Annotated in this window: 60 protein-coding genes, 2 pseudogenes and 1 riboswitch; of the genes and pseudogenes, 23 read left to right on the top strand and 39 right to left on the bottom strand. The window is 46.2% G+C overall.

The features are described 5' to 3' along the window. Positions 1-569 precede the first annotated feature (569 nt). Positions 570-1,211 carry a DNA-binding protein gene (locus BN1044_RS06260; RefSeq protein ID WP_072307986.1) on the top strand — a complete coding sequence of 214 codons (642 nt, stop codon included), beginning with the start codon at positions 570-572 and terminating at the stop codon, positions 1,209-1,211. Positions 1,212-1,329: 118 nt separating this feature from the next. After that, a complete protein-coding gene (locus BN1044_RS23320) occupies positions 1,330-1,494 on the top strand; it encodes a DUF4756 family protein (protein ID WP_438830562.1) in 165 nt (54 codons plus the stop codon). Between the two features lie 47 nt (positions 1,495-1,541). Here BN1044_RS23320 and BN1044_RS06265 read toward each other — a convergent pair whose 3' ends face one another. From BN1044_RS06265 to BN1044_RS06280, 4 genes are all read right to left on the bottom strand, one after another. After that, complete coding sequence (locus BN1044_RS06265) at positions 1,542-1,835, bottom strand: hypothetical protein (RefSeq protein ID WP_072307987.1); 294 nt, start codon at positions 1,833-1,835, stop codon at positions 1,542-1,544. 140 nt (positions 1,836-1,975) lie between these two features. Further along, positions 1,976-2,281 (bottom strand): hypothetical protein, encoded by a 306-nt coding sequence (locus BN1044_RS06270; RefSeq protein ID WP_072307988.1) that lies wholly within the window; start codon positions 2,279-2,281, stop codon positions 1,976-1,978. Positions 2,282-2,292: 11 nt separating this feature from the next. Beyond that, on the bottom strand, positions 2,293-2,526 hold the full coding sequence (locus BN1044_RS06275) for a helix-turn-helix transcriptional regulator (protein ID WP_072307989.1): 234 nt from the start codon (positions 2,524-2,526) through the stop codon (positions 2,293-2,295). Between the two features lie 151 nt (positions 2,527-2,677). Next, positions 2,678-3,505 (bottom strand): DUF6387 family protein, encoded by an 828-nt coding sequence (locus tag BN1044_RS06280; RefSeq protein WP_081329547.1) that lies wholly within the window; start codon positions 3,503-3,505, stop codon positions 2,678-2,680. A 494-nt stretch (positions 3,506-3,999) separates the two neighbouring features. Between BN1044_RS06280 and BN1044_RS06285 the strand changes: the two are divergent. The 3 genes and pseudogenes from BN1044_RS06285 to BN1044_RS06295 all read left to right on the top strand — a co-directional run bounded on the left by BN1044_RS06285 (position 4,000) and on the right by BN1044_RS06295 (position 7,184). Continuing rightward, positions 4,000-5,217 (top strand): annotated as a pseudogene (locus BN1044_RS06285) (integrase domain-containing protein). Positions 5,218-5,618: 401 nt separating this feature from the next. After that, complete coding sequence (locus tag BN1044_RS06290; protein WP_072307990.1) at positions 5,619-5,873, top strand: hypothetical protein; 255 nt, start codon at positions 5,619-5,621, stop codon at positions 5,871-5,873. Between the two features lie 18 nt (positions 5,874-5,891). Further along, positions 5,892-7,184: a helix-turn-helix domain-containing protein gene (locus BN1044_RS06295; protein ID WP_139130902.1), complete on the top strand. Its 1,293-nt coding sequence runs from the start codon at positions 5,892-5,894 to the stop codon at positions 7,182-7,184. Between the two features lie 217 nt (positions 7,185-7,401). Here the strand turns inward: BN1044_RS06295 and BN1044_RS06300 are convergent. From BN1044_RS06300 to BN1044_RS06305, 3 genes and pseudogenes are all read right to left on the bottom strand, one after another. Beyond that, positions 7,402-7,896, bottom strand: a pseudogene (locus BN1044_RS06300) (phage polarity suppression protein); the annotation flags it as partial. A gap of 366 nt (positions 7,897-8,262) precedes the next feature. After that, positions 8,263-8,565 (bottom strand): diguanylate cyclase, encoded by a 303-nt coding sequence (locus BN1044_RS23855; RefSeq protein ID WP_081329548.1) that lies wholly within the window; start codon positions 8,563-8,565, stop codon positions 8,263-8,265. A gap of 176 nt (positions 8,566-8,741) precedes the next feature. After that, complete coding sequence (locus BN1044_RS06305; RefSeq protein ID WP_081329549.1) at positions 8,742-9,722, bottom strand: GAPES1 domain-containing protein; 981 nt, start codon at positions 9,720-9,722, stop codon at positions 8,742-8,744. A 454-nt stretch (positions 9,723-10,176) separates the two neighbouring features. Between BN1044_RS06305 and BN1044_RS06310 the strand changes: the two genes are divergently transcribed. Continuing rightward, positions 10,177-11,367 carry an MFS transporter gene (locus BN1044_RS06310; RefSeq protein WP_072307992.1) on the top strand — a complete coding sequence of 397 codons (1,191 nt, stop codon included), beginning with the start codon at positions 10,177-10,179 and terminating at the stop codon, positions 11,365-11,367. Positions 11,368-11,606: 239 nt separating this feature from the next. Next, positions 11,607-11,957 carry a hypothetical protein gene (locus BN1044_RS06315; RefSeq protein WP_072307993.1) on the top strand — a complete coding sequence of 117 codons (351 nt, stop codon included), beginning with the start codon at positions 11,607-11,609 and terminating at the stop codon, positions 11,955-11,957. Between the two features lie 177 nt (positions 11,958-12,134). Here the strand turns inward: BN1044_RS06315 and BN1044_RS06320 are convergent, their stop codons facing one another. Beyond that, the gene (locus BN1044_RS06320) at positions 12,135-13,112 is read right to left on the bottom strand and encodes a TDT family transporter (RefSeq protein WP_043491393.1); all 978 of its coding nucleotides are present in this window, start codon (positions 13,110-13,112) and stop codon (positions 12,135-12,137) included. 106 nt (positions 13,113-13,218) lie between these two features. Between BN1044_RS06320 and BN1044_RS06325 the strand changes: the two genes are divergently transcribed. From BN1044_RS06325 to BN1044_RS06335, 3 genes are all read left to right on the top strand, one after another. Beyond that, positions 13,219-14,100 carry a LysR substrate-binding domain-containing protein gene (locus tag BN1044_RS06325; protein ID WP_025800506.1) on the top strand — a complete coding sequence of 294 codons (882 nt, stop codon included), beginning with the start codon at positions 13,219-13,221 and terminating at the stop codon, positions 14,098-14,100. Positions 14,101-14,444: 344 nt separating this feature from the next. Next, positions 14,445-14,981, top strand: coding sequence for a fimbrial protein (locus BN1044_RS06330; protein WP_025800505.1), 537 nt, complete (start codon positions 14,445-14,447; stop codon positions 14,979-14,981). A 10-nt stretch (positions 14,982-14,991) separates the two neighbouring features. Then, positions 14,992-15,993 (top strand): fimbrial protein, encoded by a 1,002-nt coding sequence (locus tag BN1044_RS06335; RefSeq protein WP_043491389.1) that lies wholly within the window; start codon positions 14,992-14,994, stop codon positions 15,991-15,993. A gap of 264 nt (positions 15,994-16,257) precedes the next feature. Here the strand turns inward: BN1044_RS06335 and BN1044_RS06340 are convergent, their stop codons facing one another. The 29 genes from BN1044_RS06340 to BN1044_RS06480 all read right to left on the bottom strand — a co-directional run bounded on the left by BN1044_RS06340 (position 16,258) and on the right by BN1044_RS06480 (position 42,662). Next, positions 16,258-16,521: a FaeA/PapI family transcriptional regulator gene (locus tag BN1044_RS06340; RefSeq protein WP_071889956.1), complete on the bottom strand. Its 264-nt coding sequence runs from the start codon at positions 16,519-16,521 to the stop codon at positions 16,258-16,260. Between the two features lie 128 nt (positions 16,522-16,649). Next, entirely contained in the window at positions 16,650-17,351 is a 702-nt protein-coding gene (locus BN1044_RS06345; RefSeq protein WP_025800503.1) for a LuxR C-terminal-related transcriptional regulator, read from the bottom strand. 19 nt (positions 17,352-17,370) lie between these two features. Continuing rightward, on the bottom strand, positions 17,371-18,033 hold the full coding sequence (locus tag BN1044_RS06350; RefSeq protein ID WP_247650261.1) for an EAL domain-containing protein: 663 nt from the start codon (positions 18,031-18,033) through the stop codon (positions 17,371-17,373). Continuing rightward, entirely contained in the window at positions 18,030-19,757 is a 1,728-nt protein-coding gene (locus BN1044_RS06355; protein ID WP_072307995.1) for a PglL family O-oligosaccharyltransferase, read from the bottom strand. Before BN1044_RS06355 ends, BN1044_RS06350 begins: the two co-directional genes overlap by 4 nt. A 63-nt stretch (positions 19,758-19,820) precedes the next feature. Next, positions 19,821-20,351 (bottom strand): fimbrial protein, encoded by a 531-nt coding sequence (locus BN1044_RS06360; RefSeq protein ID WP_025800500.1) that lies wholly within the window; start codon positions 20,349-20,351, stop codon positions 19,821-19,823. 50 nt (positions 20,352-20,401) lie between these two features. Beyond that, entirely contained in the window at positions 20,402-21,025 is a 624-nt protein-coding gene (locus BN1044_RS06365) for a fimbrial protein (RefSeq protein ID WP_025800499.1), read from the bottom strand. 11 nt (positions 21,026-21,036) lie between these two features. Beyond that, positions 21,037-21,759 carry a fimbria/pilus periplasmic chaperone gene (locus BN1044_RS06370; RefSeq protein ID WP_025800498.1) on the bottom strand — a complete coding sequence of 241 codons (723 nt, stop codon included), beginning with the start codon at positions 21,757-21,759 and terminating at the stop codon, positions 21,037-21,039. A gap of 4 nt (positions 21,760-21,763) precedes the next feature. Next, a complete protein-coding gene (locus BN1044_RS06375) occupies positions 21,764-24,319 on the bottom strand; it encodes a fimbria/pilus outer membrane usher protein (RefSeq protein WP_043491386.1) in 2,556 nt (851 codons plus the stop codon). Between the two features lie 187 nt (positions 24,320-24,506). Next, positions 24,507-25,034, bottom strand: a complete 528-nt coding sequence (locus BN1044_RS06380) for a fimbrial protein (RefSeq protein ID WP_025800497.1) — start codon at positions 25,032-25,034, stop codon at positions 24,507-24,509. Between the two features lie 151 nt (positions 25,035-25,185). Next, positions 25,186-25,731 carry a fimbrial protein gene (locus tag BN1044_RS06385; RefSeq protein WP_025800496.1) on the bottom strand — a complete coding sequence of 182 codons (546 nt, stop codon included), beginning with the start codon at positions 25,729-25,731 and terminating at the stop codon, positions 25,186-25,188. 788 nt (positions 25,732-26,519) lie between these two features. Next, the gene (gene cobT, locus BN1044_RS06390; RefSeq protein WP_072307996.1) at positions 26,520-27,569 is read right to left on the bottom strand and encodes a nicotinate-nucleotide--dimethylbenzimidazole phosphoribosyltransferase; all 1,050 of its coding nucleotides are present in this window, start codon (positions 27,567-27,569) and stop codon (positions 26,520-26,522) included. 35 nt (positions 27,570-27,604) lie between these two features. Next, positions 27,605-28,153 (bottom strand): bifunctional adenosylcobinamide kinase/adenosylcobinamide-phosphate guanylyltransferase, encoded by a 549-nt coding sequence (gene cobU / locus BN1044_RS06395; RefSeq protein WP_072308030.1) that lies wholly within the window; start codon positions 28,151-28,153, stop codon positions 27,605-27,607. Continuing rightward, positions 28,153-29,697 (bottom strand): cobyric acid synthase, encoded by a 1,545-nt coding sequence (locus BN1044_RS06400; RefSeq protein ID WP_072307997.1) that lies wholly within the window; start codon positions 29,695-29,697, stop codon positions 28,153-28,155. Before BN1044_RS06400 ends, cobU begins: the two co-directional genes overlap by 1 nt. Before the next feature lie 9 nt (positions 29,698-29,706). Beyond that, entirely contained in the window at positions 29,707-30,537 is an 831-nt protein-coding gene (locus tag BN1044_RS06405) for an ATP-binding cassette domain-containing protein (RefSeq protein ID WP_072307998.1), read from the bottom strand. Next, complete coding sequence (locus tag BN1044_RS06410) at positions 30,534-31,211, bottom strand: energy-coupling factor ABC transporter transmembrane protein (protein WP_072307999.1); 678 nt, start codon at positions 31,209-31,211, stop codon at positions 30,534-30,536. The genes BN1044_RS06405 and BN1044_RS06410 overlap by 4 nt, the downstream gene beginning before the upstream one ends. Then, on the bottom strand, positions 31,198-31,479 hold the full coding sequence (locus tag BN1044_RS06415) for an energy-coupling factor ABC transporter substrate-binding protein (protein WP_072308000.1): 282 nt from the start codon (positions 31,477-31,479) through the stop codon (positions 31,198-31,200). Before BN1044_RS06415 ends, BN1044_RS06410 begins: the two co-directional genes overlap by 14 nt. 1 nt (position 31,480) lies before the next feature. Then, positions 31,481-32,209 (bottom strand): energy-coupling factor ABC transporter permease, encoded by a 729-nt coding sequence (locus tag BN1044_RS06420; RefSeq protein ID WP_072308001.1) that lies wholly within the window; start codon positions 32,207-32,209, stop codon positions 31,481-31,483. A gap of 121 nt (positions 32,210-32,330) precedes the next feature. Next, complete coding sequence (locus BN1044_RS06425; protein WP_072308002.1) at positions 32,331-33,044, bottom strand: cobalt-factor II C(20)-methyltransferase; 714 nt, start codon at positions 33,042-33,044, stop codon at positions 32,331-32,333. Then, complete coding sequence (gene cbiK, locus BN1044_RS06430) at positions 33,044-33,835, bottom strand: sirohydrochlorin cobaltochelatase (protein WP_072308003.1); 792 nt, start codon at positions 33,833-33,835, stop codon at positions 33,044-33,046. Before cbiK ends, BN1044_RS06425 begins: the two co-directional genes overlap by 1 nt. Further along, entirely contained in the window at positions 33,832-34,623 is a 792-nt protein-coding gene (locus BN1044_RS06435; RefSeq protein ID WP_139130906.1) for a cobalt-precorrin-6A reductase, read from the bottom strand. The genes cbiK and BN1044_RS06435 overlap by 4 nt, the downstream gene beginning before the upstream one ends. A gap of 58 nt (positions 34,624-34,681) precedes the next feature. Beyond that, the gene (locus BN1044_RS06440) at positions 34,682-35,407 is read right to left on the bottom strand and encodes a precorrin-3B C(17)-methyltransferase (RefSeq protein ID WP_072308005.1); all 726 of its coding nucleotides are present in this window, start codon (positions 35,405-35,407) and stop codon (positions 34,682-34,684) included. Further along, positions 35,407-36,516, bottom strand: coding sequence for a cobalt-precorrin 5A hydrolase (locus tag BN1044_RS06445; protein WP_072308006.1), 1,110 nt, complete (start codon positions 36,514-36,516; stop codon positions 35,407-35,409). The genes BN1044_RS06440 and BN1044_RS06445 overlap by 1 nt, the downstream gene beginning before the upstream one ends. Next, a complete protein-coding gene (locus BN1044_RS06450; protein WP_072308007.1) occupies positions 36,497-37,270 on the bottom strand; it encodes a cobalt-precorrin-4 methyltransferase in 774 nt (257 codons plus the stop codon). The genes BN1044_RS06445 and BN1044_RS06450 overlap by 20 nt, the downstream gene beginning before the upstream one ends. Next, the gene (locus BN1044_RS06455) at positions 37,263-37,832 is read right to left on the bottom strand and encodes a decarboxylating cobalt-precorrin-6B (C(15))-methyltransferase (protein ID WP_072308008.1); all 570 of its coding nucleotides are present in this window, start codon (positions 37,830-37,832) and stop codon (positions 37,263-37,265) included. The genes BN1044_RS06450 and BN1044_RS06455 overlap by 8 nt, the downstream gene beginning before the upstream one ends. After that, positions 37,822-38,424, bottom strand: coding sequence for a cobalt-precorrin-7 (C(5))-methyltransferase (locus BN1044_RS06460; RefSeq protein WP_072308009.1), 603 nt, complete (start codon positions 38,422-38,424; stop codon positions 37,822-37,824). Before BN1044_RS06460 ends, BN1044_RS06455 begins: the two co-directional genes overlap by 11 nt. Continuing rightward, a complete protein-coding gene (cbiD, locus tag BN1044_RS06465) occupies positions 38,421-39,596 on the bottom strand; it encodes a cobalt-precorrin-5B (C(1))-methyltransferase CbiD (protein WP_072308010.1) in 1,176 nt (391 codons plus the stop codon). The genes BN1044_RS06460 and cbiD overlap by 4 nt, the downstream gene beginning before the upstream one ends. Next, positions 39,593-40,237 carry a cobalt-precorrin-8 methylmutase gene (locus BN1044_RS06470; RefSeq protein WP_072308011.1) on the bottom strand — a complete coding sequence of 215 codons (645 nt, stop codon included), beginning with the start codon at positions 40,235-40,237 and terminating at the stop codon, positions 39,593-39,595. The genes cbiD and BN1044_RS06470 overlap by 4 nt, the downstream gene beginning before the upstream one ends. 107 nt (positions 40,238-40,344) lie before the next feature. Continuing rightward, positions 40,345-41,298 (bottom strand): adenosylcobinamide-phosphate synthase CbiB, encoded by a 954-nt coding sequence (gene cbiB / locus BN1044_RS06475; RefSeq protein ID WP_072308031.1) that lies wholly within the window; start codon positions 41,296-41,298, stop codon positions 40,345-40,347. Then, a complete protein-coding gene (locus tag BN1044_RS06480) occupies positions 41,298-42,662 on the bottom strand; it encodes a cobyrinic acid a,c-diamide synthase CobB (protein ID WP_072308012.1) in 1,365 nt (454 codons plus the stop codon). The genes cbiB and BN1044_RS06480 overlap by 1 nt, the downstream gene beginning before the upstream one ends. Before the next feature lie 150 nt (positions 42,663-42,812). Continuing rightward, positions 42,813-43,008: riboswitch (cobalamin riboswitch) on the bottom strand. 128 nt (positions 43,009-43,136) lie between these two features. Between BN1044_RS06480 and cobD the strand changes: the two genes are divergently transcribed. The 13 genes from cobD (at position 43,137) to BN1044_RS06545 (ending at position 55,338) form a co-directional block, all read left to right on the top strand. Beyond that, the gene (gene cobD, locus BN1044_RS06485) at positions 43,137-44,216 is read left to right on the top strand and encodes a threonine-phosphate decarboxylase CobD (RefSeq protein WP_072308013.1); all 1,080 of its coding nucleotides are present in this window, start codon (positions 43,137-43,139) and stop codon (positions 44,214-44,216) included. After that, positions 44,209-45,072: a GHMP family kinase ATP-binding protein gene (locus BN1044_RS06490; RefSeq protein ID WP_072308014.1), complete on the top strand. Its 864-nt coding sequence runs from the start codon at positions 44,209-44,211 to the stop codon at positions 45,070-45,072. Before cobD ends, BN1044_RS06490 begins: the two co-directional genes overlap by 8 nt. Before the next feature lie 163 nt (positions 45,073-45,235). Beyond that, on the top strand, positions 45,236-45,790 hold the full coding sequence (locus BN1044_RS06495) for a Dps family protein (RefSeq protein WP_072308015.1): 555 nt from the start codon (positions 45,236-45,238) through the stop codon (positions 45,788-45,790). Positions 45,791-45,917: 127 nt separating this feature from the next. Then, positions 45,918-46,739 carry an AraC family transcriptional regulator gene (locus BN1044_RS06500; protein WP_072308016.1) on the top strand — a complete coding sequence of 274 codons (822 nt, stop codon included), beginning with the start codon at positions 45,918-45,920 and terminating at the stop codon, positions 46,737-46,739. Between the two features lie 98 nt (positions 46,740-46,837). After that, on the top strand, positions 46,838-47,815 hold the full coding sequence (locus BN1044_RS06505) for a DMT family transporter (RefSeq protein ID WP_072308017.1): 978 nt from the start codon (positions 46,838-46,840) through the stop codon (positions 47,813-47,815). 302 nt (positions 47,816-48,117) lie between these two features. Further along, positions 48,118-48,642 (top strand): PTS sugar transporter subunit IIA, encoded by a 525-nt coding sequence (locus BN1044_RS06510; RefSeq protein ID WP_072308018.1) that lies wholly within the window; start codon positions 48,118-48,120, stop codon positions 48,640-48,642. After that, entirely contained in the window at positions 48,639-48,917 is a 279-nt protein-coding gene (locus BN1044_RS06515; protein ID WP_072308019.1) for a PTS sugar transporter subunit IIB, read from the top strand. The genes BN1044_RS06510 and BN1044_RS06515 overlap by 4 nt, the downstream gene beginning before the upstream one ends. A 92-nt stretch (positions 48,918-49,009) precedes the next feature. After that, positions 49,010-50,410 (top strand): PTS galactitol transporter subunit IIC, encoded by a 1,401-nt coding sequence (locus tag BN1044_RS06520; RefSeq protein ID WP_072308020.1) that lies wholly within the window; start codon positions 49,010-49,012, stop codon positions 50,408-50,410. A gap of 54 nt (positions 50,411-50,464) precedes the next feature. Next, a complete protein-coding gene (locus tag BN1044_RS06525) occupies positions 50,465-52,528 on the top strand; it encodes a BglG family transcription antiterminator (RefSeq protein ID WP_072308021.1) in 2,064 nt (687 codons plus the stop codon). Positions 52,529-52,596: 68 nt separating this feature from the next. After that, positions 52,597-53,253, top strand: a complete 657-nt coding sequence (locus BN1044_RS06530) for a class II aldolase/adducin family protein (protein ID WP_072308022.1) — start codon at positions 52,597-52,599, stop codon at positions 53,251-53,253. Positions 53,254-53,382: 129 nt separating this feature from the next. Next, positions 53,383-54,399 (top strand): dihydroxyacetone kinase subunit DhaK, encoded by a 1,017-nt coding sequence (locus tag BN1044_RS06535; RefSeq protein WP_072308023.1) that lies wholly within the window; start codon positions 53,383-53,385, stop codon positions 54,397-54,399. A 5-nt stretch (positions 54,400-54,404) separates the two neighbouring features. Further along, a complete protein-coding gene (locus BN1044_RS06540; RefSeq protein ID WP_072308024.1) occupies positions 54,405-55,052 on the top strand; it encodes a dihydroxyacetone kinase subunit L in 648 nt (215 codons plus the stop codon). A 19-nt stretch (positions 55,053-55,071) separates the two neighbouring features. Further along, positions 55,072-55,338: an HPr family phosphocarrier protein gene (locus tag BN1044_RS06545; RefSeq protein WP_072308025.1), complete on the top strand. Its 267-nt coding sequence runs from the start codon at positions 55,072-55,074 to the stop codon at positions 55,336-55,338. 52 nt (positions 55,339-55,390) lie between these two features. Here BN1044_RS06545 and dhaL read toward each other — a convergent pair whose 3' ends face one another. Then, a complete protein-coding gene (dhaL, locus tag BN1044_RS06550; protein ID WP_072308026.1) occupies positions 55,391-56,023 on the bottom strand; it encodes a dihydroxyacetone kinase subunit DhaL in 633 nt (210 codons plus the stop codon). A gap of 1 nt (position 56,024) precedes the next feature. Further along, positions 56,025-57,029, bottom strand: coding sequence for a dihydroxyacetone kinase subunit DhaK (locus BN1044_RS06555; RefSeq protein ID WP_072308027.1), 1,005 nt, complete (start codon positions 57,027-57,029; stop codon positions 56,025-56,027). Between the last annotated feature and the right edge of the window lie 420 nt (positions 57,030-57,449).

A 57,449-nucleotide genomic window follows, 5' to 3' on the forward strand; every position in this document is an offset into this window, starting at 1 on the left:
TAAGACACATACAGAAAAATGATTTAGATAACGTAGGTAGGTGCCATTTTGATCAGGCACTAATAAAATATTAAGAAAACCTCTTTTCACCAGAAAAATTAAAATTGATCATCCATATTAAATTATCGCTCGAATCCAAGACCAGAAAGCTCAATCCATAATCATAAAAACAGGTGCCATTCAATCGGCACGCATTCCCTTTTACTATATTATACTTATTACTATATTACGGCAGTAATTTACCATATAAAACAATGCATTACAGAAAAAAGGTTATAGTTTCCTATAACTATGGTTATCGATATCTATAACTCGGGTTATCGAAAACTATAACTAGAGTTAGCAAAAACTATAACCTTAGTTTCACACTGAAACCATCATTTAAAAGTGGCGGGCATTCCAGTCTGATTAAACTTATTCCAGCATTATAACATTCATCTACATTCATTTACTCTGCTCTATGGACAGCGCTCCATTATATTAAAACTTTTTCCATTTATTTTTGACTTTATTATTGACGATAGTGTTTAATCTGTTATGTATAAACAACAATAATAAAAGGAAATACAATGACAACAATAGATTTTACAGCCATTAATGACTTATCCCCTTTCGAGTTAAAGTTATTTATCGATGACCACGATTTTAACAATGAGCAAAAGGTGCAGGTTTTTGAGTATTATTACAGCACACATAAGGACACAACGAATATCTATACTCGAAAGGAAAATATTAAGTCTATAAAGAAGGATATCGATTACGTTCATATGTTTACCAGAAACTTTCAACAACTCGCTGACTTAGATATTTCAAAGAATGAGCTGAAGGTTATTGCTCGCATCCTGAACATCATGGAGTTCGGAAACTGTTTTCATATCTCTCAGGCAAAACTCTGTCGTGAGTTAGATATCAAAAAATCCAATATGTCTCTTGTTTTTAAAAAGCTCAAAGCTAAAGGGATTATTATTGACAGAGACGGCGACCTTTTTATGAACTCAAACATATTCCTGAAGGGACAAGCGCATTCTATCAACGCAAAACAACGACCTAATGTCAGGAAAGCACAGGAGTTTAATGTGAACGAAAATGTGGTATTTGAAAATGTCTATACTTTCCACACTGAAACCGGCATCAATGATGGTAAGAATAACGATCCCTCTGTTTTGACACCTCCTGAAATATTATTTTTCGAAGAGAATGAAACAGAATAAACGTGGATCGCAAATCAATATATCGCTTCCTTCGTTTGACACATTCCGTATAACTCTTAATATATAAATACCCACTATTAATTAACGAGGTATTTATGAAGCACTGGCCCGAACGCTTATCCGTGAGAAAAGTGATAATGAGATTGTCTCACTGGTGATTAAGCTACGTACAGAGGCTGCGCTGGAGCTTCAATGTGCTGTTGAACTCAGTCTTGAACAACTGTCAGAGTTTGCTTCTACTTGTGAGCGTCAACAAGCGCCACGCCGTAAAATATCATCTTAAGATAATGCTTATCAGCCCCGAATCAGGGGCTAATACTGTTGACACCATTATAACGACTCAGCTAAAACTTCATAATGTGTTTTGAACAGTGCTTGTTTGACTTCTCTGAAATCTACTTCAGCCAGCTTTTCTTCTGCATTTTTTTTCCAGACGGAATCCCGAAAACATTTTTCGGCCATGATGATTGCCAGCCCAATAAAACTGTTGATAAATTCCGGGTCCATTACCTTGGTATATATCACACGTTGCGTCTCTTCATCTGCCAAGTTAAACATATCTGAATAGATTTGCAATGACATACCAAAGAACATACCCGTTGTTTCATTTCTAAAACTGAACATATTATTACCTCTCTTTCATTAAGGGTTATTGTTAACATCTACTTTTTTATGACGCCAGCAATATCAGGTATAAGCAATCCTCATCGTTAAATGATGACAGGAACTTACCGTGATTATTTAAGCCGTCAGTATTTACCTGTTTACAGCGTGAAGATATTTTTATACATATATCGATGAGTGAATGCCAGTGAGCGCAAAAATGCTCTTGCTTTTATCTGATTTACATTTCTGAACAGACAACATCCACTTTGTTCATCATGTCCTTCATAAAAATGCTCCTTCGTGAGATCGATAACAATCTCAATAAATCTGTCCATTTCCTTCTTGTTTTCCATCAGCGACTTATAAAACCCCGACATTTCCTTTCTTATTCTATGAATATTCTCATTGAATAACCTCTCTGCGACTTCATTAAACTGTGCTGTCGTTTTTATTTTTAATATCATAAATCACCTCATTATCGGGAAAAGTTATTTTCTGTATAACCATTGCGTGTATTCTGGATTATATTTTCAATCCATACGTCGATTTCACTTTCAATAAACGCCACAGATCTTGCACCTGTTTTTACCTGAGAAGGGAAGTTTCCTTCTTTGATAAGATGATAGATCCAAGCCTTACAGAAGCCCGTCCGGGTTAACACTTCAGGCAATCGAATAAGCCTTGTCTTTACTGAGTTTTGTTTTTTCATCGTTATCTCCGTTGTTGTTTCGATAGAGACAATTATCGCGATATTACCTGTGACGTTCGAGGGATGTTCAGAACATTGATCTTTGCAGGAAACTGGGAGGTATTGAGTTCAGATGACGTTCACCCAGAGTGAACATCACCTGTTTTGAGAATCAGTCTTCAAATACGAGGTGATCTCTTATCTTTGCATCCTTCAGGTAGTCATTTTTAATGATGTAATCCTGAAAAGACTTAATGTAGGTAGGGGTTGTCAGGAAGTCTAAAGCTAGCGGATAGTCAGTTGCTTTAATCAGATCCGCTGTGCGGTAATCATCGCTTTCGCCGTAAAGCAATTCTTCGAGTTTTGAAAACGGGATTTTCGTGTCTTTGAGTTCTTCCCAGAAAATGAGATCCATCAGGGGGATCAATCTATAATTGAGAACCTTTTTAAGGGTGCTGATACCAAAGCGATAATCCCTGACTTCCGGTTCTGGCGCTTTAAGTTGCTTCTTCCATTTGGGGATAAGCACTTTCAGGTGTTCAATGAGTTCATCACTCGATGCTTCCATAAGGTTCATCGTGACAACAATACTGCCTTTTCTGTTTACGCCCATTTCGCTGAAGTATTGAGAAACATACTCAGAACCTTCACCATGTCCCTTGGTTTCACTGGCCATCTCCGCCAACTTCAGGGAAGCCACACAGTATGGGATTTCCCTGCGCAGAAGAGGGACAATTGCATAGCTGGATGCCAGTATGTGTTCTGGTGTATTTGTCTCACCACCAAACAGAACATCGCCACAAATGATTTTATCGCAATGGATTAATAATTGAGTTTTGCCAACGTCATCCAGTTCCGTGCATCGTTTCAACATGTTATAGCCAATAATACGGCGGTCAATCTCCACCCAGAACTCCTCCAGAGTGAGATCCCAGATGACATCATAGTTATCATATTTGAACCACGATAACGCATTCTTGAGTTCGCTTCTTTTCATCATCCAAATCCCCTTTTTATGTAAAAAGACATGCAAAAACGCTAACACCACTGATCACAGCAAGAAAATTTTTACTACTTTCTAATTTTTCTCGCTTTGTTTTGGGTCATCGTTCACTGATAGAGTTCAGTTATGGCAGGGAGTTGAACTGGGGATTATGCTTTCGTAGCGACCTTGTTATTATAGAAAAAACCAATCTGTTATTTTGTAGATTAATTTGAAGGTCCCATAATTGCACCCTAAGAAAAAATGAAAAGAACAATAGTATTTTAAACCATATTGTTATTACACGGATTACAGAGACCCCAGCCCATCGGTGATTACCAGAGTCATCCGATGAAGTCCTAGAAGCCCGCATGGCGCAAGCCCTGCGGGCTTTTTTGTGCCTGTAATCGTCCGATACGATCCGCCTGAATCCAGTAAAAATTGGTACACGTTTAGGTACACGCTATACTGTGGTCCAATAAGCGTGTACCAATCATGGAAGGGATCCAGACATGGCGCGCATCACACGCCCTCTAACAAATAACGAAATCCTTAAAGCTAAACCCCGCGAAAAAGACTTTACCCTCCACGATGGGGATGGTCTGTTCTTACTCGTCAAAACCTCTGGTAAAAAACTTTGGCGTTTTCGCTATCAGTGACCAAACAGTACCAGCCGTACAAATCTGAGCCTTGGCGCATATCCTGCCCTGACACTCGCAGCCGCACGTCAAATACGCGATCAACATTTATCCCTATTGGCACAAGGGATAGATCCTCAGCAGCAACAAGAAATGGTTTCAGAGCAGGGCCAAATAGAGCTGGACAGCATTTTCTCTACTGTTGCTGCCAATTGGTTCCAGCTAAAGAGCAAAAGCGTCACACCGGATTATGCAAAAGACATTTGGCGCTCTTTAGATAAAGACGTGTTTCCTTCTATTGGCAAGATACCGGTTCAGGAGATTAAAGCCAGAACTATCATTGAAGCACTTGAGCCAATCAAAGCACGCGGAGCACTGGAGACAGTTCGCCGTTTGGTACAGCGTATTAATGAGATTATGATTTACGCGGTAAATATCGGCTTACTTGATGCCAATCCAACGTCAGGTGTGGGGATGGCTTTTGAGAGACCGAAGAAGCAAAACATGCCCACACTGCGACCAGAAGAATTGCCGAAACTGATGCGCACATTGATTATGTCAAATCTGTCTGTTCCTACTCGCTGTCTAATTGAGTTGCAGCTCCTTACCCTTGTGCGCCCTTCTGAAGCTGCCGGTGCTCGGTGGGCAGAGATCGATCTCGATGCAAAACTTTGGACGATTCCAGCCGAACGGATGAAAGCAAAGCGGGAACACATTGTCCCTCTATCCCCTCTTGCGTTAAATATTCTTGAAGTGATGAAGCCGATAAGTGCACATAGAACATATATTTTCCCAAGCAGAAATGAGCCTAAACACCCGATGAATAGCCAAACTGCGAACGCCGCCTTAAAACGAATAGGCTATGGTGGTAAATTATTTGCACATGGTTTACGCTCAATCGCAAGTACTGCAATGAATGAAGCGTTGTTTAATGCTGATGTAATCGAGGCTGCATTAGCACATTCAGACAGAAATGAGATAAGACGTGCATACAATCGTTCGAACTATCTCAATCTCCGCAAGGATCTGATGAACTGGTGGGGACAATATATTTATAATATGAAAACAGTTAATGAAGGATCGTTAATATGAATGCTTTAGACACAGATAATATTAGCACAGCATTTAACTCGATACTGCGAGCGGATTATATATCGCTTGACAATATTAAATAGCTTTCGCTTCTTGAGGATTATTTCATTGATTATTTCGGAATATTAAATGGATTACTTCAAAAGCAAGATAACTTTATATCAGGTCGACGTGGCACAGGGAAAACAACAAATTTACTTCGTGGATATTATGAATGTTTAAAATCAATATCCCCTGAACTTAAAGGTACTGAAACCTTACTTGGCACAAAAAAAGTCCTACCAATATTTATAGATTTAAGTACATGCATAGATATTTTTGACTCAACGAGTGATCTTGAGTTAATTGAAATTCACTTCATTAGACAAATTATAGACTCATTAAAAAAACAGTTAGCGCTGATGTTCAGTGAAAAACATCTCGTAATTTTTAAAAAAGAAAACCCCGCATTAGACGACCTTGATTATATTGAGAAAATTCTTGTCGAAGGAATAACGATTAGCACCAGTCGTAAGATTGAAGAAAGCAGACAAAATAAACACAAGGCTGATATAAATCTTGCAGCAAAGGCGGAGATTACAAAGGCAGAGATAAGTGCTGGCATCAGTGATTCAGTGGAGAAAACGGTAAATAGCACTCAAACCAAAATAAAATGACTTAATGTTCAAGATTTTTTGAATAAGATTAGTCAAATCAAAAACAAAGCAAAGCTCGATGCTATATATATTTTCCTAGATGAATATTCGGATCTCAATTCTGAATCACAAGCTAAATTCAGTTCTTTACTAAAATCATTTTTAGGCTCAAGAATAGGAATGTTTTTCAAGGTTGGAGTCATAACCGATAGATATGACTTTGGCGAGAAAATAATTATTGGAAGAGACATTTTTGCAATTCCTTTAGATTTCAACGAATATGTAGAAAGATTTGATGGTGCTATAGCTGGCATTAACAAAATGCAGGTTTTCGTTGAACAACTGATAAACAAACGGATTGAAAAGTTCTGCCCCAATTTAAAATTCAACGATATATTCAAGGCTAATAAAGAAGATATCTTCTACCGAATCACGAGAGAAACCATTGGTGTATCAAGAACTATTGGCATAATACTCCAAAACGCATTTATTCAGGCGAGAGCCAACTCACAAGATCCTAAAATTGGTTTGGCAGAAATAAATTACGGTATTACTTGCGCTAGAAAAACCTATCAGAAACAATTTACCGGAAGCTCTAAAAAAGGCCTGATTCCACCATTTAACATGGATATATGGAATTCAATAATTGAAAAAGCCCTACAAGAGAAAAACAAATTCCCTGATAGAGCTGCAAGCCATATGATGATAGACCCTTCCAGAAGGGATTATCTTAATGTTTTGTGTGAAAACTTCATGCTACATTTCATATCAGAGAATGTAGTTTCTAAGCATGGTGGAAGTTATAATCTTTATGCTATCGATTATGATGTTTGCTTAGAAAACAATATTAAATATGCAAATAAAAAGGATGATTACACTCCAATACGTTTTATTTATGATGAAGTGCTATCCAAGTATGATCCATACTTTGTTAAAACAAAGAGGAAAAGTTACAAGTGTCCAACCTGTAACAAAATTTATGATGAAGCCGAACTTGTTAAAGTAAAAATAAAAAGATGCTTTGAGGACGATGAAAAACTAACAGAAATTATTCATCAAGATGCTCCGGTTACTCATGGAAACTTCGCTGAAGTTGAAATAAAAATACTGGGGTTAATTAGTCAATTAGCATTTAGTGAAGCCATGACAGCACGAGAGATAGCTGATGCAGTCGGCTGCACAAGACAAAAAATCTCGGCATGGGGAGGCCGGGTATTAGAAAGGGATGGTCATATCCGCGTGGATAAGAAAAGAAAACCGCACCGATACTATGCGAGTGACCCTGATGACTCTCCCTCATCGCCAGAGGTTACAATTGCTGCTGATAATTAATATCCTTCATTAAATTTAGCGCGCAATGCTCTCCCCGCCACGCCTGCCCGCTTAAGGGGGCGCTTTCAATGCAGGTGCAAGAGCAGCCTCAGACCGCGCCAGAGCTGGCGCTGACGAGGGCGGCGGGGATGTGAAAATGCATGCAAAACCATGCACCTTACGCATGCATGGCTTAATTAGGGGAAATTAGCGGGATTTACGGGGATTTTCTGACGGGCTACTGCGCGGCCAGTTCTGCACGTTTATTCACGTAATTCTGGTTTTGTGCGGGTGTGTATTTTTCACGATTATCATCCCGCGAAGCCGCGTCAGGTCTGAACCCGATGGCCGTTAAAATGTCATTATCCTATACGGAATAATTAATTTTTTCACCGGCAGCCAGTCACACCGACAGCGTTTCACGCAGGTAATCGACGGAGTGCTGCATCGCGCAGTGTCTGACGGCGGGATTCAGGCTGTTATAGCCCATTAATTCAGGCGCAAGCGCGGCGGCCAGCTCTGCGCCATGCGCCTGCATAAAATCATTCAGCCGGTTGCTGATGCTGATGCGCTGCACGATCTCATGTGCGCGAATATAGCGACCAGCAGCCTGATTAATTTCCCACTTTTTCACGTCGATAATATCGCGCAGGGTTTGCAGACTCCGGCCTCGGCTTTCATCACCGGTAGCGATGAGTTCGCGGTATTCCTGTTCCGTGTCGGCCAGCTCCACCAAATTCTCCATCGGTGATTACCAGAGTCATCCGATGAAGTCCTAGAAGCCCGCACGGCGCAAGCCCTGCGGGCTTTTTTGTGCCTTCAATTTGTACGATGCTGTTTGTGCGCTACAGCCCACACTTTTACTCAAATCAATAATCTTACATAATCAATGGAAGAAAGTGACTCTCTTAGTTCGATTGCTCCTGCAATACCTCGATAGCTAATGTATTACCTGCATAATCTGGCTCTATGCAATCCAACTCAAAAGTGGCAGCTTTACAACTAAAGATAAGGTGTTGAAGCCATACATTAGCATCAACACCGCAAATACCTAGCCCTTCGTTTTCTTATGCTTATATAGCAATTCATCAGCTTTAATTTACGCATCGCTCAATGTATCACCGGATTTCATCTGGTAGCAGCCATATGAAAAATTAACAATAGCATCTGTATCAATCACTTTTAATTTCTGTTTAATTAAGTCAATAGTAATAAAAGCACGCTCTACATCGCAATCGATAAGAATAATACAGAACTCATCACCGCCGAGCCTAATACCATAATCACTCTTTCTTATAGAGGTTTGTATCGCGTCTCCTAATAAAGTGATTGCCTTATCCCCCATGTGATGACCTAAAGTATCATTGATGGTTTTTAATTTATCGCAATCAAGAGCAATAATAGTGACTGGAGTATTTTTTCAGTCAACGACTTTAAACGAGCATCCAGAGTCTGTGTCAGTATCTTTCTATTATATAATCCCGTCATAGAATCAGTTATGTTTTCCAAAGACAAAACTTCATTTTTTGATATCTGGTATTTTAAATACTTACAGATGGAATACGTTATAAGCACATATTAAATAAAAAGAAATAAGTTGTTTAAAATAAAATATTGAACATCTAATTTAAGATGGACAGTATAATATCGAGTAATATCCTTGTCGTAGTTCAAAATACTAAATAACTGCTTACCTGGTTGATTGAAATTAATTTCTTCGGCTGAATTTCTATCTATAACTGAAAGCCTGAGGTATTTCCATAGGAAAGGACGATCAAATGTATAAAATGCCTTTGCTAGCTCATTGATACTCACATCAGTCAAAATTATACCTTTAAGATTCCCACCAAAAAACAACGGCGTGATCATGCTAATTATTTTTTCACCGGTATAACCGTCATCATATATATGTGAAGTAACACTTTGCCCATCATGCAAACTCCTCAATGCTTCATCATCAATTTTAATGCTTCTGGCATTGCTATCTACATCAATAAACTTTCCATTATATCGCAACCAATTATTGAATGCGTATCGAGAGCTATCGACTAACTTATTAATGTATATATATTGGTTTTCAAAATCAATATAGTATCTAATGCTATCTTGCACTTTCCAATGGTAATTAGAAAAACTGTACTCTTGAGAGATGGCTTCTTCTTGACTATTAAACTTCGCAAGATATTTTATATCTCTAGCCCAATCTTCGCAGGATGAATTTTTAGTTTGTAGTGTTCCAGCTAGTTTAGGATATTTATTCCCAGTCAAATTCAAGCCATAAATATCATTTGCGTTCTCCATACGGTTACAGATATTCAGCACACTTGAATCTGATTTTTTATTTTTATATTCAGAAATTGAAAATGATTTTATTAAATTAAGTGCTATTCTTTGATTTATATATTCTTCAGCAAAGATAGCAGAACGGCCTTTATCTACCGTGTAACCTAGATAATTTCTTAAGCCTTGGTAGTCATTCCACAAAAAGAATGCCAGAACCATCGTTGTTAATGACATAGTAATAAAAACTCCCTTTTTATAACTTTTTGTCAGCAACATATTAAAACCCCTTAAGATTATTCTACAAACAATGCAATTTTGCACAGACTAATAGTCATGTACAATATATTAGCAATGATAAGAAATTTAATCTCTCTAATAGTGAAATTGTTATATTAGCATAGCGTTTTCTTTTGTCTGTGATGGCTAAATAATCACAATCGTAACGAGACTATACTTATAGCATGCAAATTATTATTCTTTTTTCATTGGGGTTTATTGCCCTGATTATTTTCAAACCCTTTAAATATAATTAAATATGCTGGGGTTAACGCTCACATTTTGAATAAAGAACACAACTAAAATTAGGTTCACCATTTATCTTCACGATGCTATTCATTGTAATTCTTACTATTTCCTCTTGAAAAACGAATGAAAAAGGTTAGTGTAGCTATGTTAACTTACGCTTCGAACGATAGATATTTTCTGTCTTTGCACTTCTAGGAAGGTTCCTTTGCCCAGCCCCACGTTAAAACAGCGCAGCCTCGCCCTCTTTGTTTTCTTTTTCTTACCTGGCGTATCAATGGCGTCATGGGTGACCCGAACTCCCGCAATACGCGACAAACTTGGCGCATCGACCGCAGAGATGGGGCTTGTTCTTTTTGGTCTGTCGATTGGGTCAATGGCTGGAATTCTCTGTTCTGGTTATTTAGTGCAGCGCTTTAGCACTAAACCCGTTATTGCTGCAGGCACGGGTTTAGTGATCGCCGGTATTTTACTGGTTGCCCTCGGGGCATTTTTCTCATCTGCGATCACCGTTTCATCTGGGTTATGTTTATTTGGAGCAGGTATGGGCTCTGCTGAAATAGCCATTAACGTTGAGGGCGCCGATGTAGAACGCATATCACATCGCCCCCTCCTTCCTATGCTGCATGGCTGTTTTAGCTTAGGGACACTGGTTGGCGCAGGGGTTGGTAATGGGCTTACCTCGGTAAATTTCCCCATACAGTGGCATCTTTTATTAATTGGTGTTATTTGCGTTCCGGCAACATTGTGGGCACTAAAATCCGTACCTAAGGGGAATGGCCTACGTCCAGTAGAACATGCGCAGAATGGCAACCAGCCTACACAGGCTAAAACAAATGTTTGGCGAGATAAGCGTCTGTTGCTTATTGGCTTAATTGTCCTTGCAATGGCCCTTGCCGAAGGCTCAGCCAACGACTGGTTGCCGTTATTAATGGTAGACGGTCATGGATTCAGCCCTACATCCGGCTCGTTAATCTATACAGGCTTTGCCTTAGGAATGACCATTGGGCGCTTCTGCGGGGGATATTTCCTGCGTCGATTTGGCCGCGTTAATGTCGTTCGGGGCAGCGCCATCTTCGGCGTTATCGGCTTAGGGTTAATTATTTTTGCTGAAAATACATTTCTAGTCAGCGCTTCAGTTTTATTTTGGGGCGTAGGAGCTTCACTCGGCTTCCCTCTTACGTTGTCGGCCGCCAGTGACACTGGGCCAAATCCAGCTGCTCGCGTTAGTACCGTGGCAACCACCGGTTATATTGCATTTTTGGTTGGGCCTCCAATGCTAGGTTTTTTAGGTGAGCATTGGGGATTGCGCTCCGCCATGATCGTGGTGTTGGCGTTAGTCGCTTTTGCAATTTGGTTAGCACCTGCCGTTGGCGAACCGCCAAAATCTGACGCCTAATATACCGACATCTCACCCATCAATTTCTGGCGGGTGAGAACTTAATTCCATTATATTTATTACATTACACGTCAGATCCAATCTGTTTGGAACCACCTTCTCATTTCTCATTTTCTTCGTTTGTTGTGTTTATTTAACGTTATATGCTCAACATCAAGCCTATATCTCGCGTTGGCAACTCGATTCTACTCAGACTCAAATAACGAAACTAAGCCCTCTGGCATACTCAGGAGTGAGTCATGAAAGACTCGACCATACAGATCCTACAAAACAACATGTCATGCCTGCATCAGGTAATTAGTACTAATACCCAAAACGGGCTCCACGGTAATTTACTCGATGTACTGGCACTAAGTTTTAATCTGTTAAATATGAGCAACAATGAATTAATCCAGCTAAAACAGCAACAAGATGCGCTTTCATGCCATTCAGTGGGTTTAGTGATTCAGCAGTGTAGTGCCCTATTGTGGATGGTGCTCGAATATGCCAGCGCTCAGATGGAACAATCTAGCGTGGATAAATTAGCCGATATATATCTACATACGCATTATCTTGCGCGGTCAATATCCGGCACTCCGTGCCCATCATAAGCAAGGCTCCAGTCACTCAGTGGCTGGAGCCTTTTTGTGAATCTGCCTCTATATTTTTATTCGTGGGATTTATAAAAACAGCGCCCAAATAAAACAAACAATAAAGAGCACTAAAGCAGCAGCAGGAACCCAAAAAGCCTGATCGTAAGTTTTCATTACGTTTTTCCTTAAACTCATTTATTTCACCATGCCTTGATGAACATTCAATCTCTGCGGTAGCAGATAGTTATGAATAAACCTTACAGAGACATAGCCAATAACTAATGTCGCAATCACTGCTTCTACCGTCGCCATCATATGCAGTTGTCGCGCATACTCCACCGCTTGCGGGTAGCTGCCCACGAGGTTTGCCATTTTATAAAGTGCGGTAGCGCCAATCGCCATAGGGAACGTAAAAGCGGCGTAGCCTGGGCTAAACGGCAAGCGCATTAGGCGAAAGAAAGCACAATAAATAACCATGGTCATCAACAGTGCGATACCAAGCAACACCGCACAAATCAGCATTGAAGGCTCTTTGACAACGCTCAGATAGCCCGCTAATGACAAACTGGCCGGTGCCGCCATAATGGCAATCGTTGGTTTTGCTGCATCAGGCACTTCATCGCGAAACATGAAGCGGTAGATCATCATTGGCAGCATCAGCACATAACTCACCATCCCAATTGCCAATAAAATCAGTGCAAACTCAGTGTAGGCCTCACTTGGGCAAGTCACATCTGCCACAATAATGCCCACTGGCGGCACAAACCAGCTAGGAACTAGATGATGCAGCTTAGGTTCTTTCGCACGGTGATAAATAAAAAGCGACAGCGAGACCAGATGAACAATAACAGCCCCCAGCCAAAGCATCTGGCCCGCCGTCGGCATAAAGTTACCCAGCGCCTTAGAAACCACCATTGCAGCCATTGCAAAGGTAGGAACAATGCTTCCCACCACCGGATGTTTAAGATCTTGAGTCAGCGTATCGGGATGAAAAATAAAACGAATAGCGAGAATGGCAAGCAGTAGCCCAGCAATCAATGCGCCTACGTTTTGTCCCACACCGTGAAGCGGCAAAGCATTCTCTAAACACCATCCCAAACTAGCGATCCCCAGCGCTAAACCCGCTACGGGGGTTGGTAATCCGCGAACCTTATGATGTAGGTATCTCAACATGTCATCACCTCGATTTTTTTCATTCTTCTGCGGTAAAAACTATAGCCATCCGCTATCATTTAAAAAATCGAGTTATTTTTTACATTAGGTTTAGAGAAACTAAACGATGAATATTACCTTCAAACAACTTTCCGTCTTTGTCGCCATCGTCCGCAGCGGCAGCATGACGCTCGCCGCAGAAACTCTGTTTATGACAAAAGGAGCCATTTCACAGACATTGGCTGAATTAGAGAGTCAGCTAGGAGTACGGCTCTTTGATCGTCAACATGCACGCTTATATATCAATCATGAAGGGCAAAAGTTACTGCCTGTCGCCGACGAACTTTTGTCTCGAATGCAGGGGGTTGAACAATTATTCGGAGAGAATAGCCAAGATACCCAGCTCAAGGTGGGATGTACTAAGACTATCGGCAGCTATCTTCTGCCTGACATGCTGAAGGGGTTTAAAGAACATCAAGGGTGGTTGCCACAATGCACTATCGCCAACACGCAAAAAATCAGCACTATGGTCAGCCATTTTGAAATTGATGTGGCGTTACTGGAAGGACCCGCTAGCGAACCCAACCTTATTTGCGAGCCGTGGTTAGAAGATGAAATGGTCATTATCGCCGGTAAAAATCATCCGCTCGCCAAGCAAGAAACGGTTTCATATCAGGTACTGAGTCAAGAACGCTGGCTGCTACGCGAGCAAGGCTCCAGCAGCCGTGCCTTTTTTGATAATCAATTGGCACTACATTTAAGCAATCCACAAATCGCTCTTTCACTGAACGCTTTTGACGCCATTCTTTCTTGCGTTGCTCATCACTTAGGCATCACTTTTATTTCAAAGCGCATGCTACATAGTTCATTTTATACGGGGCATTTTGTGCAATTACATACCGAGCAGCGGTTTATGCGGAAGTTCACACTCTGCTACCACAAAAGTAAGTTTATCTCGCCAACATTAGCAAGCTGGCTAAGCTTCAGTCGCTCATGGCCTCACTCCTAACTAGCTTGGCTTGTCATATTTAAATCAAGACAGATCAGCACAAATGATCATAACGAACTGTTTTTAAATGAAAATATTTCCAAAAGAGAGAAACTTAGGCATCGGAGTGCTTTAATAGGTTTTTATGCTATTTTGTAAGAGCAAATCAGACTATTTGGTCGCAAAATAAATATCAGATCATCCATACGATAAATTACCTCGCATTTTATTTCACGCCATAAAGTTAGTTTTTACCGGCATATGAATACGTTACCCTTACTGCGCTCAATATATCTCCCAACGTCATTTGAGCAGAGCTAAACGCAGGAGATAAATCCCGTTTTATGTGGTAACGAGTTAATAAAATGAAAATACGCCTTTGCGACGTAAAATTATTTCTTCTGGGAGTTTTGCTCTCGATTAATGGCTCTGCATTTGCAGCTTTAGCCCCGGTGAGTGGCGGTCAGGCAAAAGATGACTCCAAAAGCACGCTATACATTCGCGGTAATATATTTGAACCCGCCGCCTGTAAAATTAACCAAAACAATAATCTCGATGTGGACTTCAAACGCATCGCACTGAAAAAAATTGACGGCGTTGCTTTCGCCAGCGTAACTCCTGTCGATATTGTATGCAGCATTACTACGGGAGCAACCGTGCAGCTAGAATTTCAGGGCACATCATCAGGTAAAAGCAACTACCTGACCACAACCCTCGATAATCTGGCCATTGCCCTCTCAGACGATGCGACAGGCAAAAATATCGATCTGAATACGTTCTTTACCATTCAGAAAACGCAGACTATTCAACTACGCGCGGTGCCAATAAAAATATCTGATGCGGTGGAATTAAAAGAAGGCGAATTTAAAGCCACATCCACGCTGATTACACGCTATCTCTAACAGGTGATAAATGAAACACGCTTTATTTTCAAAACTTGATGCAAAACGCCTGCTACCACTCGCGGGATTATTGTTCGCATCGTTTCATGCTTCTGCTTTTGACTGCGTTGAAAACGGCACCGGCGTTGTTGACAAGCCGGCTATCGATATTGGCGAATTAGCTATCCCTGCTAACGTTCCCGATAAAACCAAAGTATGGGAGTCTAATCCCATCACTGTGACGGCTTATTGCGATAACAACACGAAAAGTAACTTTCAAGACTTCGTGACCTTCTATTTTAATCCTAAATCAAAATCTTTGGGTCAAGGATTAAAGTTAGGCGTAACCTACGAAGGAAAAGATCTTGAACAAAATGGCCAAGGATTGCAGGTGCCTGGCGGCGGCCCAGTCTATAAAAAAGGGTCAGGTACACCAACGTTTAAAGTCGTTACCGTTACCTTTCGCCTCTATATTCGTGTTGATGGAAAACCGCCAGCGTCAGGTCACTATCAAGGAGCCGATGAGTTTGTTGTCTTTCAGCTCGATGGCTCAAGTGGGATCAATTTTCGCCCAGATGCAAAAAACCTTAAGTATTCACTCTCAGGTTTAACCGGAACACGTTTTTTAAGCTGCGGCGCGCAAATAAAACTCTATCCAGAAAATCAGAATCTCGATTTTGGTGATATTGACCGAACAACGCTCAGCAGCGGTGGCGTACTCTCAAAAGAATTCAGCGTAAAAGCAGTGAAGGAAGGCGGATGTCTAGAAGACTTCTCCTTAACCTCTGAGTTCTCAACAACTGAAACCCTGCTAGATAGCACACATATTAATTTAAATAACGGCGTAAAACTCAGTTTCACGGATCAAGATAGCAAAGCCGTCGAGTTCAATAAATATACTAACTTCGGCAGTATGAAAGGTATTACTGAGTTGAGTAAAAACTACAAAGCCAGTATTTCAGTGATACCAGGACAAACGATCAAAGCAGGGCCTTTCGTGGCAACGACGATCGTTAAAGTCAATTACTATTAACTTCATTTAGAAAAATCCTAATATCCTATTTTACTAAATGATATTTTTAGATTAATAAGTAGAAACGCAGACGAGGTTCCCCTCATCTGCGCTATTATTAAAACATATATTAAATTCATCTGCTGATTATTAGGATTTTTCCATTGCAAAATGCCGCAAAAATGCTCCGTACATAAATATGTTCGGAGAAATGGAAATGCGACAGTCTACCCGCTAAAGGAATAATGCAAAAGTTAATAATCAACGATGGGGTCTAGCTCTAAATTAGCGGGTTGGAATACACCAGCGTAGAGAATTGCTACGACCAGCTCCTCCTTGATAGCAATTTACCTTGCCTTCACCGACAAGCTGCAATAGCCAGTGACGTGTAACATAAATGCTTTCACCACTTTCTTCTGCAACCTCTCTGGTTTTTGGCCAACATGATTCAGGTAGATAAGGGTCTGTACTGCGAGTTTCCCCCATTCTAATTGAACATATTTTACCCAAATTCATGTAGATTCTTTCTTTCTTCGTTAATTTATCCATTTCCAACTCCATTGACTCGTTATCGTTGAACGTTATGTGTCTTTGTTGTTGCTACCGCATGTGCGGCAATTCTACCGTCCCTGGCGGATACTTCTCTCATCGAGGATGAGGGTCCAAACTCAATTCCATTAAAGCGCGACAGTATGAATTAATTCCTCTTGCAAACGACGTTTATTATTCAACTCAATCGCCGGTGTGTTTAAATAAAAAAGGCGGCGACGGCCAGAGACATAAGTGAGTCTCTCTTCGTAAAGTTTCATCAAAGCCAAAAGCTCGGCATCGCTATTCAAATTAAATTTATGCATAACAGAGCGTTTGTGACTGCTGATGGTTTTAATATTTAATGAAAGTATCCATGCAATGCGTTCAACGCTAAAACCTAGGCATATATAGCGCACCACCTTCTCTTCCTGAGGAGAAAAATAAAGCGCTTGGCATTCTTGGCAGTTGCGTACTCTTTCTTCCCCAAGTTGTGCATGCTTCCACGCCTGTAACAGCTTGAGACTCAACGAATTCAAAGTCTCTTTGCGGCTGATAAACAGCACATTTTTCAAACAATCAGGTAGCCGTGACAACGGTGGCTGCGCTGCTTCACTGCATACACCAACCAACAACGAATTTGCTTTTCGATGTAATAACTCATGGTGACAAACTTGAGCACCACCATTTTGGAATATCTTTACTACAATATCGGAAGCAACCAAGTTCTCTTGACTGGTTTCGAGTAATTCAAGCGTTCCATAATCACTTGAAGCAAAGTTTTTCTTTATAAAATGCCACAGTCCTTCACGGTAAAAGGCATTATCATCATCAATCAAAACTCTAATCATCTTGTCACCCGGAAGCTTATTATTGGATTATTGTTTCTGGCCAAAGATAGCCTTGTAAATGGCTAGCACCTGAGCGAGCAGCAATATCCCTATGCTGTAAAGTTTCAATACCTTCAATTAATACGTTAGATGTTATTTGATAACACCTTTTAACTAGTTGCTTGAGCTCGAGTGGTGAAAACTGAGTACGCCAAAAGGCGTACTTATCAATTTTGATACCATCAAAGCAAAAATTAAGCTCACACACCGTAGATAATAATGGTTCATCAAGATCGTCTAGCCAAATGGCTATATGGCGTTCACGCAATCGCTCAAGATTATTGACTAACTGTGCTTTGTCTACATCATTCAGCCCAACTAAATTCTCTGGGTCCTGTAGTTCAATTACTAATTTTTGTTCTGGAGATATCTGAATTTTATTTTCTAACTCTGAGCCCAACAGATCGCGAACAGATAAATTTACAAAATAATGGTATCCCGCAGGATTACTCGCCACCTGTTTAACCTGTTGGTTGAAAATCGAAATTAATATATTTTCTGGCGCATGCTGAAAGTAATATTCAGAATCGACATCCTCGGTAAAATAGCTAAGCACTTCATACCCAATAATCGAGCCTGTTTTCAATTCAACGATAGGCTGAAGTTTAATTCCTGCTGGCGACTGATGGTCAAACATAGTCATTCCACCTCCCTTGACGTAATGGCTATCGAGTTTTGAAAACGGGGATCATGAGAAAATATTAGGCTAGCCTCATGGCGCTGTTTTTCTGCCTCATCTGCTTTATTGCTAAAACTCAATATGGCAATACGATAGGCATATACATTTTTATCAACATGGTGTGATAGATATTGCTGCGACCATGTGATATAGCTCTGTAATATTTTAGGGTCACGGCTGACGTTATATTGCAAAAGCTGGTTCACCTGACGATCATATTCAATGCGTTCTTGAAATATCCAATGCTGCCAAAACTGTTGCTCTAATCGAGGGAAATCAATATTTACCTGTCTTAGCTGTAGCTGTTCCGCTTTAGTCAACAGCACTTGGGTTTGTAATGTTGAAAGCATGATTCCCAGACCACCACACGCCCCGACTAGGGATACGGCTCGAATGGTCCCCACAATCTTGGGTTTCGTTACCACACGCGGCTTAGAAAGCGCCGAATCCGTTAGGCTCAGCAACAGTAAGAAAATCAGCCAGTGCCCTGTGGACATATAAAACGGATATTCCAACTGGGTATGCACCGCGAAAGGCAACATCAGAAGCCATAGCGTAAATAGGCTTTTATCCGTTCGCCGCCAAGCCAATACCATTAAGCGAAAATAGGCGGTAGCCAGAAAAATATATCCAGCCAGTGCAGCAACACCGCCCTCAACCCAGCCAAACAACAGCTCGTTATGTGGGTGGGTAATAACGCCCATTCCGGTTATCGGTGGCGTCATGCCAATGGCAAAATGGGCAAAGCTGTACTCGAAACTGCCATACCCCCACCCAAGAATCGGATGGTTCATAATCATCGCCAGAGTAATCTGTAAGATTTTCCAACGTTCCAGATTTGAGCCATCATGAGAGACGGGGATAACCAGCTCAGCGCCGACTAACAGCGTATAACCAAGCAAAATACCGCTGATGATTAAGCCGACAAATGCAGTCGTCCGACGTGGCTGATTCCTTACGCGTAATATAAAGTTAATCAGCACAACGGCTATCGCACCGATATAGCCGGCACGCGACTGAAGCAAAACGAGCATCGCGGGCAACAAAACCAACGCAGCCAACTGCTGTAGATGTATTAGACGATGAACAACTGAACTTACTTTGCTTCTTATGTTCAGCGGTTGGGGCAAATAAAGCAGATGCAACGAGCAGGCCAGCCCCGTGGCCATAAACGAAGCCATCACATTGACCTGACGAAACACGCCAGTTGGCCTAACGCCCTCATCACCGAGCGCCATCAAACCTGAGAGTGGAGGCAGCAGAGTGAGCTGAATAAACCCGATGACGCTCTGCACCAACGTCGCAAACAGCAAGACATTAAGCAGCAAGATGCGCCAGCGAGAGCTAAAGCGGCATTGCAATAAGGTGAAATAAAAAATTAGCCCTGCCACTACACCAGCCATTTGCAGAAGAGCCTCTTTCAGCCATTTTTCTGATGTATAAAATAGAGGAAGTAACAGCAATAAAATGCCGATAACAATTAAATTAGATGTGGTTGTCGTAATAATGGATTGATGGCGATTAAGCAGCCAATAGGCAAGAACAGATAGCGCAATAAACACCCAAGCAACAATATTTCCCGGCACTCGCAATCCGCTTCCGCCCATACTTGGAATAAAGACGTGCATCGCCAATGCTAAGTAAATTAGCAGCATGACTGAAATGGCTTTTCGGTTAATCACTTGCATTCTTTACTCTTAATAACGCTTTACGCTATATCGATTGGAAAAACCTTTCGATAAATATATCGACTAGGGATATTCAAGATGAAATTCTACCGTAGTATTAAAGTCCCCTTCTGTAATGCTGTGGTCGGCAATACTTTTTGGTGAGGCCTGTAAAAATGCAGCAAACTTAAAGGAGTTGGCGCCTTGAGTCAGGCTGTACTTAGCCGACCCCGTATTCAGAGGGATAAGCGTGGATGGGTTTTGAACATCACCAGATATTGACTCTATGCCGATTGCTAAACCTTTAACTTGAGCACTTTTTAAAGAAAGATATCCTTTTTGATCGCCATCTTCTGCGCCAATAAAAGACACCAGCACCGTTTTCGAAATTGAAACGTCACAATTTTTAAGACCAATGCTGAAAGGTTTAGAGTCAGAGCGACCTGCTAAATAAAATGTCTTAATCGCAGTAACACCAAAATCAACACTCTGCCCATCAGAGTTTATGTCAACCTCACAAGGTTCACTGACGACTTCACCATGAAAGTTAATATCTATCGTTGCCCATGAAGTGCTTGAAAATAGCGCTAAACATAGCAAGGCTAAAAACTTCATATTTATTTTCCTCAGCATAACTACGAGCGCATATTTCTGATTAAAATGCTTTACTGGTACGAAATATTTAAATTAACCGTGGTATGAAATTCACCTTCGATCAGTTCTTCAGGAATTCGCTCCAGCATGGCATGCATCACTAAATCCATATTTCCTTGAGACATGATCAACGGTTCGCTATGTTCGCCGGGGATCAACTGACGATGTTTGTCATCTTCCAATCGCAAACCAACCCCTCGTGCTGAGCCAAATATCTTCATCAGATATTTATTATTGTCACTCTCCACACCATTCACGGTGATATAGGAAACCAACTGTCCGGGAAGATAGGTGATATTGCCGCCGTGCATATTGTCTCGCGGTGAGTTCCCCACTACGCCGCAGTCCTTCAGTCGGATATGCACTGCTACGGGATCGGTTCGATTTCCCACCCGATTCAAACTCACACGAGAAATCGTTCCTAAATTCACCGATTGTTCTTTCGATTCCATTTCCAGTACGCAGGTCGGTTCCGTTAATGCGCCCTGTACTAGGAGCTCGCCATGCATACCAAAAACATCCCAGCCATCAATGTCTTCTGCATTAGCCAACCGCAGATCCACCGCGGTGATACTCCCTGAAAACAGGAAGAGCCACAGCGTTGTGCGAGCAAACTTTAGACATGAAGTACGCATAGCATTCACCACTAGCCTTGGTTGGCAACGGCACGGCACTCGCTACCATTACAGGTAAATTTCAGTTCAGGGCGACCGCCAAAATCGTTGATATAGGTGACATATGGCGTGGCATAAACTGGGGAAACCGCCTTAAGAGTCGATTTTGGCGGTACCATCACAGGACGAAAATCATTTGCCGAATCCGACTTCGCCTGTCCAGATATACCAATCACGGTGAGGTAATAAGGCGTTGGGTTGTGAATCTGATATCCATCACCGACTTTCGTCAGCACCACTTTTTCCTGCCAAATCACATCTGAATCGATCGCGATCGGCGCTGGTCGATAAAACAGTTTGATCTTGGTTTGCAACGCAATCTGCATCACGTTTTGTTTAGTACTACGCGGCGGGATTTCGCGTACGTTGAAATAGAATACGGACTCGCGATCCTGTGGAAGTTTGGCAACCCCAGCCATAGCATTGATTCGGATCTGGCTCTTAGCACCAGGTTCAACGCGTTGAACAGGCGGCACAACCACCAGCGGGTCGGTGATCTTCTGGCCATTGCTATCTTCCAACCATGACTGTGCCAAATAAGGCAACTGAGTATTATCGTTGCGAATATTCAGACTGATCGATTTTTGGCTACCGTCAAAAATAGCGCGAGTACGATCGAGAGCAATGGCTGCATCAGCTGCCTGAGCAGCCAGTAACAAGACGAAGCCTAATGATAAAGTTTGTTTTAATTTCATAATGTTATTGCTCTTCATGGATGTTATCTGTCGATTCTAAAGCAGCGCTATCTTTCGCTACCGTGGATGTTTGGCTTTGCGCTACCGCATGGCACGGCAAAAGCAGTTGCTCCTGATCTCGCAAGGTTTTAGGAATGGATATCGCGCACTGTGCTGCGCCATCCCATAACACGTCGAGTGACTCCCCGCCCTGTAGGCCGGTTAACCAAGCTATGCCGCCATCACCTACGATCGCCAATTCCTTGCCTTCACTATTTCTTATGCTGGCGCCAAACGGTGGGTGGCTCCCATCTGCCAGTGCCAGTACCGCCAGCGCTTTCGCACCTTTGATTACGCCAAATTTACGGTAACCAATTGCCCCGTCAGTCAGCGCTGAGTCCACTACTGAGCGGCTAGAATCCACGTCGTCGGCCATCTTGGTTAAATCAATGCTGGTTGAATTACGGTAATAGCTGTTCATATCCGTAATCACCCCAATGCCGTAACCGTTGGTATGCACGCGGCCACCGTTAATCGGAACGCCACCAACGCCTTCGGTATCTACCATCAAACGCGTACCTCCGCTGATCCCGCCCGAATGTAACGCCGCACCTTTCGCCGTAATCGTAGCGCCACCCTGCATCGTCATCCCCGCCGAGCTATAGTTGCCCTGCGAATAGGCGGCGTTGGCGCTCATATCAGCGAAATCGCCGCGATGACTGTAATAACCATTAAATTGTGTACGGGTGCTCTCATCGCCGCCGCTGCTTACCCCAGTTGAAACTCGGTAGTTATTGTTGTTATCAACACGGTCGTAATAGCTCACGTTCTGGCTATATCGATTGTTGCTGTACTGGCCGTCATAGCCTATTGATGCGGAGTTCCCCATCGGAATAGATAGGCTCACAAACACCGCATCATCGTTGCGTTCGTTAATCTTGCTGCGCGTGGCTGAAACGTTGAGAGACACATTTTTCAGTGAAAATAGGCTCACATACGTGCTTCCAGACAGGCTATACCGGTCATCCGTTGGCTGATCCCAATAAGTCTGATGGCTATAGCTGAAGTAAAAACTCAGTCCCACTTCGGAGAAGTTTTTGTTCGCCGTGATGGTATAAAGCTCTTTATCGTGGCCTGAGTTTTCCTCGTGATAGCGCGCATCCAAGAATTCGCCCATCGACATATAGTCACGCTCGGAGAAGCGATAGCCCGCAAAGGTCACTTCACTATCGTACTCATCAAAACGTTTGGAATAGCTCAGACGCCATGACTTCCCTTGACGTTTCTCTTCTCCGGGTAAGCGAGCAAAAGACTGCGTTACGTCAGCAGAAACAGCACCGAGCAAGAACAAGTCGCGCCCAATACCCATCGACGCCGAGTTGTAATCACCTGCAAGAATGCTACCGCCATACAAAGACCAACTATTGGCAATCCCCCATGAAAACTCACCGGTTGCAAAAGTTGGGCCTTGTATATGATGTTCGTAGGTTGACGGACGCCCCATCGCAAACTTATAGCGCACCATTCCGGGGCGGGTCAGATAAGGGATCGTCGCGGTATCAACCTGAAATGTTTGAACCGTCCCATCCTGCTCCTCAACCTTTACGTCAAGCTTGCCGGTCACTGCGCTACTCAAATCTTGAATACGAAATGGACCCGATGGCACCGTGGTTTCGTACAGCACACGTCCTTGCTGAGTCACCACAACCTTGGCGTTCGTTTTAGCAATCCCCGAAACCTCCGGTGCATAGCCACGCAACGCAGGAGGCAGCATTCGGTCATCGCTGCTTAAAGACATCCCGGTATAGCGCCAAGAGTCGAAAATACTGGATGAGAGATAGTTCTCCCCCACCGATAGCGTTGAACGTAGCGCTGGCAGCGCGCGATACATATAAACGCGGCTCCAATCCATATTGTGCTGGCTGCTCTGTGATGAGCCTGAAGCACGGCTATAGCTGCCCTGATAGTCACCACGCAAACGCCAAGCACCTGCGTTAGCCCCCACGGTTCCGCTTATGCTGGCATTTTGGCTATTGCTACCTTCATTAGGGCGACTCATCGAGGCATTCAGGTTGTAGTCCAGCAGCAAACCGGGGATGCCTTCATCCCAACGTGACGATGGAACCCAGTTCGGATCGCTGTACTCGATCCATGCCTGTGGAACAGAAAGCTGCAAACTTGAGTTCGATAAATCGCCACGAACCGTTGTGCCATCCAACTGACTGAAATCCGCACACTCCCCTTGATGCCAGTAGGTCACTTTATTTAAGGCGGCAGGTTTCAATCCCAATTCACTGACTATTTGCGGTGAAACGCAGGCTTCGCTGCTGTCTGCCTCGTTATCACGCGGGTAGTAATTAAAGGGATACTCACCCACGTTTTGATCATTTACTCTCAGCGCTAACTGATACAGACCAGGCAAGATATAGTTGGCTTTTGAGAAACGAGAAAAGTCGATATTTGCCTTATCTGCGGTATCTAGCATATCCGTATTAAATTCCACGGCCTTGCTGGACATACTGGTGCTAGCCAATGCAAACGCCATGGCCAAACTGATTTTATTGATATGGAATGTAGACATTACCGTCTCTATTATTTTCTAGCCCAGATGTACCAAACAAAAACAGTTCTTACAGAAAACCATTCACCAAATGTGCGCATAACATGAAGATAAAAATCTGCCTGAAATTCGTTTTTATGCGCAAACTCCACTTACCCAATATGAGGTAACGATGAGGAGAGTAATTATTTTTCTATAAAATCTTTTTTTATAAATATTCCACTTTGAACTTCACAATAACGCTGTAACTCCCAGCGCGTAATTCGTGCTTATTTCGCTGAATCGCCAGCTTATAATTCAAATCCATCGACCCCACATTTAGCGGAATATCCGGTAAGGCTTTCCCCGGCACAATAGTATTGCCAGCCTCATCTTTTAGTATCAGACCAATCCCGCTGGCCTCTCCATGAATACTGAGTAAATTGGCAGTATCATCTCTCACCCCATCAAACGTGAGATGCACACTTTTAAAGTCAGGACGCAAATTATCCTGAGAAGTCAGTTCACAGTTTTCCAATTTGATGACAAATGCTTTTTCAGGACCTTGCCCAGTACGTGCAAGCTCGCTAACGGGCAGAGTACCCAAATCAATAACCTGCTCTAATGATCCAGAAGATATGCTGCATGCGGTTGCCACTAAGGTGCCACCCATTCTGACGCGCCCTTGCTGAACATCCATAGCTCCCGCCGTTGTTACAACTAAAGCCATAAAGGCACAGAGCGTACGGACCACCATGCTATCTCTCCTGCTAAACCACTCTCTGGAAATAAGGGCGTTGTCATCAACGCCCTCATCCATGACCACAACATAATTTTTAAATAATCTTTCCTGTAATCAAGCACTCAGCATTCTCAGTACGGTTACAGTTCCAATCATTCAAGAACAATTAGTTGTAAGTAATCACGAAGTCAGTCTGGCTGGTGAAATCACCTGCGGTGATTGCAGAACCTGAAGCACCTGTTGCCTGCACGTAAGCAGCAAAGTCAAGTGAGTTATCGCCTTGAATCAAGGTCTTAACTTCAGTTTCTTTACCCAGTTCGAAGTCTTTACCGTTAGCATCGGTAATACCAACACCCACGCCTGATGCTGTGCTGCTGACAATACCTAACAGGTTGCTTGAACCCTTAGCGCTAGTACCGTTGAAAGTAATAGAAGCTTTAGGTGCAGCACCGCCGCTTACGTCACAACCAGTCAGCTTGATGTGGAAATCAGATGGAGTTGATTTAGCACCGTCTTTCAAGGCCTTAATTGCAATAGAACCCAGATCGATAGTCTGATCGCTGTTATTAGGCGCAATTGAACATGCAGCATCAACAATAGAACCGTTGAATTTAATAACACCGTTACCGCCTACTGTGCCTGCTGCATTAGCCGCCGCAGACGCAATACCCATAGTCATAACCAATGCCACAGCTAATTTATTCATTTTCATTTTTGTTTCCATAATTTAGATAATAAGAGATCCTTCGCCAGTTAAGGCGAAAATATCCATAATGTATTTATTCCCTGTGAAATTTTATTTTGTGGTTTTCAGATAAATATATTTATTAATTTATCTTATGCAAACAGGAGATTAAGCCATAACACCAGTTAAAAATTTCACTTCCCAGATAAAAATTGTGTAATCCGCACTCATATCTGGCTCCGGAAATAATAATTCCGACATTGTCATAAAAAAACAAAAATTTACACTAATAGGTTAATACGACAGTTTCACCTAAATAGGATAATTCCTATGACTTATGCGAGCTACTTTGTCGCACATTCAAATGTTGCGATATATAATCTTTTAAAGAAAGATATTATAAAAAGTTAAATTTTATAAAGTGTAAAAATCCGGTGTTTATAGCTAAAAACCACCGTTTTTGATCAAATCAAAAACAATAATTAAACATAAATGCAACAATGAGAGATGAAATACATATGTGGCAATAGGATTAATACCAAATAATAAATTTTATTGTTTTTAATAAACGTTCCTAATTCTGCAAATAGTTTTTTCACTTCCCGAAAAATACATTGATTTTCCTGCCAATTAGGCCTATTCGCGCTAGTAGCATGATTATTATTTTATTGAAATATATCTCTCAGGATTTGAGATGTTATAACAAAAACAATGTTGTGAAATGATGATGGAGCGGTAAGAAATTTACGAAGGGAAAGTGCGGCAGAGCCCCTGTACCAGAGGGATACAGGGGAAAGTGAATGCTGAAAGGAGCGTTAAGCAGGAAGAACTATATTGCTATCCGCCAAGCTGCCAATCTCGTTATAGGCCGCACATGCGGCGTCTACGATATGCATGGCAACAGCGGCGCCGCTGCCTTCGCCCAAACGCATTTCTAGCTGAAGATAAGGTTCAAGTTTCAGCTGCTCTAACGCAATACGAGCGCCTTTTTCTGCAGAAAAGTGAGAAGGGATCAGATAATCGTGAACCTGCGGTGCAATCTGGCAAGCAACCAGCGCCGAAGCGTAGGAGAGGAAGCCATCGAGTACCACCGGAAGCCCCGCTGCCGCAGCACCTAACATCAGCCCTGTCATACCCACCAAATCGAAGCCTCCAACTTTAGCTAACACATCAATTCCATCGTCTGCGTTTGGCTGATTGCAGGCAATAGCGCGGCGCACTACGCTAACTTTGTGCTGAAGTTGGTCGGTCGGGAAATTGGCTCCAATGCCGACGACGCGTTCCGGGTCGTTATTCGTCATCACGCTAACAATCGCAGCGGCAGGGGTGGTATTCGCTATTCCCAATTCGCCGACACCGAGCAAGCGCACGCCACTCTCTGCCTGTTGCATCGCCAGCATTGCCGATTTAACTAATAGAGTTTCTGCCTGCTCACGGTTCATCGCGGCAGTTTGGGCAATGTTTCCGCACCCTCGCCCCATACGCATATCAACCGCGCCAGAAATCGGATCGCAGTCAATGCCCGCATCAACAATCACCACCTCAGCACCGGCATGTTTTGCCAATACGCAAACGCCCGTCACGCCATGCACCATATTCTGGGCTTGAATCGCCGTTACCGCACGTGGAGAAACCGCCACGCCCTCTTCAAAAACGCCATGATCTGCCGCCATCACAATAATTTTCTTCTGCTCTACATTCACCGCATCTTCACCGAAAATACCGGCTAGCTGCACGGCTAGCTGTTCCAGACGCCCCAAGCTGCCTGTTGGCTTTAACAGACCATCGAGTTTTATCTGGGCTTTACGCATCGCGTCTTGGTTCAATGGTTTAATCTGAGCAATGATTTGTTCTAATGTTTGCATGGTTGTCTCTGTTGAAATGTAAACGACCGGAGTTGTCAGCCCTTTATTTTTACTTCAATCCCTGAAATGACGAGGTAAACCTGCTGCGCCTGGGCAGCCAGCCGTTGATTGACGCGCCCAGCAATATCCCTAAAACGTCGCGCAAGCAGGTTATCTGGCACAATGCCCATCCCAAGTTCGTTGGTAACGATATAAACGGGAATATCACTTTGGCTACATGCCAATATCAGCGCATCGATTTGCTGGTGTATGCCTTGCTCAAGTGCGGTGAAATCCATCTCTTCAGCGGCCACGTTGCCCGCCTGTTCAAACAGCAAATTGGTGATCATCGTCGTGATGCACTCAAGCATAATGGCGTTACAGCCTTCGCCTTTCTCGCTCACAACGGCGTCAAGATCGCGATAGCCTTCGTGTGTTATCCACTGTACCGGACGCGTTTGCCTATGGATCTCAACCCGCTGAGCCATCTCGTCATCGGTTATCACCGAAGTCGCGATATATAGCACCCTTTTGCCGCGTTGAGCGGCCAGTTTTTCCGCCAGCGTGCTTTTCCCACTGCGCGCCCCGCCGGTAATCAAAATCATCATTGGCCCACCTGTTCAGCAACAACGTGTTCACGCATAAGGCGATACACAGCGTCGATATCAATATTCTGGCGCATTGCCGCAGCCAGCAGATCAAACTGCTGATCCCTAAAAGCCTGATACTGGAACGCTTCTCCCACGAGCGGCGCTAAACCTTTGCGTTCTCGCAGCGCGTTCAACAAACTACGCGTGAAGTCGTCTGAATCAAAAATGCCGTGAATGTAAGTACCAGCTACTGAACCATCGGGGCTAATCGCACCCTCACATTGATTGATTTCTTCGCCGTTACGTTGCTGCAATAACGTCAATGGTGACGCCTGCTCACCGAGCTCGGTGTGCCCCATATGGATTTCATAGCCCGCTAACGCATGGTCTTGGCAGGCAGCAAAAATACCGCTTAACACAGGCTGAACCTTTCCAATGACACGGGTAGTCATTTTTTGGTGCGAAAATTTAGTTTCACAATCCAACAGCCCAAGCCCTGCCATCTGATCAACGCCGGATTCCACGCCATCAACAATATGCCGTCCTAATATCTGAAAACCACCACAGATGCCCAGCACCGGCGTGCCTTGCTGATGCGCGAGCAAGATTTGATGTGTCAGGCCGCTTTCGTGTAAATAGCTGAGATCGCTCAAGGTGTTTTTACTACCGGGTAAAATCAACAAATCGGGTGCGCCCAGTTCATCACGATGCGTGACATAGCGCAGCCGCACATCTGACTGTGCATTGAGCGCATTAAAATCGGTGAAGTTAGATATATACGGCGTTTGGATCACCGCGATATCCAATACATTCTCATTTTGCTGACGATATTTGCCTTTTTGCAGCGCAACGCCGTCTTCATCTTCCAACTGCACATCGATCCACGGCATCACACCGATCACAGGCACGTGAGTCAGCTCTTCTATCTGACGCAAACCCGAAGTTAATAAGCTCACATCGCCGCGAAATTTATTGATAATGACGCCTTTTACCCGCGCCCGTTCATCAGGTTCCAGCAAGGCCAAGGTGCCATAGATGGAGGCAAACACCCCGCCACGGTCGATATCTGCCACCAGAATGACGGGAACATCCACTTTCTCGGCCATCCCCATATTCACAATATCGCGATCGCGTAGGTTGATTTCCGCCGGGCTACCTGCGCCTTCCAGCACCATGATATCCACTTCATCCGCTAGGCTGTGATAGACCTGTGCAATCTGTTCCAGCAGTTGCGGTTTGAATTCATGATAGGTCACGGCGTCCATCTGATCGGCCACCTTCCCCATCAGAACCACCTGTGCACGGCAGTCGCTGGTTGGCTTGAGCAAAACCGGATTCATGCGTACATCGGGTTCGATTCCCGCCGCTTCAGCCTGAAAAATCTGCGCGCGCCCCATCTCACCGCCATCAGCGGTAATCCCTGAATTCAACGCCATATTTTGAGATTTAAACGGTGCCACGCGGTATCCGTCTTGACGGAAAATACGACACAGCCCAGCGACCAGAACACTTTTACCTACGTCCGATGCGGTGCCTTGCACCATGATGGATAAACCCATGATATCTTCCTATTTAACCTGTTCTGGCATGAATTCCGGCTTGAAAGCAAACAGCTCATGCTCGGTTTTAAACAACGGCAATCCCAGCTGCTGATGCATTTTCACCAGCCACGGCTGGACCAACCCCGCACGCTGCAGCATATCGCGCTGTAGGAAAACCTCGCTCTCGCGGCCTTCACTCACCAATTTTCCCTGCGCGAGAACATACAGGTAATCACAAACTTCATAAATTAAATCAATATCGTGGCTGGAGATCACCACGCGCTTACCCTGAGCCACAATCTTCTGAATAATATGAATCATCTGCTGACGGCCTGAAGGATCAAGTCCGGCGGTCGGTTCATCCAACAGCAGATAATCCGCATTCATCACCAAAGCGCCTGCAATCGCCACCCGTTTTTTCTGCCCGTGGCTTAAATACTGCACCGGTTTATGGCGAAAACCGAGCGCATCCACCAGCGTGAGTGCCTGTTCGGTGCGATGGCGAATGGTCTCTTCATCAACGCCCAGATTACGCAGGCTAAACGCAATATCGCTGTCGATATCGGTATAAAAAATTTGCTGGTCTGGCTCTTGGAAAACCATCGCCACCTGTTGACGCAGCGCGCGTAGGCTACGTTTGTCATAGCGTAGTTTTTCACCCTGCCACATCACGCAGCCCTGCTGTGGCTGCAATATTCCCAGCAGGTTCATGAATAACGTGGATTTCCCGCAGCCGTTCGCGCCTAACAAACCGGTGACCTGACCGCGATTAAAATCCAGCGAGAGATCGTGCAGCACGGTCTCTCCGTCCTGATACTGAAAACTGAGGTGCTGAGTGACGAGTCCCGAAGTGCTCACAGATGAAAATCTCCGTTGTACAATTTAACTTCTAACGCAATGCTCATCTGCTTATGCCGCTCCATCACGCGCGACAGCAACATGCCGACCAACATCGACAACGAACGGTAGCCACTGCGCAAAGAGACATAACCAAAACGCAGTGACTGAGCGCGATGAATAGCGGCGGCTTCCTCAATAAAAATGAAGATAAAGCGGTAGGTCAGCAGCACCTGTTCAACCAATACCAACGGAAGACGGCTGCGCTTGAGCAGCCGCACCCACTGACTGAAAGGCGTAGTTAGAACGAAGAGGTAGGTCGCCGATAACGCCGCCAAACTGCGGCACAGCGTATTCATCCCCGTGGTTAATCCATTCTGTTCAACGCCTAAGGCCAGATGGCCGATGTGAACGCTATACAGCAGCGTATCCGCCTGCCATGAGAACGACAGCACCACGCCCAACAGTCCGGTGAACAAAAAAGCCAACGGCACCGCCAGCCAGCGGAGATAGCGCCGTACGCCTACGCGTAATAGATAGCAAGTGAGCCCAGCGCAAAGCAGCAACACGCTCAGTTGGATCCACGGAGAGCCCAACAATGCGGTCAACAGCAAAACCAAATACAGCGCAAACTTGTACTCTGGTTTTTTCTGGCTCCAGCGGCTGCTATAAGAGAGCTTATCAATCTCCAGCATGAACGACGCGACGCCCTCGGTAATAGCCCAAGATATAGAAGATCACCGCGGCACCGAAGGAGCCTTGCAGCGTGAACAACAGGCTTTCTATTTCACCGCTTGCGGGTTCATACAACGGTTCAAACCACGGTTTATAGCTAGGCGCCATTTGGGCAATCACGCCTTCGGCCTGATCGTCTGAACCGCCATACTCGCCGCCGTGATTAATGAAGAACGGCAATACGGCCAAAGCGATCACCAGAAAAATCAAAATCAGCGTTTTTTTCATTTTAAATGCTCCTTACGCCAATCAGTTGGCGCTTGCATAGTTGGTCATAAATCAGCACGGTTAACAGCCCTTCAGCAATCGCGATAGGCACCTGCGTCAGGCAGAAAATGGCCATAAACTTGGTCACCGATGCCATAACGCCCAGTTGAGGATCGGGGAAAGCCAATCCCAACTGCACCGACGTCACGAAATAGGTCACCAAATCGGCTAACGCCGCGCACAGGAAAACCGCAATATCGCGTCGCATGCCTGCTCGAGTCGCTAATTTCCATACCACGTAACCCGCCATTGGCCCGATAACCGCCATCGACATCCCATTAGCGCCCAGCGTCGTCAAACCGCCATGCGCCAAGAACAACGCTTGGAACAACAAAACGATAGCGCCCAATACCGAAACCACCCACGGGCCAAACAAAATCACGGCTAAACCCACGCCGGTTGGATGCGAACAGCTGCCTGTCACCGAAGGAATTTTTAGCGCCGACAGCACAAAGATGAAGGCCGCACATAGCGCCAGCAGAACTTTTTTATCGCTGTCATCGCGTACGATGGCTTTAAGGCGGGTTGCCCCAATCACTAAACAAGGCAAGAACATCAGCCACCACGCCAAGGCCCAGAAAGGCGGTAAAAAGCCTTCCATGATGTGCATAGCAAATGCTTCTTGCGGCGCGAGCGTCAGCAGAACCGCCAGCGCCATGCCGTAAAGCGGGAGTTGTTGGAGGTTTTTCATTTATGCCCCTTATTTACGTTTATAACCCCCTCCCAGCCTCCCCCTTCGCAGGGAGAGGAGCAGATCACCGAACGGCCCCCTCCCCTGCGAAGGGGAGGGCTGAGGTGGGGTAAATTAAAAATCAGCTAGCCCGATTCACCAAAATCGTCGAAAAGTACGGCAGTTTGGTATCTTGGTGGATCTCGTCGAGATGATGGAAACATTGCTCATTTGGCAGTGAGGCTTCGGCCATTAAAATTGCATGGTCGAGCAATCCCAAACGACGCAGCATTTCGCGTATTTGAATAACTCGGCCATACACTTTCATCATCACCACGCATTCATGGTTAAGCAGCGCCTGCTCAAGTTCTTCTTCTGGTGCGGTACAGGCCACCACCGCCATGGATTGCTGCTCCATCGCCAAAGGGAACTGGGCGCGGGCGGCAATGCAGGCAAACGAGGTCACGCCGGGAATGATTTCGATATCCACGTGTCCGCGCAGGCGTTCCAGCAAAAATACCCACGTGCTGAACAGCATGGCGTCACCCAGCGTAATAAAACCGACCTGAAGCCCGTGCTCTGCGTCGGTTTGCATCTCCTGCGCCACTGCGTCCCATGCGGCGCTTTTTTCCCCTTGATCGGCGCTCATCGGGAAATGACGCTCTTTGATGTCGAGCGTTGGCGATAAAAATTCGCGTACGATAGACAACGCAAGACTATCGCCCCCCTTACGACCCGCAGGGGCATACAGCACGTCCAGCTCACCGAGCTGCCGCGCTGCGCGAACGGTAATCAAGTCGCTGCTGCCGGGACCGGTGGCAATCGCCCACACTTTTCCCTTTTTCACGTGGCTCATCAGGCCGCCTCCTCTGCTGGGTGTAAAACATCGTGCAGGTGCTCAACAAACATGTGTTGGATAAGTGGATTTTCGCCCAGCCCTTGCAGCCACGGCGTGGCTTCAATCCCGGCCAGAGCCAGCTGGGTTTTCCACGAATCCTCATCGTCAGAGGCCATATCGTTGATGGCGTGATCGCCCGCCACCAGCATCAGCGGCATCAAATGCACACGGCGTACGTTTTGCTGCTGCAAACGCGTCACCACATGATGAATTTCGGGATAGCTCTCAACGGCCCCCACCATCGCGGGGATCTGGTGGCTCATCAGCATGTGATCGAGGCAGGCGTAAGCCGCAAAGGCGTGATGCGTTGCGCCATGGCCCATAAACACCACGCGTTCATCTTCGGCTAAAGCGGGCATCTGTGACTTCATGGCGGCGATCAACTGTTCGAAATCATCATGGCTGCTCAGTAACGGCACGCCGATACGCAGCCGTTTAAACATCCCTGCGTGAGCGCGTACCTGAGTCACGACTTTTTCGTATTCATCGCCGTTGATGATGTGCAATGACTGAATGACAACATCCTGATAGCCCTGCTCGGCCAAACGCTGCAGCGCCTGATTTGGGTTATCGATTTGCATTCCATCTCGCTTCGCCAACTTGCGAATAATCATCTCGGATGTGAAGGCGCGAAACGCATCGCGATCGGGACAGGATTCCGCTAAACGACGCTCGCAGGCCTCAATGGTTTTCGCTCGCGTCTCGTGATAGCTGGTACCAAAACTGATAATTAAAATGGCTTTTTTCATAGGTATTGGCTCTTTTTATTCTGTAACCAGTTGGCTAAATACGGCTCAAGTTCAGCCAGAGAACTCACTCGAATCTGTCCTTCAGCCATAGGCTCGGGAGGGCGACAAATCACAATGCAGGGAATATTCAGCGCCAAACAAGGAACGACTTTTTGCTGATATCCCCCTTCTGCGCCAGACTCTTTGGTGATCACGACCTCTGCCTGACAATGTTGATACGTTGCCTGATTCATTTCGGCGCTAAACGGCCCTTTCAACGCCAGCACGTTATCTACGCCCAGCCCTAAATCCTGACACTGCAATAGGACATCCGGCGTCGGCAATACGCGGGCGAAAAGGGTTTTTCCCGCCAGCAAACGCACAAACTCAGCCAGTTGTTTGCTACCCGTGGTCAATAGAACCCGCTCGCCCAAACGATGTGCAACCACGCAGGCCTCTTCCACGCTCGCTACTTTGTGCAGCAAAGGATGTTCTAAAGCATCAATTTCGCTAGGGCGTAAATAACGCAACAGCGCAATGTTCTGAGTGGCACAGGCGTATGCGATATTGGCGCTTAACACGCCCGCGTAAGGATGTGAGGCATCAATGACCTGCGTAATCCGGCGCGCTCGCAGCCATTCGCTCATCTGCGCGGCATCCATGCGGCCAACGATAATTTCACCGTTGATATCCCCTGCCAGTTCGCGTCCCGCCTCGGTTGCGACCGAGAGGCTGTAATTCAGCCCCATCTCATCAAGGCGCTGACAAATATGACGCGCATCTGACGTACCGCCAAAAACGTGCAGCATGGGGTTGCCTGCCGTTTTAGACGCATTGGCATCGTGCACATTGCTATCGGAAATAGGGTTATAAAACATAGCCGCGCGGCGTAATCATCAAGCCGTCCTGACAGTAGGTGGTTTTATTGCCGACAATCACTAGGCTGGTCATATCGACATTTTCAAAATCCATCTCACCGAAGGTGGTTAGCCACTTCTCCTGCTTTTTGCGACCCGCAGCTTTGACCACGCCCACCGGCGTGCTGGCGGCGGTGTAAGGACGCATCAGGTCGAAGGTGCGAGCAAGATGGTCAGCGCGGCCACGACTGCGCGGATTGTAGAAACAGATAACGAAATCAGCCTGCGCAGCGGCAATCACGCGTTGTTCAATCACCGGCCACGGGGTCAGCAGATCGCTCAGGCTGATATGACAGAAATCGTGCATCAGCGGCGCACCCAGCAACGATGCCGCAGCGGTACTGGCGGTAACGCCTGCGATCAGCTTGACCTCAACGTCTAGCTTCTGCTTCGTCACCAGCTCTAGGATCAACCCCGCCATGCCATAAATGCCCGCATCGCCGCTGCTGATCAACGCGACTTTTTTGCCTTGTACGGCAAGATTCAACGCTTCCTGACAGCGCTCAGTCTCTTTACACATGCCCGTTTTGATCACCTCTTTATCGGTGGTCAGGGCTTTTACCAAGTGGGTGTATGTTTTGTAGCCCACGATAATATCTGCGTCACGAATAGCCTCGATGGCTTCCAGCGTCATCATGGACTGACTGCCCGGGCCAATGCCGATTACATATAACATCAGAGAGTTTCCTGAAGGGTTAGAGCCAAAGTAAGGGTGACGCCCTGCTCGCGCAGCGTCTCCCCAATGATTTTCCCGCCGCCGTACTCTTCGAGTAGCAGACAAGCAGCAGGCTGAGACACACAGCCCACGCCCACGATTTGACGCACGAAATCCGAACACGGGAAGCGATGTTCATGCACGCGTAGCGCTTCAGGCGTAAACACGTGAAAAGGAACGCGATAGCAATGTGCCAGCTGCTGTAACGCCGCTTCATCCTGTTTCAGCGTAATGCTACCAATGGCGCGCAGCGCGAGTGGATCGATATGCAGCTCGGCAAATTTCTGCAATAGCAGCGGATGCAACGTGGCAAACGGCGTATCTCTACGGCAACCCACGCCCAATACCACGCGCTTAGGCACCAGTTGGTAAACCGGGATCGCGCTTGGTGGCAGATCCGAGTGATAGCTAATGCATACCAGCGCAGAAAGATCGGGCAATGAATGAAGATCGGCAACGGGAATAAATCCGCGTCGATCGTGCTCGGTGAGCTGCACGTTAGCGCGCGGATCAAGCCATAGCCCAACGCGATCGCCGCTCACTAGCATTTGGTTCACGCTTTTCACCGCACGCCGAAAATCCGCGATCTCCGCATCGAGCTTCTGCGCCAATAGATCCAGCGCAGCAACGCCGTTTACGTCGGTCGAGGTCGTGATCACTGGATCGGCGTTAATCAACTCGGCGATCTGCTGAGTGAGCCGATTCGCGCCACCCATATGTCCTGAAAGTAAACTGATCGCATGCTCGCCGCGTTCATCAAGCACCACTACCGCAGGATCGGTTAATTTGTCCTGTAACAGCGGCGCGATCACCCGCACCACGATCCCCGTTGCGCCGATCACCACCAGCGCATCAAAGCGTTTAAACGCCTGCGCCATCGTTTCGGCAAAGGATCCGCTAAACGGTGTGAAACCCACCTGTAGCAACTTTTCACTGGTAAAGCATGCGCTGGCGGTAGATAGCTGCGGCAGCAAAGGACGCAGGCGCTGTGCCAAGCGAACGCCGCCCGGCGTCAGGCAAAATAGCGCCAGCGATCCCACCTTTATCGGCTCAGGCCTGGCGGTATTCATGGCTGAAACCCGCGTCATACAGCTTGGAATAGTGGTATTCATCACCAAGGAAAGCGCCCACTAAAATCAGCGCCGTTTTTCGAATACCGGCGTTGCGTACTAAAGGTGCGATGGTGTCCAAGGTGCCGCGCACCGTTTGGTGATCTGGCCAAGTCGCTTTATAGACCACCGCCACCGGCGTGGTGGCTGGATAGCCGCCGCTCAGCAGGCGCTTCACAACGTCGTCAATATCTTGTACCGAAAGGAAAATCGCCATCGACGTTTGGTGCGCGGCAAAGGATTCTAATGACTCACGCTCAGGCGTTGGCGTGCGCCCAGACATGCGGGTGATCACCAAACTTTGGGAAACCTCGGGCACCGTATATTCCACGCCCAGCTGTGAAGCGGCTCCCAAGAACGAACTCACACCCGGCACCGAACTAAAACCAATGCCCAACTTGCCCAGCTCTTCTCCTTGCTCACGGATAGATCCGTACAACGACAGATCGCCGGTTTGTAGCCGCACGACCAGTTTTCCTGCACGAATGCCTTGCTCCATCAGGTCGATAATCTGCTGGAGGTTGAGCCCTGCGCTATCGTGGCATTCTGCCCCTGGTTTGCAGTAATTCAGCAGATCGTGATTAATCAGCGATCCGGCAAAAATCACTACATCCGCCTGCGATAGAATTCGATGGCCTTTTAGCGTAATAAGCTCGGGATCGCCCGGCCCTGCACCGATGAAATAGACCTGTGCGCGATCGATAGACTCAGCCATGCGTTTGCTCCTTACGACAGGAAATCAGATAGGTAGGATTATTGGGTTTGAAATAGTGACCGCTGCCCAGCGCGGTGAGGCGAGAGATCTGAATCAGGCTGCTTTCTAGTTCAACCACCGCACGGTTTTGCAGTTGACTGAACGCCTGCTGATAGTTTTCCAGCAGAATAAAATTCATCGCCAAGCTGCCGCCGTCGTTGAGTAATGCCAGCGCCCAATCAATGATGTCGGGGAGATTGCCACCGCTGCCGCCGATAAACACCGCATCGGCGCGTACGTCTAACGCCAGCGGCGCATCTGCCGCCACAATATCAATATTCGAGCAGCCAAAATGACGGCAGTTTTCTTCAATCAGTGCCAGAGCCGCAGGGTTGCGCTCAATGGCGGTAATAGAGAGATCGGGATATCTGAGGGCGGCTTCCAAAGAGACGCTTCCCGTTCCTGCGCCAACGTCGATCAAGCGCTTGGCAGTACGCAGATTGAGTCGCTCCAATGCCGCAAGACGCACTTCTTCTTTGGTCATCGGCACTTTATGGCCGCGTAGAAACAGATCATCTTTCATTGAGGATCGCCACCACGTTCATTGCGTACGCCTGCTGTACCTGCTCTGGGCGCAAAATATGGATGCATTCATCGGGATAGGAGAGATTCTCGCCAATCACCATCGTCCGCTTTGCCCCACGACGTAGGATTTGCTGGGCAATTTGATACGGCCCCATGTGGTGGTCGGTCACCATCGCCACTTTTTCGTGCTGCAGAATAAAATCAAAATCAGGCTGTTTGCCGTGACAGCTGGTGATGTAGATATCGTTCATATCCACCGCGATGCGCGAAAACAGGTACTGTATGGAGCTAATACCCGACACGATATTGAGCTTTTCCGGCGCAAGATCCTGTATCAAACGTTTTCCAATGCCGTACAGCATCGGCTCACCCGATGCCAGAACCACGATATTGCGGTCAGCGTTGTCCTGTAGCCACAACGCCATCTGAGTCAGATCGCTGCCGATGGCCAGCTTTTCACCATGAAATTCGTGGTAAGCACTTAAATGGCGTGACCAGCCAACCAGAACGTCAGCTTGTGAAATTAATCTTTTTGCCAGCGGCGTGATGTAATCCTGATGCCCCGGCCCCATGCCAACCACGTGAATCATGAAGACTCCTTTTCGCAGAGAATTTCTTGGGAAATTTCGGTACGTAAATCGGCAACAATGTCGTTAACTGGGCGATTACTGCCGAGCACAATATTGTCGAATGAAAACAGCACCGCGTCGCATTGCAGCGGCTGTACCGCAAAGCGCAACATTTGGTTGATGCGCCCACAGATTGCCTGAGCGATATCGTTATAGACGGCCTGCCAGCCTTGTTGCTCTATTAGCTCCATCGCCGCTTCCGTGGTGCTACATTCAAACACCGCTTGCAGTAATTCACGTGGAGCGCCCATCAGTGCAAGCCGCGTAACCAGCGTTTCCATGCGGCCATCGGCAATATGGCTATGGGTATGAAAAATGCCGGCAGCGACCTTAATCAGCTTGCCTAAGTGGCCCACCAGCACCACACGTTGGAAACCGAGGCGCTGAGCTTCTTGCAGCATATAGCCAACAAAATTACTCATGGTGACCACACGGTCGCCGTTTAACTGCATCTGTTCTTGTACAAAGCGCTCGCCGTGATTGCCTGGCACGAGGATCACGCTGGTCATCCCCTGAGCGCGCTTCATCTCGAGCTCTAAGGCCAGCGAACGTTTCCAGCTCTCTTCAGACATGGGGGTCACAATACCGGTGGTGCCGATAATCGAGATCCCACCTAAAATGCCCAGCCGTCCGTTGTAGGTTTTTTGCGCCCGCTCTTCGCCTTCTGGAGCAAAAATAACAATCTCGGCACCGCGTTCCGGCCCAATAACCTCACGCACCGCTTCTTCAATAGTGTGCAACGGCGTGCGATTGATGGCTGAACTTCCCACCGGCAAACCAATGCCTTTGCGCGTTACGGTGCCGACACCTTCACCGCCAACGATGCAGATACTGCCGCCGTCGTTAAGCGTCACCTGAGCAAAAATCAGCATTCCATGCGTGGCGTCCACGTCGTCACCGCCGTCTTTACGAATCGCAGCGCTGGCCTGTTGACCACAAATCAAAGGCTGTTCAACGTTCAACCGCAGCGTAACGCCCGAAGGTGTCACGATAGAAATCTGATTAATCACCTGCTGGCGCAGCACCATCAGCGCAGCAACTTTCGCCGCTGCGGTGGCACAAGAGCCGGTGGTGTAACCCTTGCGATAGCTTTTGCCGTTATGCCAGAGCGTATCCAGCCCGGTGTCGCTCATTGCGCATCTCGCATGTGGTACAAAATGGCGTTAACGATGGCTGCGGCAATATTGCTGCCGCCCTTACGCCCTAAGGCTGCAATACCCGGTAAATCGCTTTCTGCCAGCGCCTGTTTGGATTCCGCTGCGCCAACAAAACCGACCGGTACCCCGATGACCGCGGCGGGTGTCATCACGCCTTGTTGATGCAGTTCTAATAAGCGAAATAACGCAGTCGGTGCATTGCCGAACACAAACAGCTTTTCCCCTTGATCCTGCGCGGCAAGATCCACTGCCGCCATTGAGCGGGTAATCCCCTGTTCCTTGGCAATGGCGACCGCACGCGGATCCGAGATGTAGCACTGCCATTGGCACCCTAACTGCTCGAGCTGGGTTTTATTGATGCCGGAAAGCGCCATGGTGGTGTCGGTATAAATTGTGCAGCCGCGACGCAGAGCCTGAGTAATACGGGATAAAACATCGGGCGAAAAATGCAGGATATCCAGCCATTCGAAATCAGCGCTGGTGTGAATTGCGCGTTTAATAATTTTTTCTTGCAGCTCATCGACAAAACGGTAATCAGGGCGCTCGTCGGCGATGATCTGAGAAATGATCTCAAAGCTGTGCTGCTCAATATTCTGGGGATTCTTGTTGTAGTTCATTGTTCATCCTGTTTGGTTGATCCAGCGTGACTTTCGTACCTCTATCTTTAAGTGCAATACCCCTTCCCAGCCAAAAGGGGGGTTGGGGTGGGGTCAAGTTGGTCAGGTCAAAACACCACTGCCCATCTGGCGAGTGCAAAAAGTACCAATGCCAGCGCGGAAGCCGTCATCATGAGGCGAATACTGAGGCGAATATCTTGAATGCCAATCTCGCGCTCTTGGTCGCCGATCCACGGTTTCTCTACCCATTCGCCGAAGTATTTATTCGGCCCACCGAGGCGAATACCGAGCGCGCCAGCCACGGTGGCCTCAGACCACGCGCAGTTGGGGCTTTTATGCAGATAGCGATCGCGCCAGCCGATTTTGAGTGCCTGTTTGCTGTTAAGACTCAGCAGGCGAGCGGCAACGCTGAGCAGCAGCCAGCTCAAACGAGCAGGGATCAGATTGGCAAGATCGTCCATTCGCGCAGAAACACAGCCGATAGCGCGGTATTTTTCCGTCCGATAGCCGACCATGGAATCAAGGGTATTCACCGCTTTGTAGGCCACCATCAGCGGTACACCGCCGATGAAAAGGAAGAAAAGCGGCGCAATCACGCCATCCACGCTGTTTTCCGCCACCGTTTCAACTACCGCTCGGGTAATCTGCGGGCGATCGAGCTCAGACGTGTCGCGCCCAACAATGTATGAAAGCTGGCGTCGGCACTCTTCAAGCGATCCATTTTGTAGTGCGACGTATACCCCCATCGCCGCATCACTCAGGCAACGTCCCGCTAGCAGCGTATAAATAATCCACACCTGCGCTAGCCAGTTGAGCCACGGGTTTAGCTGCGACAAAAGCTCAAGCAGCGCGTAGGTCGCCCCCCAGCACACACCAACCACAATCAGCCATAAAAATGCACCGCCGACATACAACGCACCTTCGGTACGGCAAAGCGTGCGGATACCTTTCTGAACCCAATTGATAAAATTACCGATCCAACGCACCGGATGGGGCCACGTTGGTGGATCGCCCAAGCGCAGATCTAGGAGATAGGCCACCAAACAAGCAGAAAAACTGATCACAGCGCCTGCCCCCTTTTTAACCAGTGGCTCAGCATTTCTGGGTGCTGGTAAAAATGAAGGTGGAGATAGCTCGCGAGGGTATTTCCCATTTGGTATCCCCCTTGCCAACGCTGCTGCGTCACGCCGTCGCGTTGTTTTTCAAACTGGAAAATAGGTGGGAAATCAGTATGGAAATCAGAATAGTGGAACTCATGGCCGCGGAGGGTTTCCCCTTGTGCCGCCAGTAAACTGTCCTGCATCGCGGTGGCTTGGCAGTAACCAAAGCGCTTTAAACGTCCTTCCATGCGGCTTTCTCCAGGGAAAATACCGGTCATCGCGTGCGTGTTTCCAGACTGATCTTTTAACGTCGAACCCAAATACATCAGCCCGCCGCACTCGGCGTAAATTGCTACGCCGCGCTGATGCGCATCACGCAGCGACTGACGCATGCTGCTGTTTTTCGCCAGCGTTTCTCCATATAACTCAGGGTAACCACCGCCGATATAGACCATCTGGCACGCAGGCAGCGCCGCATCGCGCAATGGGCTAAAGCGCACGATGTTGATACCGAGCTGTTCAAGCAGCTGTAAATTATCGGGATAGTAAAAGTGAAAAGCTTCGTCGTCGGCGAGCGCAAGAGTTAGGCCTCGGCCAGAATCAGGCGCAGGTAACGCAGGTGCACAGGCATGCGGCGCGGGTTGTACATCGCTCAACGCCAGTAAACGGTCGAGGTCGATATGCTGTTCGAGGCTATCCGCCAAGGTATCCCATATCGCATCCATGCCCTGTTGTTCATGAGCGGTAATCAAACCGAGATGGCGTTCAGGCAAACTTACGCTGGGTAGAGTAGGCATTCGCCCTAGCACAGGAATTTTGGTGTAGGTTTCAATCGCGTTTTTCAGCAGTTGGTAATGGGTTTCGCTATTGACGCGATTCACAATGACGCCCGCGATACGCACCGCCGGATCAAAATGACAAAATCCCATCACGGTAGCTGCCGCCGAGGTTGAAACGGCTTTACCATCAATCACTAAAATAACCGGGCAGCCAATCTGCTTGGCCATGCCGGCGCTGCTGCAATAGTTGGGGTCGGTGCCATAGCCGTCGTATAGCCCCATCACCCCTTCAATCACGGCCACATCGGCGGCTTGAGCATGTTGGTTATAGAGCCAATTTAGGGTGGGCTGAGGCAGCATGAAGGCATCGAGATTGCGCGACGCAACGCCAGAAACGGCGCTGTGCCAGCCGGTATCGATATAGTCAGGGCCAACTTTGTAGGGTTGCACTCGTAAACCGCGCCGCGTTAAAGCTCGGAGCAGCCCAAGTGTTAGCGTTGTTTTACCGCATCCGCTACCGGTTCCACCAATAAGAAATGCCTTCATTCACCCGCCTGCCAAACAAAAAAGCCCGTCCTTGCGGGCGGGCTTTGCGTTGTCATAGCAGCTCGATGCACGGCGGCAAAAGCGCAGCATGCAGGGAAAGAATGACAACTCACTTCCCACCGAAGGAGCTGAAATAGATGTTGATATCCCAATGTTGGGATTTTACAGGCTGGTCTTCTGGCTTAGCGTCATCCTTACCCACACCTTCCCGATATTCATCAGTGGCGTCTTGTGGGCTCGTCGGCATCACAGCAGCGGGGGCTGCGGAGGAATTGTATTCTCACAATACGCACCTCCTTCCTGACGTCCTTACAGCACGTCAAAAACCTGTATTTATACTTTTCTATATATGATCTGGGTACATAAGTTAAAGCATTCATCACAGATATACCCATTGTGAGATCAACAAAAGCCTAGAATGGAGTGTGAATGAGTTAACATATCTCAACTTTTTAGGGACCAGCGAGGATACCTATGGCCATCAGCAGTCAGCACGGCGGTAACGTGCTAGAAACCGCGCTTACTCTGGGCGTTTCTCCGCATGACATCATCGATTTCAGCGCCAACATTAATCCGCTTGGCATGCCTGAGTCACTTAAGCACGCCATCATCGAACAAATGTCGGTGGCTGAAAAATATCCTGACGTGGAATATCGAAAACTGCACGCGGCGCTGGCTCAGCACCATGCCTGCGCGGAATCATGGGTGATGGCAGGCAATGGTGAAACCGAGCTGATCTTTGCGTTAATTAACCAGCTGAAACCCGCCAAAGCGCTGCTATTAACGCCCGGTTTTGCTGAGTATCGCCGTGCGCTAACGCGGATCAACTGCGACATTGTTGATTATGCTTTGCATGAAGAAGACGGATTTCAGCCTGACGTGCGTATTCTCGACGCGCTGACACCCGATCTCGATTGCCTATTTTTATGCACGCCCAATAACCCCACCGGATTACTGCCGGATAAAAACCTGCTTTTAGCCATCGCAGACCGCTGCCGTGCGCTGAATATTGCGTTGATCCTTGATGAAGCCTTTCTCGATTTCGTTCCTGCAGAAACCGGCTTTATTCCTTTATTAGCACAATATCCTCAGCTGTATGTGCTGCGTTCATTGACCAAGTTTTTCGCTATTCCGGGGCTACGTTTGGGCTATTTGGTTAGCGCAAATGCGGCGTTAGTGACGCAAATGAAACAGCAACGGGAGCCTTGGACAATCAATGCGTTTGCCGCGCTGGCGGGCGAAATTATCTTGCAGGATACCCATTATATTGAAGCCACCCATCGCTGGCTGGCACAGGAACAACCTCGCGTATTTTCTGCGTTAGAAGCATTGCCACGGCTGAAAGTATGGCGTCCCGTCGCTAACTACATCTTTATACGCTGTATCGACAGTCAGCTTGCACTGCAGCAGGCGCTATTGAAACACCATATTTTGATCCGACACTGCGCCAACTATCCGGGGTTAAACGCCGATTATTATCGCGTGGCAATTAAAAGCCCGCAGGACAACGATCGCCTTATTAGCGCTCTAACCCAGATTCTGCATCATGGCTGAAGCTCGCTGCCCCGCGTCGTGCGGTGAGTTAATTCAAGGCTGGATAGAAGGCGGCGAAAAGCTGGTTTCTTGCCCGGTCAATTGGTTTAGCACGGTGGCGGTAAGCGAGGGAACACCGCTGCCCACCGAGCGCGCGCGAATGCGCTTGGTATTGCGCGCGGTATTACAGCATTTGTCGCTGCCCTCTTCGCTTGAAGCTGGGTTACGCATTGAGTTTGAATCCTCTATTCCCGTGGCAAAAGGGATGGCCAGCAGCACGGCAGACATCGCCGCCTGTGCAATAGCGACCGCTCGTCACTTTGGTATGCAGCTAACTGAAAAAGAATTAGCGTCGCTGTGCGTTGGCATTGAACCGACCGACAGCACGATTTTTCAAGCGCCGACGCTGTTCGATCATCAACAGGCACTGACGCAAACCCCGCTGCACGATCGATGTCCTGAGTGGGATATGTTGCTGTTGGAAAGCCCTGATTGCTTGCGTACCGAAGACTACCATCGCCGCCCGCGCCAAACGCTGTTGCAAGAATATGCGCCGCAGTTGAAACAGGCGCATCAGTTGCTCACTGAAGGCATAAGGGAAAATAACCGCCATAAAATTGGCGCAGCCACCACGTTAAGCGCCCAAGCCAGCCAGGCTTTGCTGCCCAAACCGGCGTTTAATGACATTGTAGAAATTGTTGAGCAGCACGATTTATTCGGTTTGAACGTCGCACACAGCGGCAGCGTGGTGGGTTTATTGCTCGATACGCACCTTCATGACCCAGAAGAAATAATTCGCGCGATGCGCGTAAACAATATTCTTGTTTTTTATCCACACGTTAGGCTGCTGCGTACCACCTTAGGGGGCGTACGCTAATCGGCATGGCTGCCAAAAGCGTACACATTCACGTACATGATAAGACGTAATTGTCATACATATAAAACTCTAATTTTGTGAGGATGATCTATACTGACTCGGTACTAAACAGTTACTAGACGGCAATTTGTGAATCTATCAAGACCTTTAGGAGATGATAAAGATGAGCACACCAAAACTGGAAAAAAGCAAAGTCGGTGACGCAAAAAAACGTCAGTTCACTCCCCTAGCCACCCCAAGTGATTTGGGCGCTGAGGCCACCAAAGACATTAGCGGTGCAATGAACGCCATCCTTGCTGATATCTATGCGCTTTATCTAAAAACTAAAAACTTCCACTGGCACATGAGCGGGCCACACTTCCGTGACTATCATTTGCTGTTGGACGAACAAGGCGCAGAGCTATTCGCAATGACCGATGATATTGCTGAACGTGTACGTAAAGTCGGTGGTATGACCCTGCACTCTATCGGCCAGATCTCTAAAATGCAGCGCATTAAAGATAACAACGCCGAATACGTTGAGCCGCTGGATATGCTGGCCGAGCTGTGTGAAGACAACAAGCTGCTGGCCGCAGAACTGCGCGCAGCGCATGTGGTGTGTAGCGAACATAATGATGTTTCAACCACCAGCCTGATTGAAAACTGGGTAGATCAAACCGAACGCCGCGTGTGGTTCCTGTTTGAAGCTTGCCGCCAATCACAAACTTCTGGTCACTAGTTTTTCCTTTTGATAAACGCGAAAGCAGACCTTTGGGTCTGCTTTTTTATTTTCAGCGCCTCTAATTCCGCTATAGTTACTACTCATCCCCCGCTCATTACCATCGTCTGTAGACCCGAGACTTCTTATGCACGGCGTTCCAAACCAATTTATCGATGATCGAGATCGCGCTCAGTTTAAGCACTTCGCCCACATGCCCGGCGTTGAGGTGTATCGAGCGCATATTGAACATCATGAATTTGAGCCGCATACGCATGAAGCCTATGGCATTGGCGCGATTGAGTATGGTGCCGAGCGTTTTCGCTATCGTGGCGCAAACCACGTTGCACCCGCGGACTCTTTGGTATTGATGAACCCAGACGAGCTGCATACCGGTCAATCGGGTACTGAAGGTGGCTGGCGCTATCGCATGATTTATCTCACGCCCGAAATTTTGGCCGAGGTGAGCGGTGAATCTGACTGGTGGTTTAACGACGCGGTGAATCATCATCCTCAGTTTGCCCGAGCAACCACTTCGCTAATAAACGCCCTGTGGCAAAACGATGAGCCCCTCGCACAATCCAGCTTGCTGAGCGAACTGCTGACATTAACGCGCCATTGGGCAAGAGCGCCACAGACGCTGAAACTTGATGCTCCGCAGCGCTTTACGCTGGTAAAAGAGTATCTCCGTGCCCATTTAGATCGGCGCATGACTTTGCCCGAATTGGCGCAGTTGGTCGATCTCAGCCCCTACCATTTTTTGCGCCAGTTTAAGGCGCAATATCACGTTACCCCACAACAAATGCTGATGGCTTATCGACTGTATGAGGCTAAAAATCTGCTGACCCGAGGCTTACCGCCCGCCCAAGTCGCCGCCGCCGTTGGTCTTACCGATCAAGCCCACCTTACCCGCGCCTTTAGCCGCTTTTACGGCGTCACGCCCGCCCGCTATCAAAAGCAGGTGCGTTAATTTTTTAGCTGTTTTTACCTAAACAGCAATCTGCTACAAGACGCTTTTCCTTTCACCTTCTAGACTTGCTGCATAATCCCTTTTAAGAGTTAAGAAAGATGTTAATAGGCGTGCTTTACGCGCTGGCGGCGGGGCTAATGTGGGGGCTGATTTTCGTTGGGCCGCTCATCGTGCCGGAATATCCGGCCAGCTTGCAATCCGTCGGTCGCTATCTGGCCTTTGGCCTGATTGCGCTCCCGCTGGCGTGGCACGATCGCCACCGCCTACGGCAGCTTCTGCGCAGCGATTGGGTTGAAGCCCTTAAGCTCACCATCGTGGGAAATTTCATCTATTACCTCTGCTTAGCCAGCGCGATCCAACGCACGGGCGCACCGGTCAGCACCATGATTATTGGCACCTTGCCGGTGGTGATTTCAGTGAGCGCAAATCTGAAATACAGCCATCGAGACGGAAAATTATCGTGGCGACATCTGGCCCCTTCGCTGCTGTTAATTGCTTTAGGATTGGGATGCGTCAACGTGGCGGAGCTACAGAGCGCACACGCACCCACTGATATGTTCCGTTACGTCACCGGTTTGATCTTGGCCTTCATCGGCGTGGTGTGCTGGACGTGGTATCCCATGCGCAACGCAAGCTGGCTGCGCACACATCCCGATAAAAGCCCCACGACGTGGGCCACCGCGCAGGGATTAGTGACGCTGCCGTTGGCGGTCATAGGGTATTTGCTGGTTTGGGGGCACTCCGCCATAACCGCCAATGATTTTCCTATGCCGTTTGGCCCGCGTCCTGCGGTATTTATTGCGCTTATGCTGACCATCGGTTTGCTGTGCTCATGGCTGGGAACGCTGTGTTGGAATCAAGCCAGCCAACGCCTGCCAACCGCTAAAGTGGGGCCGCTGATCGTCTTTGAAACGCTAGCAGGCCTTAGCTATGCCTTTATCTGGCGGCATGAATGGCCACCGCTGCTAACGCTGGCCGGAGTGGTGTGCTTGGTCATTGGCGTGATGAGCGCAATGAAAGTGAAACCAACGCCGGTGGTGATAGTTCCGCTGCAAACGTCGGGTGGGAGTCGCTAAAGTATTTATTAAGCGTATTTCAACAGTTCAACATTTTGCAATAATCTGGCTTGACTGAAGAAAATTAGGGGACGTTTGCTCCCCTAAACTCTTTTCCTTTAAAATCTATTCTGTGACATAAATTACATATCCAACCTTTATTTTAAGTTTACTGATTATAAATCAGTGAACCTGATCAAACTTCCACGAATTAATATGATGCCCAATGTATAGGGCATTTTTTGTTATCGATACTATTCGTCATAGTTAACTCGGATGATTAGAATCACTACAACTCCTAGCTTTTAAGTAAGGCTAATTTTATGACAATAGCGGCTATAGATAATATCGATACGCATTCAGATCCCGATGCCTATTTTTTCGAGGAACTCACTTTTATAGAGAGTTCTTTTCAACATCAAAGTGATTACTTTGATTCAATCTTTCTCTCATTAAAAAACCGTGGCTATGTACGCGATTCGTTTTTATCGGCTATTAAACAACGCGAGAAACTGTACCCTACGGCGCTCCCCACTCACCCCTATGTCGTAGCCTTACCACATACGGATACCGAGCATGTGATAAGGCCATTTATTTGCGTGACACGCTTGCACGATGAAATTGCCTGGCATGAAATGGCAAATGACGATAATGAACTTCAGGTTAAATTCATTCTCCTTCTCGGTTTTATAGATAAAAATCATCACATTACACTCTTACAAACGCTAATGGAGTGTTTAAGTGATGAAGATTTCATTCAAGAAATGAATCAAGCGCCAACACCAGCCTCTTTAGTAAAACTACTCAAATCAGCCATTACAATTAATAACGAGGAAAATATAAAATGAAAAAAATCATTGTCGCTTGCGGAAGCGGCGTAGCAACATCACAAACCGTGGCAAGTAAAGTTTCCCGACTATTAAAAGAAAAAAACCTTAATGATATTAACGTAGAAGTTATTGACCTTAAATCACTCGACACACATATCAAGGATAGCCTCGCGTATATTGCCATTACAAAAGTAGATAAAAAATACCCTATCCCTGTAATTAACGGAATTGCATTTCTCACCGGCATCGGAATGGAGGCTGAGTTACAAAAAATAATTGACGCATGTAAGTAATCATATTGGCGGGCGAGATTTTTTTCTAACAAAAATCAGCAAAACAAATAAACGATAGGATTAATTAAAACATAAAGTAACGGAGCAAAGCGATGAACTTTCTCAGTACAATTATAAATTATATTCTAGCTCTAGGTGCACCAGTTTTCGTTCCCCTAATTATGCTAATTGCGGGCTTAATTGTACGCATGAAGTTTAAGGATGCAGCATCGGCGGCTATCACCCTCGGCGTGGCTTTCGTCGGCATGAGTATGCTGATTAGTTTTATGGTCGGAGCTATTGGTGTTGCGGCACAAACGATGATGAAACGCACAGGGCTCGAGTTAAGCATCATTGATGGCGGTTGGACAACCATGGCGAATATCTCATGGGCTTGGCCCTATGCCTTTGCCATGTTCCCGTTACAGGTTGGGGTTAATATCCTGATGCTTATGTGCAATAAAACCAACACGTTTAATGCTGACCTCTGGAACGTTTGGGGCAAAATATTCACCGCATTCATCGTTATCAGCGTGACTACCCCCATATTTGGCAGTGGTTGGAGCTTAGCACTGGCATTTCTCATTGCCGCATTCCAGATAGTCATGGAACTGAATGCGGGTGATATTCATCAACATCGAATAGAAAAGCTGACCGGGATCCCCAGCGTAACCTGCACCCATAGGATGGTTTTTTTTGGCGCCATTTATTATCCCTTCGACCTACTGCTGCGTAAAATTCCAGCATTAAACAAGCCTATGGATGCAGCAGCTTTACGCCAGAAAGTGGGGGTATTTGCTGAAAACCATACTATCGGTTTTCTCCTAGGCATCATGTTCGGAATTATTGCCGGATACAGTCTTGCCGCAACATTAATGCTTGGGGTACAAGCAGCTACTGCTTTAATGTTATTCCCTATGATTTCAAAGCTGTTCATGCAAGCGCTGTCTCCAATATCCGAAGCCATTAGTACCTACATGAATAACAAATTTTCAGGTCGAAAACTGTTTATCGGTATTGATTGGCCCTTTATGGGCGGCGCGAGCGAAATTTGGTTTGCAGTGATTGTTGCTATTCCATTAACCCTCATCTGGGCCGTTATTTTACCTGGAAACAAGATACTGCCTTTTGCCGGAATCATTAATATTGCCTTAATTGTGCCCGCTTATCTGGTTACCAAGGGCAATACTTTGCGTATGGTGATCCTCAGTATTATTGGCATTCCATTCTTCCTGTTTGTTGGCACTCAGTTTGCTCCGATGATTACAGAGTTAGGGCTCGCAACTAAGGCTATTGATATCCCTGCTGGACAATTAATCTCCAATAGCTCCATTGATGGCCCTGTCTTTACTTATGCTTTCTCATTTTTATTCAAGCTATTGCAAGGCAGCTTTGTCCCTCTGTTGTTAGCTGTGTTCTGGGCATGTAGCTACTTTTTCTATGCTCAGGAATTAAGAAAAGAGACAGACCAAGAAACAACCAATATTGAAGCAGAACAGATACCAGAGGCGTAATAACTAAAAAGGCAGAGCGCTGAAGTCACCCCTAACATACGAGGATCTTGCATTATGGCTGTTGATAAACGTGTCTTCACCGTACTTGACGCGATTGTGAGCGATCCTAGTATCACGGGTGTAGCGCTTGAGTCTGAATTTAATCTGACGCGCAAGCAATTAAGCTACACAATTAAAAAAATAAATGATTACCTTGAGTCACACCACGTTGAAACTATCACTCGATTAAAAACAGGTAAACTTCACGTTCCCAAGCATGTGATCGAAAAATTTCGACACCAAGAAGATGTCGTATTTAATAATCGCTATCTTTTCGCAGAGGAAGAGCGAGGGGAGTTAATTATTTTCTTTTTGTTAACCAGAGCAGAACGTTTATCTCTATTACACCTGACATCAGCACTTAACGTTAGCCAAAACACCATCATCAACGATATTAAGAAAATTAAATCCAGTGTTAGTCAATATAATTTAAAAATTCACTATAACCGTGAACAAGGATACCACGTTGAGGGAGAGGAAATTAAAAAGCGCTATCTGCTTCTCAGCACATTGCGTAAAATCCTCATACTACCCGTATCTAAAAATATCATTGCACAATATAACAATGTTATCTCTGAATACATTGAACAGGTCGGCAATACTTTTAGCGAGATAGAAAAATGTCTAAAAATTCAATTTACCGACCAGCAACTACAAGAGTTAATCTATTTTATTTGTTTTATCCAACATCGGATAAAACTTGGAAAAACAGTAGAATTACTTCCTGACACTTACAGCGAAATCACCCACGGTCGTGATTTTAAACTTATGCAAAACATCATTCACAAAATGGGAGTCAATCAATATAATGAACATATATTTCTAACGGCAATAATCCAAAGCTCTAACATTCAAACTATATCAGATAAATATTTTCATTTAGACACTCTACTGCTTGAAAGTGTGGTTGTGGTAGTGGATAACTTTGAAAAAATCAGCTGCATTACAATCAAAGAGAAGAGTGAGCTCATCGAGAAAATTTATCAGCATTGGAAGCCTGCTTATTACCGTATTCGCTACCATCTCACCAATACCAATAGCGTATATGACTTAGTTGCGAAAGAATTTAACCATCTACATGAGATGGTACGCCGCGCAGTGTTGCCTTTCGAAAAAATATTACACTGTGAAGTACCAAATGAAGAGGTGGCTTTCTTAACTGTATTATTTGGTGGATGGCTCACACGCGAAGGGCTAATTAACAACATAAAAATGCAAAAAACAGCCATTGTCGTTAGTGAAAACAGTGCGACTGTCTCGACTTATCTGTATTTAACATTACAAGTTTTATTACCAGAGCTGCATTTTATCGAAATGATGTCGCGCCGAGAATTTGAAAAATACTCTCGCCATTATGACGTCGTTTTTTCCACGACTTTTATTAAAACAGATAAAATTTTATTCGTCGTAGACCCTGCGATTAACAGCTTTCATAAAAGTACATTTCGGCATCAAGTCATTAGCTCACTACAGGGGGTTGACCCACATATTATCCAAGTGGAAGAGCTTCTATTGATACTTGAAAAATACGGCACAATCCATGATAAAAAAGGCCTACAAAAAGAGCTGACTAGCTACATTTACGATGAAAGCAGCTCCGAGTGTCAGCCTCATTCTTTAACCTCTGAAACACCATCGCTAAGTGAACTGCTGTGTGATGAACACCTTTGTTTTCAGGATACAAACACGTTGTCTTGGGAGCAATCCATTGCTAAAACAGCATCCCCATTGCTGACTCAAAACCTGCTAGAACCCCGTTACATAACCACTATGCTTAACAAAATTTCTATTGAGCAGCCATATATCATGTTGGCTGAGGGGCTCATTATTGCTCATGCTGGCGTGGATGACGGCGTAAATAAAACCTGCATGTCCCTCCTACGCTTACCAGAGAAAATTAGCATTGCAGGTTATATGCAAGCCGACATCATTATTGTGCTTGCAACCAATAACCCACAAAAACACCTAAAAGCGCTAGCACAACTTAACGAATTTCTTGAGTTTAATGAGGGCGGAGAAAAAATCCGCAGCTCGATAAATAAAGAGGCGTTATTACAGCATCTATCTGTCTATTCTTAGTTTTGTTATATCGCGTGGCGTTTATTTTTCGCCATTACCTCCGTCATTCTGACTATAGGATATATATCATGTTAGACGTTCAGAAAAAGCAAGTTGTAGAAATGGCCAAACTGGCTCAGCAATGGGGGCTATGCAAACATAAGGCCGGAAACTCTAGCGTTCGAGATAAAGAGACAGGATATATCCTCGTTACCCCTACAACGATTGATAAGTCTGTACTCACACCACGCGACATTGTCGTTATGGATATTAATGCTAACGTTATTGAGAGTGAGTCTGGTCTTCGTCCTACTAGCGAATGCCTCATGCACATTGAAATTTATAAGGCGCGTGAAGATATATTTGCCATATCTCACACCCATTCAATCTATGCCACCTCATTTGCAGTATTAAATAAACCGATCCCCGCGATCGTATACGAATGCGCAATTTTAAACTTAAAAGATGGAATTATTCCTGTTGCACCTTACGGCAGACCCGGAACGCCTGCACTTTCCACCAGTGTTATAGAGCCCATTTTACGTGCAGATGCGATTTTAATGGAAAAACACGGCGCTATCGGGGTAGATAAAGAGCCGTATGAGGCCGTATTAAAATCGGCTTACATCGAGGAAATGGCTGAAATCTATTACCATGCATTACTCATCAACGACGGAAAAGAGCCAGAAAATTTCCCACCTCACGAATTACAAAGCTGGGCTTACCCTAAAGAAATAAAATTCTAATTAAGCATTTCGCTTAGATATATTATTTCCTGCCCTCACCAGGCCGGCACTAGCCTGTGCTCTATTCTATCGCGCAGGCTACTTAATATGACAATAGCAATTATTGTTTTAACTCCATTGAGAAACAATATGAAAAAATTCATCAACTCAGCAGAAGACTTTATTCCTGAAGTATTAAATGGAATTTATCTTGCTCATGCCGAAAAATTTAATTTTGTTAATAACGATCTGCATTGTTTAGTTTCTACCGATAAACATCCCGGCAAAGTCGCCATCGTTACCGGTGGTGGTTCTGGACATTTACCCCTTTTTCTTGGCTACGTGGGTAAAGGTATGCTAGACGGCTGTGGCGTTGGCGATGTTTTTCAATCTCCTAATCCTGAGCAAATTTTATCAATCACGCAGGCTGTCGATTCAGGCGCAGGCGTACTCTATCTGTATGGCAACTATAACGGCGATATTTTTAATTTTGATATGGCCGCGGAAATGGCTGAGTTCGAAAGCAATATTGTCACAGCTACCGTCATCGCTGGTGATGATATCGCTTGCCCACCAGCATCTACTGGCGAGCCTAGCCGCCGCCGTGGCGTTGCGGGTATCTTTTTTGCGTACAAATGTGCTGGAGCAGCTGCCGCACAAATGCTGGATTTAGCCAACGTTCAGCGTATTGCCCAAAAAGCCTGCGATAACATCAGAACCATCGGCGTTGGGCTTTCGCCATGTATCGTTCCTCGCGTAGGCAAACCGAGCTTTCATATTGGCAATGATGAAATGGAAATCGGCATTGGTATTCACGGCGAAAGCGGTATTCGCCGCGGAGAGAAACTGCCAGCCAACAGTATTGTTGACGAATTAATGAGTAACCTACTTGCCGATTATCCGCTCCATGCGGGCGATGAAGTTGCCATCCTGATCAATGGCCTCGGCGCAACGCCTCTGGAAGAGCTTTATTTAGTTTATGGTAGGGCCTGTCAAACGTTAAAGAATGCCGGAATCATAGTATTCAAAACCTATGTTGGAGAATATGCCACTGCCATGGAGATGGCTGGGTTATCAATCAGCTTAATGCGCGTAGATGATGAACTAAAACAGCTTTTGCTACATGAAGCTAATACGCCCATGTTTAAGCAATTTCAGGGGGAATAGTAAACATGCGCCTGACAACCAGCCAGCTTAAATTACTGTTTGCTCAATGGGCGAATATTATGTCGGCCCAAAAAGAAACGTTGATTGCAATGGATAGCATCGTCGGTGATGGCGATCTTGGCCTCACTATGAGCGACGGCTTCAGCGCCGCCTATCATGCAATATCTCGCAGTGATGAAACTGATATAGGGAAATTTTTCTACCTCGCAGGGAAAACGATGTCGTCCTCAGTCCCTTCCACCATGGGAACCTTAATGGCCGCCGGCCTTATTGAGGTGGGTAAAATATTTAAAGGAAAAAACCGACTCAACAGCGAAGATTTTGGCGTCTTGTTTCAGGCCTTTTACAACGGAGTGCAAAACAGAGGTAAGGCTCAGCTTGGTGAGAAGACGTTCCTTGATGGCCTATTCCCCGCAGTCTATGTTCTCAACGGGAAAGATGCGGAGACACAGGATTGGGTTTCTCTTGCCTACCAAGCCTATGAAGAAACAAAGCAGGGAGTACAGGACACCACCACGCTAATAGCAAAACATGGACGCGCCGCAACACACGGGGAACGTTCGCGGTCATTACTAGATCCCGGTGCCTATGTTGCCCAACTATTAATTAGCGGGTATTGCACGTTTGCTAATGATTATTTAGCTCAAGACTAACGATAAAGAGGATTTTTCCATGCTAAAAGAAATCGTCATCGTGGGTAATCAAACCGGTATCCATGCCCGACCCGCAGGGGTGCTTGCTAAAGCTGTGGGAAAGTTTCAATCACGTATTGAGCTGGTTTATAACGGAAAAACCATCAAAGCCAAAAGCATTATGGGAATTCTAGGCGCAGGGATTAAGGGGCGCACTCAGGTAGAGATTATCTGTGACGGACAAGATGAAGAGCATGCCATGCAGGAGTTAAAGCAGCTTTTTGCACGTGGCTTTGGGTTTGACTAAGCAAAGCGCTAACGGCCACGCCGCGTGGCCGTTAGCATGAGGTCTGATCATCTCACCTTTCATTCTCGGCATATTGCGCCATAAATCGTAGAATAAGCGCCATAGATACCGCCCCCGGATCGCAATGACCTATTGCTCTCTCTCCCAGATTTTTTGCCCTGCCAAAAGATGCCACCATCATTTTAGTTCCTTCAGCGCCTTGATCTGCAGCCTCTGCACAGCGGGATAGCGCCTCGTCCAGCGGTAAAGATTGCGCTGAGTTCGCAGCTTCTGCAGCTGCAGCTAACGCGTCAACCATCGTTTTGTCTCCAGGCTTAGCGCCTCCACGCGCGTGCACCGCAAGCCACCCTTGATTCAGCCAACGTGCTAATGAGATAGCGCAAAATTCTGTTTCGTCAGCTAAGCTTTTGCCTCCTGCGCGAAATAATGTGCCAAATACGGCTCCTGAAGCACCGCCCATAGACGTCATCAGCGTCGTCCCCATTTGCACCCAACACTCTCCGACGTTTAGTGGCTGAAAATTTTGGTCATTAATGAGTTTAACCAGCGCCGAAAACCCTCGCTTCATGCCTATACCGTGATCGCCATCGCCGATCACCTGATCTAATTCAGTCAGCATGGGCTCGCGCTCAATCATCTGCTGCGCGGTTGATAACATCATTTGCTTTAACTGTGAGGTATTCATTTTATTTACTCCAACCTAACGTGGAATGCGGCATGTCATAGAGAGCCTGTAGTTCCTCATCAAGCAACATTAGGCTGATAGAAAAACCAGACATTTCTAGCGATGTACAAAAATGACCAATAACCACGTCGTGGGTTTCTAAGCCACGCGATTCCAGCGCTATGCCAACCCTGCGGCCAATCACGAGCAATTCTGTATTACTGAGTGCGCCTAAATTATTTACAGCGACGCACAGGCGGTCACCTGCTTGGAAGGGTCTGTCCTGACATAGGCGATCGATCATGACGTCTACAATCTCATCTGCCGTCGTTAATTTTTGGCGGTAGAGCCCCGGCTCGCCATGGATGCCAATACCAACTTCGATTTCGTCGTCATCCAAACTAAAATTAAATGAATCGGACTGCGGTAACGCACAACCATCTAAAGCGACGCCAATCGTACGAGTATTAAAGTTCGCCTTAATCACTAGGTTTTGCAGCTGAGAAAGATCATATTTTTTATACTGCGCCGCCGCGCCTGCAATTTTATATAAAAACATAATGCCACCGACGCCACGCCGATCTGACATTCGTTCTAAAGGCGCAGAAGCAATATCATCGGTTGCTTTCACCGTGCGCGTTTCAATCCCCTCCTCGGCTAGAATTTCTGCTGCAATATCAAAATTCATACTGTCGCCAGAGTAATTTCCATAAAGGAATAGCACCCCCTTATTTTTATGCGTCGCTTTAGCTACCGCGATGATTTGATCGGGAGAAGGAGAAGTAAATACTTCCCCTAACGCACAGCCATCGATGCCGCCAGCACCAATAAATCCGGCAAAAGTAGGTTCATGACCGCTTCCACCACCGCTAATGATGACCACTTGTTCAGGATTAATATCTCGGCGGCAAACTGCCGAAAATTCATCTATAGAAATCATTTTCCCTTGATAGGCATAAACCATTCCCTGCATAATTTCATGGCGTAAATTGTCAGGATTATTTAATATTTTTTTAGGTTTTCGCATAATATTATTCGCTCGATAAATTAATGATTATATAAAGAACCTTCTAGCATAAATACCAATAGCTATTTACATTCTATTTAATACATTTTTATTGAGCCACTACCGTTAATGACAATTAATATCCTACCCATGGCGCATGATTGTTACGTCAATTCCTCTCGGATATAACTCACTCTCAATATAACATTGAGCGATATTACTTTATGGCTATTCTCTCTTATCCTGATTCCCCTTATAAACTCCGTTATCTTTGTTGATAGAGCCAGCCATGATTTAGTTAATGCTGACCGAACCTTTCGTTCCTCATACTCGCACCTCAAATTCATAACTACGCCTAAACATTAGCCTGCCTTACTTTTAAATTAAAAAACAAATTAATATATAAAATACATATACTTAATTAAAATATCACCATCGATA

Origin of the sequence: Hafnia alvei, from assembly GCF_900095695.1 — a bacterium.
Classification (GTDB): Bacteria; Pseudomonadota; Gammaproteobacteria; order Enterobacterales; family Enterobacteriaceae; genus Hafnia; species Hafnia alvei_B.

Coding starts and splice junctions, on each gene's coding strand:
- BN1044_RS06530 (WP_072308022.1), top strand. CDS start 52,597: ATGTTAGACGTTCAGAAAAAGCAAGTTGTAGAAATGGCCAAACTGGCT.
- BN1044_RS06315 (WP_072307993.1), top strand. CDS start 11,607: ATGAAAGACTCGACCATACAGATCCTACAAAACAACATGTCATGCCTG.
- BN1044_RS06365 (WP_025800499.1), bottom strand. CDS start 21,025: ATGCGTACTTCATGTCTAAAGTTTGCTCGCACAACGCTGTGGCTCTTC.
- cobT (WP_072307996.1), bottom strand. CDS start 27,569: ATGCAAACATTAGAACAAATCATTGCTCAGATTAAACCATTGAACCAA.
- BN1044_RS06320 (WP_043491393.1), bottom strand. CDS start 13,112: ATGTTGAGATACCTACATCATAAGGTTCGCGGATTACCAACCCCCGTA.
- BN1044_RS06480 (WP_072308012.1), bottom strand. CDS start 42,662: ATGAAGGCATTTCTTATTGGTGGAACCGGTAGCGGATGCGGTAAAACA.
- BN1044_RS06420 (WP_072308001.1), bottom strand. CDS start 32,209: ATGAAAAACCTCCAACAACTCCCGCTTTACGGCATGGCGCTGGCGGTT.
- BN1044_RS06325 (WP_025800506.1), top strand. CDS start 13,219: ATGAATATTACCTTCAAACAACTTTCCGTCTTTGTCGCCATCGTCCGC.
- BN1044_RS06350 (WP_247650261.1), bottom strand. CDS start 18,033: ATGACTATGTTTGACCATCAGTCGCCAGCAGGAATTAAACTTCAGCCT.
- BN1044_RS06545 (WP_072308025.1), top strand. CDS start 55,072: ATGCTAAAAGAAATCGTCATCGTGGGTAATCAAACCGGTATCCATGCC.
- BN1044_RS06385 (WP_025800496.1), bottom strand. CDS start 25,731: ATGAAAATGAATAAATTAGCTGTGGCATTGGTTATGACTATGGGTATT.
- BN1044_RS06380 (WP_025800497.1), bottom strand. CDS start 25,034: ATGGTGGTCCGTACGCTCTGTGCCTTTATGGCTTTAGTTGTAACAACG.
- BN1044_RS06425 (WP_072308002.1), bottom strand. CDS start 33,044: ATGAGCCACGTGAAAAAGGGAAAAGTGTGGGCGATTGCCACCGGTCCC.
- cbiD (WP_072308010.1), bottom strand. CDS start 39,596: ATGAGCGACACCGGGCTGGATACGCTCTGGCATAACGGCAAAAGCTAT.
- BN1044_RS06400 (WP_072307997.1), bottom strand. CDS start 29,697: ATGGGTTTATCCATCATGGTGCAAGGCACCGCATCGGACGTAGGTAAA.
- BN1044_RS06445 (WP_072308006.1), bottom strand. CDS start 36,516: ATGAATACCGCCAGGCCTGAGCCGATAAAGGTGGGATCGCTGGCGCTA.
- BN1044_RS06280 (WP_081329547.1), bottom strand. CDS start 3,505: ATGATGAAAAGAAGCGAACTCAAGAATGCGTTATCGTGGTTCAAATAT.
- cobD (WP_072308013.1), top strand. CDS start 43,137: ATGGCCATCAGCAGTCAGCACGGCGGTAACGTGCTAGAAACCGCGCTT.
- BN1044_RS06470 (WP_072308011.1), bottom strand. CDS start 40,237: ATGAACTACAACAAGAATCCCCAGAATATTGAGCAGCACAGCTTTGAG.
- BN1044_RS06290 (WP_072307990.1), top strand. CDS start 5,619: ATGTTCAGTGAAAAACATCTCGTAATTTTTAAAAAAGAAAACCCCGCA.
- BN1044_RS06370 (WP_025800498.1), bottom strand. CDS start 21,759: ATGAAATTAAAACAAACTTTATCATTAGGCTTCGTCTTGTTACTGGCT.
- BN1044_RS06375 (WP_043491386.1), bottom strand. CDS start 24,319: ATGTCTACATTCCATATCAATAAAATCAGTTTGGCCATGGCGTTTGCA.
- BN1044_RS06455 (WP_072308008.1), bottom strand. CDS start 37,832: ATGAAAGATGATCTGTTTCTACGCGGCCATAAAGTGCCGATGACCAAA.
- BN1044_RS06520 (WP_072308020.1), top strand. CDS start 49,010: ATGAACTTTCTCAGTACAATTATAAATTATATTCTAGCTCTAGGTGCA.
- cbiK (WP_072308003.1), bottom strand. CDS start 33,835: ATGAAAAAAGCCATTTTAATTATCAGTTTTGGTACCAGCTATCACGAG.
- BN1044_RS06435 (WP_139130906.1), bottom strand. CDS start 34,623: ATGCTGCACGTTTTTGGCGGTACGTCAGATGCGCGTCATATTTGTCAG.
- BN1044_RS06270 (WP_072307988.1), bottom strand. CDS start 2,281: ATGATATTAAAAATAAAAACGACAGCACAGTTTAATGAAGTCGCAGAG.
- BN1044_RS06555 (WP_072308027.1), bottom strand. CDS start 57,029: ATGCGAAAACCTAAAAAAATATTAAATAATCCTGACAATTTACGCCAT.
- BN1044_RS06265 (WP_072307987.1), bottom strand. CDS start 1,835: ATGTTCAGTTTTAGAAATGAAACAACGGGTATGTTCTTTGGTATGTCA.
- BN1044_RS06360 (WP_025800500.1), bottom strand. CDS start 20,351: ATGAAGTTTTTAGCCTTGCTATGTTTAGCGCTATTTTCAAGCACTTCA.
- BN1044_RS06505 (WP_072308017.1), top strand. CDS start 46,838: ATGTTAATAGGCGTGCTTTACGCGCTGGCGGCGGGGCTAATGTGGGGG.
- BN1044_RS06490 (WP_072308014.1), top strand. CDS start 44,209: ATGGCTGAAGCTCGCTGCCCCGCGTCGTGCGGTGAGTTAATTCAAGGC.
- BN1044_RS06495 (WP_072308015.1), top strand. CDS start 45,236: ATGAGCACACCAAAACTGGAAAAAAGCAAAGTCGGTGACGCAAAAAAA.
- BN1044_RS06355 (WP_072307995.1), bottom strand. CDS start 19,757: ATGCAAGTGATTAACCGAAAAGCCATTTCAGTCATGCTGCTAATTTAC.
- BN1044_RS06440 (WP_072308005.1), bottom strand. CDS start 35,407: ATGTTATATGTAATCGGCATTGGCCCGGGCAGTCAGTCCATGATGACG.
- cobU (WP_072308030.1), bottom strand. CDS start 28,153: ATGATTTTGATTACCGGCGGGGCGCGCAGTGGGAAAAGCACGCTGGCG.
- BN1044_RS06500 (WP_072308016.1), top strand. CDS start 45,918: ATGCACGGCGTTCCAAACCAATTTATCGATGATCGAGATCGCGCTCAG.
- BN1044_RS06275 (WP_072307989.1), bottom strand. CDS start 2,526: ATGAAAAAACAAAACTCAGTAAAGACAAGGCTTATTCGATTGCCTGAA.
- BN1044_RS06305 (WP_081329549.1), bottom strand. CDS start 9,722: ATGTTGCTGACAAAAAGTTATAAAAAGGGAGTTTTTATTACTATGTCA.
- BN1044_RS06460 (WP_072308009.1), bottom strand. CDS start 38,424: ATGATTCACGTGGTTGGCATGGGGCCGGGGCATCAGGATTACATCACG.
- BN1044_RS06515 (WP_072308019.1), top strand. CDS start 48,639: ATGAAAAAAATCATTGTCGCTTGCGGAAGCGGCGTAGCAACATCACAA.
- BN1044_RS06330 (WP_025800505.1), top strand. CDS start 14,445: ATGAAAATACGCCTTTGCGACGTAAAATTATTTCTTCTGGGAGTTTTG.
- BN1044_RS06450 (WP_072308007.1), bottom strand. CDS start 37,270: ATGGCTGAGTCTATCGATCGCGCACAGGTCTATTTCATCGGTGCAGGG.
- dhaL (WP_072308026.1), bottom strand. CDS start 56,023: ATGAATACCTCACAGTTAAAGCAAATGATGTTATCAACCGCGCAGCAG.
- BN1044_RS06540 (WP_072308024.1), top strand. CDS start 54,405: ATGCGCCTGACAACCAGCCAGCTTAAATTACTGTTTGCTCAATGGGCG.
- BN1044_RS06345 (WP_025800503.1), bottom strand. CDS start 17,351: ATGATTAGAGTTTTGATTGATGATGATAATGCCTTTTACCGTGAAGGA.
- BN1044_RS06510 (WP_072308018.1), top strand. CDS start 48,118: ATGACAATAGCGGCTATAGATAATATCGATACGCATTCAGATCCCGAT.
- BN1044_RS06340 (WP_071889956.1), bottom strand. CDS start 16,521: ATGGATAAATTAACGAAGAAAGAAAGAATCTACATGAATTTGGGTAAA.
- BN1044_RS06260 (WP_072307986.1), top strand. CDS start 570: ATGACAACAATAGATTTTACAGCCATTAATGACTTATCCCCTTTCGAG.
- BN1044_RS06535 (WP_072308023.1), top strand. CDS start 53,383: ATGAAAAAATTCATCAACTCAGCAGAAGACTTTATTCCTGAAGTATTA.
- BN1044_RS06415 (WP_072308000.1), bottom strand. CDS start 31,479: ATGAAAAAAACGCTGATTTTGATTTTTCTGGTGATCGCTTTGGCCGTA.
- BN1044_RS06410 (WP_072307999.1), bottom strand. CDS start 31,211: ATGCTGGAGATTGATAAGCTCTCTTATAGCAGCCGCTGGAGCCAGAAA.
- BN1044_RS06335 (WP_043491389.1), top strand. CDS start 14,992: ATGAAACACGCTTTATTTTCAAAACTTGATGCAAAACGCCTGCTACCA.
- BN1044_RS06525 (WP_072308021.1), top strand. CDS start 50,465: ATGGCTGTTGATAAACGTGTCTTCACCGTACTTGACGCGATTGTGAGC.